This is a genomic window from Streptomyces sp. NPDC015532 (assembly GCF_043078065.1).
In the GTDB taxonomy this organism is placed as follows: Bacteria; Actinomycetota; Actinomycetes; order Streptomycetales; family Streptomycetaceae; genus Streptomyces.
The window spans coordinates 964261-1020728 of the sequence record NZ_JBIBSY010000001.1 but is presented as its reverse complement, the minus strand read 5'-3'; the positions used below and the strand labels follow the sequence as shown (position 1 = coordinate 1020728).

General features: G+C 72.4%; 49 protein-coding genes (1 of these 49 running past the window's edge). 29 read left to right on the top strand and 20 right to left on the bottom strand.

Annotated features, from left to right (window positions below; genetic code table 11):
- From ACF07B_RS04295 to ACF07B_RS04275, 5 genes are all read right to left on the bottom strand, one after another.
- On the bottom strand, positions 1-2333 hold the 5' portion of the coding sequence (locus tag ACF07B_RS04295; protein WP_384237178.1) for an efflux RND transporter permease subunit. 805 nt of this gene lie to the left of the window's left edge; 2333 of the gene's 3138 nt are visible here — the first part of the coding sequence; its start codon is at positions 2331-2333; its stop codon lies beyond the left edge, outside the window.
- Between the two features lie 156 nt (positions 2334-2489).
- A complete protein-coding gene (locus ACF07B_RS04290; RefSeq protein WP_392177683.1) occupies positions 2490-3167 on the bottom strand; it encodes a response regulator in 678 nt (225 codons plus the stop codon).
- Positions 3164-4438 carry a sensor histidine kinase gene (locus ACF07B_RS04285; RefSeq protein WP_392177682.1) on the bottom strand — a complete coding sequence of 425 codons (1275 nt, stop codon included), beginning with the start codon at positions 4436-4438 and terminating at the stop codon, positions 3164-3166. The genes ACF07B_RS04290 and ACF07B_RS04285 overlap by 4 nt, the downstream gene beginning before the upstream one ends.
- Before the next feature lie 157 nt (positions 4439-4595).
- Positions 4596-4874, bottom strand: a complete 279-nt coding sequence (locus tag ACF07B_RS04280) for a hypothetical protein (protein WP_369484467.1) — start codon at positions 4872-4874, stop codon at positions 4596-4598.
- 29 nt (positions 4875-4903) lie between these two features.
- Positions 4904-5701, bottom strand: coding sequence for a PspA/IM30 family protein (locus tag ACF07B_RS04275; RefSeq protein ID WP_362404455.1), 798 nt, complete (start codon positions 5699-5701; stop codon positions 4904-4906).
- Positions 5702-5947: 246 nt separating this feature from the next.
- On the opposite strand from ACF07B_RS04275, the gene ACF07B_RS04270 reads away from it, so the two are divergent.
- Together ACF07B_RS04270 and ACF07B_RS04265 are read left to right on the top strand one after the other, a co-directional pair.
- Positions 5948-6574 (top strand): DUF3043 domain-containing protein, encoded by a 627-nt coding sequence (locus ACF07B_RS04270; RefSeq protein WP_392177681.1) that lies wholly within the window; start codon positions 5948-5950, stop codon positions 6572-6574.
- Positions 6575-6657: 83 nt separating this feature from the next.
- Positions 6658-7359, top strand: coding sequence for a class I SAM-dependent methyltransferase (locus tag ACF07B_RS04265; RefSeq protein WP_392177680.1), 702 nt, complete (start codon positions 6658-6660; stop codon positions 7357-7359).
- Between the two features lie 106 nt (positions 7360-7465).
- Here the strand turns inward: ACF07B_RS04265 and ACF07B_RS04260 are convergent, their stop codons facing one another.
- Positions 7466-7678 (bottom strand): hypothetical protein, encoded by a 213-nt coding sequence (locus tag ACF07B_RS04260; protein ID WP_326788229.1) that lies wholly within the window; start codon positions 7676-7678, stop codon positions 7466-7468.
- Positions 7679-7791: 113 nt separating this feature from the next.
- Between ACF07B_RS04260 and ACF07B_RS04255 the strand changes: the two genes are divergently transcribed.
- Positions 7792-8991: a bifunctional adenosylcobinamide kinase/adenosylcobinamide-phosphate guanylyltransferase gene (locus tag ACF07B_RS04255; RefSeq protein WP_369484470.1), complete on the top strand. Its 1200-nt coding sequence runs from the start codon at positions 7792-7794 to the stop codon at positions 8989-8991.
- 17 nt (positions 8992-9008) lie between these two features.
- Here the strand turns inward: ACF07B_RS04255 and ACF07B_RS04250 are convergent, their stop codons facing one another.
- Positions 9009-10076, bottom strand: coding sequence for a class I SAM-dependent methyltransferase (locus ACF07B_RS04250; protein WP_392177679.1), 1068 nt, complete (start codon positions 10074-10076; stop codon positions 9009-9011).
- Positions 10077-10198: 122 nt separating this feature from the next.
- On the opposite strand from ACF07B_RS04250, the gene cobT reads away from it, so the two are divergent.
- From cobT to ACF07B_RS04235, 3 genes are all read left to right on the top strand, one after another.
- The gene (cobT, locus tag ACF07B_RS04245) at positions 10199-11485 is read left to right on the top strand and encodes a nicotinate-nucleotide--dimethylbenzimidazole phosphoribosyltransferase (RefSeq protein ID WP_392177678.1); all 1287 of its coding nucleotides are present in this window, start codon (positions 10199-10201) and stop codon (positions 11483-11485) included.
- A 346-nt stretch (positions 11486-11831) separates the two neighbouring features.
- A complete protein-coding gene (locus ACF07B_RS04240) occupies positions 11832-13646 on the top strand; it encodes a phosphatidylglycerol lysyltransferase domain-containing protein (RefSeq protein WP_392177677.1) in 1815 nt (604 codons plus the stop codon).
- Positions 13647-13689: 43 nt separating this feature from the next.
- Positions 13690-14391 (top strand): hypothetical protein, encoded by a 702-nt coding sequence (locus ACF07B_RS04235; protein ID WP_384237168.1) that lies wholly within the window; start codon positions 13690-13692, stop codon positions 14389-14391.
- Here the strand turns inward: ACF07B_RS04235 and ACF07B_RS04230 are convergent.
- Complete coding sequence (locus ACF07B_RS04230) at positions 14328-15095, bottom strand: hypothetical protein (protein ID WP_369484475.1); 768 nt, start codon at positions 15093-15095, stop codon at positions 14328-14330. The two genes, ACF07B_RS04235 and ACF07B_RS04230, sit on opposite strands and share 64 nt — an antisense overlap.
- A gap of 60 nt (positions 15096-15155) precedes the next feature.
- On the opposite strand from ACF07B_RS04230, the gene ACF07B_RS04225 reads away from it, so the two are divergent.
- Positions 15156-15950: an adenosylcobinamide-GDP ribazoletransferase gene (locus ACF07B_RS04225; protein ID WP_392177676.1), complete on the top strand. Its 795-nt coding sequence runs from the start codon at positions 15156-15158 to the stop codon at positions 15948-15950.
- A gap of 23 nt (positions 15951-15973) precedes the next feature.
- Here ACF07B_RS04225 and ACF07B_RS04220 read toward each other — a convergent pair whose 3' ends face one another.
- The 4 genes from ACF07B_RS04220 to ACF07B_RS04205 all read right to left on the bottom strand — a co-directional run bounded on the left by ACF07B_RS04220 (position 15974) and on the right by ACF07B_RS04205 (position 21922).
- Entirely contained in the window at positions 15974-16621 is a 648-nt protein-coding gene (locus ACF07B_RS04220; protein ID WP_392177675.1) for a spherulation-specific family 4 protein, read from the bottom strand.
- A complete protein-coding gene (locus ACF07B_RS04215; protein WP_392177674.1) occupies positions 16618-18246 on the bottom strand; it encodes a hypothetical protein in 1629 nt (542 codons plus the stop codon). Before ACF07B_RS04215 ends, ACF07B_RS04220 begins: the two co-directional genes overlap by 4 nt.
- A complete protein-coding gene (gene pelF, locus ACF07B_RS04210; RefSeq protein WP_384237159.1) occupies positions 18243-19766 on the bottom strand; it encodes a GT4 family glycosyltransferase PelF in 1524 nt (507 codons plus the stop codon). Before pelF ends, ACF07B_RS04215 begins: the two co-directional genes overlap by 4 nt.
- A 125-nt stretch (positions 19767-19891) precedes the next feature.
- Positions 19892-21922 (bottom strand): hypothetical protein, encoded by a 2031-nt coding sequence (locus ACF07B_RS04205; RefSeq protein ID WP_392177673.1) that lies wholly within the window; start codon positions 21920-21922, stop codon positions 19892-19894.
- Positions 21923-22268: 346 nt separating this feature from the next.
- Between ACF07B_RS04205 and ACF07B_RS04200 the strand changes: the two genes are divergently transcribed.
- From ACF07B_RS04200 to ACF07B_RS04170, 7 genes are all read left to right on the top strand, one after another.
- Positions 22269-23795, top strand: coding sequence for a leucyl aminopeptidase (locus ACF07B_RS04200; RefSeq protein WP_362404428.1), 1527 nt, complete (start codon positions 22269-22271; stop codon positions 23793-23795).
- 373 nt (positions 23796-24168) lie between these two features.
- Entirely contained in the window at positions 24169-25557 is a 1389-nt protein-coding gene (gene lpdA / locus ACF07B_RS04195) for a dihydrolipoyl dehydrogenase (protein ID WP_384243247.1), read from the top strand.
- 149 nt (positions 25558-25706) lie between these two features.
- A complete protein-coding gene (gene sucB, locus ACF07B_RS04190) occupies positions 25707-27509 on the top strand; it encodes a 2-oxoglutarate dehydrogenase, E2 component, dihydrolipoamide succinyltransferase (protein WP_392177672.1) in 1803 nt (600 codons plus the stop codon).
- A 374-nt stretch (positions 27510-27883) separates the two neighbouring features.
- Positions 27884-28507: a GntR family transcriptional regulator gene (locus tag ACF07B_RS04185; RefSeq protein WP_355983654.1), complete on the top strand. Its 624-nt coding sequence runs from the start codon at positions 27884-27886 to the stop codon at positions 28505-28507.
- Positions 28508-28803: 296 nt separating this feature from the next.
- Entirely contained in the window at positions 28804-31503 is a 2700-nt protein-coding gene (gene aceE / locus ACF07B_RS04180; RefSeq protein WP_392177671.1) for a pyruvate dehydrogenase (acetyl-transferring), homodimeric type, read from the top strand.
- Between the two features lie 164 nt (positions 31504-31667).
- Positions 31668-32639, top strand: a complete 972-nt coding sequence (locus ACF07B_RS04175; RefSeq protein WP_392177670.1) for a helix-turn-helix transcriptional regulator — start codon at positions 31668-31670, stop codon at positions 32637-32639.
- A 124-nt stretch (positions 32640-32763) separates the two neighbouring features.
- Positions 32764-33285, top strand: coding sequence for a DUF4240 domain-containing protein (locus tag ACF07B_RS04170; RefSeq protein ID WP_362404458.1), 522 nt, complete (start codon positions 32764-32766; stop codon positions 33283-33285).
- Between the two features lie 21 nt (positions 33286-33306).
- Here the strand turns inward: ACF07B_RS04170 and ACF07B_RS04165 are convergent, their stop codons facing one another.
- Both ACF07B_RS04165 and ACF07B_RS04160 read right to left on the bottom strand, forming a co-directional pair.
- Positions 33307-33534 (bottom strand): hypothetical protein, encoded by a 228-nt coding sequence (locus tag ACF07B_RS04165; protein WP_392177959.1) that lies wholly within the window; start codon positions 33532-33534, stop codon positions 33307-33309.
- A gap of 242 nt (positions 33535-33776) precedes the next feature.
- Entirely contained in the window at positions 33777-34541 is a 765-nt protein-coding gene (locus ACF07B_RS04160; protein WP_392177669.1) for a peptidoglycan recognition protein, read from the bottom strand.
- 356 nt (positions 34542-34897) lie between these two features.
- Between ACF07B_RS04160 and ACF07B_RS04155 the strand changes: the two genes are divergently transcribed.
- A complete protein-coding gene (locus tag ACF07B_RS04155; protein WP_369486183.1) occupies positions 34898-36082 on the top strand; it encodes a MarP family serine protease in 1185 nt (394 codons plus the stop codon).
- A 41-nt stretch (positions 36083-36123) separates the two neighbouring features.
- On the opposite strand, the gene ACF07B_RS04150 is transcribed toward ACF07B_RS04155, so the two are convergent.
- Complete coding sequence (locus ACF07B_RS04150) at positions 36124-36615, bottom strand: GNAT family N-acetyltransferase (protein WP_392177668.1); 492 nt, start codon at positions 36613-36615, stop codon at positions 36124-36126.
- A 71-nt stretch (positions 36616-36686) separates the two neighbouring features.
- On the opposite strand from ACF07B_RS04150, the gene ACF07B_RS04145 reads away from it, so the two are divergent.
- Together ACF07B_RS04145 and ACF07B_RS04140 are read left to right on the top strand one after the other, a co-directional pair.
- On the top strand, positions 36687-37604 hold the full coding sequence (locus ACF07B_RS04145) for a TIGR01777 family oxidoreductase (RefSeq protein WP_392177667.1): 918 nt from the start codon (positions 36687-36689) through the stop codon (positions 37602-37604).
- 362 nt (positions 37605-37966) lie between these two features.
- A complete protein-coding gene (locus ACF07B_RS04140; RefSeq protein ID WP_392177666.1) occupies positions 37967-39361 on the top strand; it encodes an NAD(P)/FAD-dependent oxidoreductase in 1395 nt (464 codons plus the stop codon).
- 264 nt (positions 39362-39625) lie between these two features.
- Here ACF07B_RS04140 and ACF07B_RS04135 read toward each other — a convergent pair whose 3' ends face one another.
- Positions 39626-41098: a regulator gene (locus tag ACF07B_RS04135; protein WP_392177665.1), complete on the bottom strand. Its 1473-nt coding sequence runs from the start codon at positions 41096-41098 to the stop codon at positions 39626-39628.
- Between the two features lie 330 nt (positions 41099-41428).
- Here ACF07B_RS04135 and lipB point away from each other — a divergent pair, with 330 nt between their 5' ends.
- The 4 genes from lipB (at position 41429) to ACF07B_RS04115 (ending at position 44668) form a co-directional block, all read left to right on the top strand.
- Complete coding sequence (gene lipB / locus ACF07B_RS04130; protein ID WP_369486233.1) at positions 41429-42235, top strand: lipoyl(octanoyl) transferase LipB; 807 nt, start codon at positions 41429-41431, stop codon at positions 42233-42235.
- Positions 42236-42399: 164 nt separating this feature from the next.
- Positions 42400-43365: a lipoyl synthase gene (gene lipA / locus ACF07B_RS04125; protein WP_369486234.1), complete on the top strand. Its 966-nt coding sequence runs from the start codon at positions 42400-42402 to the stop codon at positions 43363-43365.
- Between the two features lie 293 nt (positions 43366-43658).
- Complete coding sequence (locus tag ACF07B_RS04120) at positions 43659-43853, top strand: hypothetical protein (protein ID WP_326788203.1); 195 nt, start codon at positions 43659-43661, stop codon at positions 43851-43853.
- 116 nt (positions 43854-43969) lie between these two features.
- Positions 43970-44668, top strand: a complete 699-nt coding sequence (locus ACF07B_RS04115) for a DUF4191 domain-containing protein (RefSeq protein ID WP_392177664.1) — start codon at positions 43970-43972, stop codon at positions 44666-44668.
- A gap of 408 nt (positions 44669-45076) precedes the next feature.
- Here ACF07B_RS04115 and ACF07B_RS04110 read toward each other — a convergent pair whose 3' ends face one another.
- Positions 45077-45544, bottom strand: coding sequence for an RDD family protein (locus ACF07B_RS04110; protein WP_362398852.1), 468 nt, complete (start codon positions 45542-45544; stop codon positions 45077-45079).
- A 199-nt stretch (positions 45545-45743) separates the two neighbouring features.
- Between ACF07B_RS04110 and glnA the strand changes: the two genes are divergently transcribed.
- From glnA to ACF07B_RS04090, 4 genes are all read left to right on the top strand, one after another.
- The gene (gene glnA / locus ACF07B_RS04105; RefSeq protein WP_362398855.1) at positions 45744-47153 is read left to right on the top strand and encodes a type I glutamate--ammonia ligase; all 1410 of its coding nucleotides are present in this window, start codon (positions 45744-45746) and stop codon (positions 47151-47153) included.
- Positions 47154-47361: 208 nt separating this feature from the next.
- Positions 47362-48306: a zinc metalloprotease HtpX gene (gene htpX / locus ACF07B_RS04100; RefSeq protein WP_369486237.1), complete on the top strand. Its 945-nt coding sequence runs from the start codon at positions 47362-47364 to the stop codon at positions 48304-48306.
- 4 nt (positions 48307-48310) lie between these two features.
- Positions 48311-48895, top strand: a complete 585-nt coding sequence (locus ACF07B_RS04095; protein WP_392177663.1) for a hypothetical protein — start codon at positions 48311-48313, stop codon at positions 48893-48895.
- Between the two features lie 121 nt (positions 48896-49016).
- The gene (locus ACF07B_RS04090; protein ID WP_392177662.1) at positions 49017-49646 is read left to right on the top strand and encodes a DUF1269 domain-containing protein; all 630 of its coding nucleotides are present in this window, start codon (positions 49017-49019) and stop codon (positions 49644-49646) included.
- Positions 49647-49767: 121 nt separating this feature from the next.
- Here ACF07B_RS04090 and ACF07B_RS04085 read toward each other — a convergent pair whose 3' ends face one another.
- Positions 49768-51126, bottom strand: coding sequence for a DUF2252 domain-containing protein (locus tag ACF07B_RS04085; RefSeq protein WP_392177661.1), 1359 nt, complete (start codon positions 51124-51126; stop codon positions 49768-49770).
- Between the two features lie 4 nt (positions 51127-51130).
- Positions 51131-51640, bottom strand: coding sequence for a hypothetical protein (locus ACF07B_RS04080; protein WP_392177660.1), 510 nt, complete (start codon positions 51638-51640; stop codon positions 51131-51133).
- Between the two features lie 189 nt (positions 51641-51829).
- Between ACF07B_RS04080 and ACF07B_RS04075 the strand changes: the two genes are divergently transcribed.
- Positions 51830-53026: a winged helix DNA-binding domain-containing protein gene (locus ACF07B_RS04075; protein ID WP_392177659.1), complete on the top strand. Its 1197-nt coding sequence runs from the start codon at positions 51830-51832 to the stop codon at positions 53024-53026.
- A 155-nt stretch (positions 53027-53181) separates the two neighbouring features.
- On the opposite strand, the gene ACF07B_RS04070 is transcribed toward ACF07B_RS04075, so the two are convergent.
- Positions 53182-53490, bottom strand: coding sequence for a hypothetical protein (locus tag ACF07B_RS04070; protein WP_362398875.1), 309 nt, complete (start codon positions 53488-53490; stop codon positions 53182-53184).
- A 164-nt stretch (positions 53491-53654) separates the two neighbouring features.
- On the opposite strand from ACF07B_RS04070, the gene ACF07B_RS04065 reads away from it, so the two are divergent.
- The 3 genes from ACF07B_RS04065 (at position 53655) to glnII (ending at position 56306) form a co-directional block, all read left to right on the top strand.
- The gene (locus ACF07B_RS04065; RefSeq protein WP_392177658.1) at positions 53655-54014 is read left to right on the top strand and encodes an arsenate reductase family protein; all 360 of its coding nucleotides are present in this window, start codon (positions 53655-53657) and stop codon (positions 54012-54014) included.
- Positions 54015-54145: 131 nt separating this feature from the next.
- Positions 54146-54838 carry a hypothetical protein gene (locus tag ACF07B_RS04060; protein ID WP_392177657.1) on the top strand — a complete coding sequence of 231 codons (693 nt, stop codon included), beginning with the start codon at positions 54146-54148 and terminating at the stop codon, positions 54836-54838.
- A gap of 439 nt (positions 54839-55277) precedes the next feature.
- On the top strand, positions 55278-56306 hold the full coding sequence (gene glnII, locus ACF07B_RS04055) for a glutamine synthetase (protein WP_369486686.1): 1029 nt from the start codon (positions 55278-55280) through the stop codon (positions 56304-56306).
- The last annotated feature ends 162 nt before the right edge of the window (positions 56307-56468 follow it).

Genomic DNA, 56468 nt, shown 5'->3' with positions numbered 1-56468 from the left:
TCGCCGAGCTTGACCGCGCCGAGCCGCAGCCCGCGCAGCTCCTGGATCGTGGTGACCGGCTCGGCGGACCTGATGACGACGTCCCGCTCGGTGTCGTCCAGGGTCGCCTTGCCGCTGGTGGTCCCGCGTACGGCCTGGGTGACCGCCGCGCCGAGCGTGGCGTCGTTGAAACCGGCCGCCGCCGCCTTGGAGTTGGCCTTGACCGAGATCCGCGGCACGCTCTGCGACAGGTCGCTCGTGACGTCGGTGACGTCGTCGAGCTTCGCGACCTCCGCGCGGACCTGACCGGCCGCCTTGCGCAGCACGTCCCCGTCCGCGGCCTTCACCACGACCTTGAGGTCCTGGCTGCCGAACCCGTCGCCGGCCGCGACCGTGATGGTGCCGGCGCCGGAGAGCTTGCCGAGCTCGCTCTCCACGCGGTCCTGGACGTCCTTCGAGGACGCGGAGTCCTCCAGCATGATCTGGTACGACGCCTGGTTGGTGTCCGTACCGCCGCCGAAGGCCGCCATGAAGCCGGAGGAGCCGATGGTGACCTGGTAGTCCTTGACGCCCTTGACGCCGTCGAGGACCTTCTCGACCTTCTTCGCCTGCGCGTCGGTCGTCGCCAGGCTGGTGCCCGGCTTCAACTGCTGCTTGACGCTGAGGACTTCCTGCTCGCCCTGGTCGAAGAAGTTCGTCTTCAGCAGGGGCGCCATGCCGAAGGTGCCGACGAGGATCGCGGCCGCGATCAGCACACTGGTCAGCCTGCGGCGGGTGGCGAAGCGCAGGACCGGGACGTAGAAGCGCTGGAGACGGCTGCGCTCCTCCTTCTCCTCGGCCTTGCGGCGGGCCTCGGCGGCGTCCGCCGGGGTGCCCTTGGGCGCGCGCAGGAACCAGTACGAGAGCACGGGGACGACCGTCAGCGAGACGAGCAGGGACGCGAGGAGCGCCGCCGTGACCGTGAGGCTGAAGGAGCCGAACAGTTCGCCGACCATGCCGCCGGTCAGCCCGATCGGCAGGAAGACGGCGACCGTGGTGAGCGTCGAGGAGGTGACCGCTCCGGCCACCTCGCGGACCGCGGTGAGGATCGCCTCCTCGCGCTCCTCGCCGTACCCGAGGTGCCGCTTGATGTTCTCCAGGACGACGATCGAGTCGTCGACGACCCGGCCGATCGCGATGGTGAGCGCGCCGAGCGTCAGCATGTTGAGCGACAGGTCACGGGTCCACAGCACGACCAGGGCCAGCACCACGGACAGCGGGATGGACACCGCGGTGACCAGCGTCGAGCGGACCGACGCCAGGAAGAGCAGGATGACCAGGACCGCGAACAGCAGGCCGAGGGCGCCCTCGGTGGTCAGCCCGTGGATGGACTTGGAGACCGCCGGGCCCTGGTCGCTGACGACGGTGATCGCCGATCCGGCGCCCAGGTCGGCGCGCAGGCCGGGGAGCTTGTCCTTGACCGCGTCGGAGATGGCGACGGCACTGCCGTCGTGGTCCATGGTGACCATCACGGCGAGGCTCGGGCTGCCGTCGGTGCGCGTGATGGAGTCGGCCTTGGCCGGCTCCTGCTTCACGGTGGCGACGCTGCCGAGGCGCACCGGCTTCTTGCCGGGCTGGCCCGCGACCATCAGGTCCTGGATCTGCCCCAGCGAGGTGAAGCCGCCGCCGACCCGCACGGTCTGGTTGCTGCCGTCCTCGTCGAACGAGCCGGCCGGAACGGTCGCCCCGCCGGCCTGGAGGGCCTGACCGAGGGCGGCCGTGGTGAGGCCGGCCTTCGCCAGCTTCTTCTCGTCGGGCGTGACGGTGACCTGGAGGTCACGCACACCGGTGACCGCGACCCGGCCGACGCCGTCGATCCCGTCGAGGGCGGGGACGACCGTGCGGTCGAGCTGGTCGGCCAGGGCCTGCTGGTCCTTGCCGGAGGTGACGGCGAGGACGACGGTCGGCATGTCGTCCGTCGAACCGGCGATGACCTGCGGGTCGACGTCGTCAGGGAGCTGGGCGCGAGCCCGGTTGACGGCCTGCTGGACGTCGGCGACGAGCTGCTTGGTGTCGTTGCCGTAGTCGAAGGACGCCATGATCACGGCGTTGCCCTCGCTCGCGGTGGAGGTGACACCGGTGATGCCGTCGACGGCTTCGAGGGTGTCCTCGATGGGCTCGACGACCTGCTTCTCGACCACATCCGGAGACGCACCCTGGTACGGCGCGAGCACGGACACCATGGGCAGTTCGATGGTGGGCAGCAGCTGCTGCTTGAGCTGGGGGATCGCTATCGCCCCGAAAGCGAGCGCGATGATCGACATCAGCCCGATGAGGGCCCGCTGCGCGAGGCTGAATCTGGACAGCCAGGACATGGGTGGTGGGTCTCTCTTCTGTGGTTCGAGCGGAAGGCGGGGGACTGGGGAACACCCCACGTCACACCTTGGGCCATGAACGGGCGACGATCCGTAGCCCCTGGGTCCATTTCCTTACCCGGAACCTACTCCAGGCGCAGTACGCGCAGGTAACGCTCAGTCCACCCTCGGGCGTACCAGCCCCGACTCGTACGCGATGACCACCAGCTGGGCCCGGTCGCGGGCGCCCAGTTTGGCCATGGCCCGGTTGACGTGCGTCTTCACCGTGAGCGGACTCACTTCGAGGCGCTCGGCGATCTCGTCGTTGGAGTGGCCCGCGGCGACCTGGACGAGCACCTCGCGCTCGCGCCCGGTGAGCGCGCCGAGCCGCTCGGAGCGGGCGGCCCCGGTCCCCTCGTCGTCGCCCTGCGCGAGGAACCGGGCGATGAGGCCCTTGGTCGCCGCCGGGGACAGCAGCGCCTCGCCGCCCGCGGCGATGCGGATGGCGTTGAGGAGTTCCTCCGGCTCGGCGCCCTTGCCGAGGAACCCCGAGGCGCCGGCGCGCAGCGACTGCACCACGTACTCGTCGACCTCGAAGGTCGTCAGCATCACGACCCGTACGTGCGCGAGGCCCGGGTCGGCGGTGATCATCCGGGTGGCGGCGAGTCCGTCGGTGCCGGGCATCCTGATGTCCATCAGCACCACGTCGGCGCGCTCGTCCCGGGTCACCGCCACGGCCTCGGCACCGTCGGACGCCTCCCCCACGACCTCCATGTCGGGCTCCGAGTCGACCAGGACGCGAAAGGCGCTGCGCAGCAGCGCCTGGTCGTCGGCGAGCACGACACGGATCGTCATACGGGGTCCCCCACGGCAGAAGTGCGGCTCTTGACCGGAAGGATCGCATGGACGCGGAAACCGCCTCCGTAGCGGGGACCGGCCGTGCAGCTCCCGCCGATCGCGGTGACGCGTTCACGCATGCCGAGCAGCCCGTGGCCGCCGCCCTCCTGCGGTCCGGTGTCCGGTCCCGAGCCGTTCTCGTGCCCCCGGCCGTACCCCTGATCCGGTCCGGGGTCCTGGCCCGGGCCGTTGTCGAGGACGGTCACCTCCACCACCGGCCCGACGCGGACCACGCTGACCTCGGCCTTCGCTCCCGGGCCCGCGTGCTTGCGCACATTGGTCAGGGCCTCCTGGATCACCCGGTACGCGGCGAGGTCGGCGGCCGCGGGCAGCACGGTGCCGGAGTCGGAACGGGCGACCTCGACGGGGAGCCCGGCGTTGCGGAAGGTGTCCGCGAGCTCGCCGAGCCGGGCCAGGCCGGGGGCGGGCTCGGTCGGGGCCTCGGGGTCGCCCGACTGACGCAGCAGGCCCACGGTGGCGCGCAGTTCGTTCAGCGCCGAGCGGCTGGCCTCCCGTACGTGGGCGAGGGCCTCCTTGGCCTGGTCGGGGCGCTTGTCCATGACGTGGGCGGCGACTCCGGCCTGCACGTTGACGAGGGCGATGTGGTGGGCGACGACGTCGTGCAGGTCGCGGGCGATCCGCAGCCGCTCCTCGGCGACACGGCGGCGCGCCTCCTCCTCCCGGGTGCGCTCGGCCCGCAGCGCCCGTTCCTTGATCGCGTGCACGAAGGCCCGCCGGCTGCGGACGGCGTCACCGGCCGCCGCGGCCATGCCGGTCCACGCGAAGACGCCGAGGTTCTCCTGGGCGTACCAGGGCAGCGGTCCGGCGAGCATGGCGACCGCCGTGAGGACGGTCATGGTGAGCAGGCCGACGCGCCAGGTCGTGGGGCGGTCGGTGGCCGAGGCCACGGTGAACAGGGCGACGACGGCGGACATGGTGACCGGGGCGCGGGGGTCGGCGGTCACCAGCTCCACCAGAGAGACACCGACGGTCGCCGCGAGGACCTTCATCGGGGCACGGCGGCGGAAGACCAGGGCCGCGGCGGCGAGGACCATCAGGGCGAGGCTGAGGGCGTCCGGGGTGCGGGCGCTCCACGTCGTTCCGTCGGCGCCGTGCGCGTCGACGAAGGAGCCGGCCACCATGCAGACGAGGACGCCGGCGGCGAGGGCGGCGTCCAGGGCGAGGCGGTGGTCCCGCAGCCAGTCCCTCATACGCTCCAGGGTGCTCATCCGGTCCACGGTACGGGGCCCTGCCGGGCTTGAGACCGGCCGGTACGGCACGGCTGCACACCCGGCCCGCTCCCCGGCCGGCGCCCGGGAGGGCACACGCGTCCCGGTACCGCCCCCGGGTGGCCGCGACGGGCCCGGGAGGCGGAGCGGGGAGGGGTCAGCCGGGGATCAGGCCGTCGTCGCTCAGCATCTCGCGGACCTCATCGAGCGTGGCGTCCGGAGACGGGAGGATGAGCTCCGACGGCTCCAGCGAGTCGTCGGGAAGCGGGCTCCCCGCGGCGCGCACCGCGTCCAGGAGGGCCGCCAGAGTACGGCGGAAGCCGGACTCGTCACCCCTCTCCATCTCGGTGAGCAGTTCGTTGTCCAGCTTGTTCAGGGCGGTGAGCCGGCCGTCGTCCAGCCTCACCTGCCCCTCCCCCATGATCCGTACGATCATGTCGCCTCCTCAGGCCTGGGCCCGCCAGGTCACTGCTTGTCGAAGCGCGGAGTGTCCTGCGGCTGCGACGACGGCTGGGACTGTCCGTTGCCGCCCTCGATCGCCTGCTTCTGCGACGAGGAACCGCCGGCCAGCTCGGCCTTCATGCGCTGGAGCTCCAGTTCCACGTCCGAACCACCCGAGATCCGGTCCAGCTCGCTCTGGATGTCGTCCTTCGCCAGCCCGGACTGGTCGTCGAGGGCGCCGGAGGCGAGCAGCTCGTCGATCGCGCCGGCGCGCGCCTGGAGCTGCGCGGTCTTGTCCTCGGCACGCTGGATGGCGAGCCCCACGTCGCCCATCTCCTCGGAAATGCCGGAGAAGGCCTCACCGATCCGGGTCTGTGCCTGGGCCGCCGTGTACGTCGCCTTGATCGTCTCCTTCTTCGTACGGAAGGCGTCGACCTTGGCCTGCAGACGCTGCGCGGCGAGGGTGAGCTTCTCCTCCTCGCCCTGGAGGGTCTGGTGCTGCGTCTCCAGGTCGGTGACCTGCTGCTGGAGCGCCGCGCGGCGCGACAGCGCCTCACGGGCGAGGTCCTCGCGGCCGAGCGCGAGAGCCTTGCGGCCCTGGTCCTCCAGCTTGGAGGACTGGTTCTGGAGCTGGTTCAGCTGCAGTTCGAGACGCTTGCGGCTGGTCGCCACGTCGGCGACACCGCGCCGGACCTTCTGGAGCAGCTCCAGCTGCTTCTGATAGGAGTAATCGAGGGTCTCGCGCGGGTCCTCGGCCCGGTCAAGGGCCTTGTTCGCCTTCGCGCGGAAGATCATCCCCATACGCTTCATGACACCGCTCATGGGCTTCGCGCGCCCCCTTCTGACGGACTCCAGCTCCAGGTACTGCAACAGGACCCACAGTACGGGCCCTGCATCCATTACCGCACTGTTCGGGGACGGATGCGCTCATCCCCAAGGACGACTGCGCCCGCCACCGCTCCGGCGTAAGGAGTAGGTGGCACCCGGGGGTGCACCCCGGAGCGACGTCCCCTCTGTCCACCACAGACGCACGGTGTTGCCGGATCGTTCCCCACTCGATCGACGTCCATGCTCGCGGACCCCGTACCCTTGGGTTTTGTGTTCCGTAGCCGTGCGAAGGAAGAGAAGGCCCCCGCCGACAAGGCGCCGGTGACCGACTCCAAAGTGACCCGTGACCCTCAGGCCCCCAAGGGCCGCCCCACGCCCAAGCGCAGTGAGGCCCAGACCCAGCGCCGCAGCGTCGCCCAGACGCCGACGACGCGCAAGGAGGCCGCCAAACGCCAGCGCGACGACCGCCGTACGGCGATGGAGCGGCAGCGCCAGGCCCTGGCCAGTGGCGACGAGCGCTACCTGCCCGTGCGCGACAAGGGCAAGGTGCGCCGTTTCGCGCGCGACTACGTGGACTCGCGGCTCTGCGTCGCCGAGCTCTTCCTGCCGCTGGCCGTGATCATCCTCATGCTGAGCGTGGTGCCGGTCCCCGTTCTCAAGAACGTGGCGCTGCTGCTCTGGCTGGTCGTCATCGTGATGATCGTGGTCGACTCGGTCGGCATCGCGATCCGCCTGAGGAAGCAGCTCAACACGCGCTTCCCGGACGAGAACACCAAGGGCGCGGTCCGTTACGCGCTGATGCGCACGCTCCAGATGCGTCGACTCCGGCTGCCGAAGCCGCAGGTCAAGCGCGGAGAGCGGCCCTGAGCACTACGTCATTCTCCGGGGGCGCGGCGGATGCCTGGCTGAGCAGGCTGGGCGGGCTGCGGGATGTCGTACGGCAGGAACTGGTGGCCCGGCAGCTCGACGAGCAGATAACCGGGCGTTATCCGGTGGGGCGGCGCCTGCGGGTGCTCGACGTCGGCGCGGGCCAGGGCACACAGTCCCTGCGGCTCGCGCGGGCCGGCCACCAGGTGACCGGGCTCGAACGGGACGCCACGATGATGTCCGTGGCCCGTGAGGCGCTGGCCGCCGAGCCCGAGGGCATCCGGAGCCGGGTGCGCCTCATCGAGGGCGACGGGCACGAGACGGGTGTGCACTTCCTGCCGGGCAGTTTCGACGTGGTGCTGTGTCACGGCGTCCTGATGTACGTCGAGGAGCCGGACGCCCTGCTGGCCGGGCTGGCGAGGATGCTGGCCCCGGGCGGGCTGCTCTCGCTGCTGGTGCGCAACGCGGACGCGCTGGCCATGCGGCCCGGCATCGGCGGGGACTGGGCCACGGCGCTGGCCTCGTTCGACACGACCGCGTACACGAACCGTCTCGGCCTCGACGTCCGGGCCGACCGGCTCGCCACGCTGACCGGGACGCTCGCCGGGATCGGGGCTCCGCTGCACGCCTGGTACGGGGTGCGCGTCTTCACGGACACGGCCGCCGACGGCGCGTCGATGCCGCCGGACGCGGAGACGATGCTGGCCGCGGAGGAGCGGGCCGGCCGGACGGACCCCTACCGCCAGGTGGCGGCCCTTCTCCATCTGTGCGGCGTACGGGGCTGACCGGCCCCTCGTCGCCGACCGGCCCGGGCCGCCGATGCCGCTCGCACGGGTGCCGTGGCGGGCGGCCGCGGGTTGCCGGGGTGTGTCCCCGGCAACCCCTACCGGCCTACTCCGTTTCGGCGTGCAGGCTCATCGGGCCGTAGATCTGCGTGCTGTCCTCGAAGAGGAACACCTGGTCCGCGCCACCGGCGACGAGGTCCTTCCACACCTCACCGATCCAGGACTCGGCGTCGCCCTGGGTGGTGAACTCCTCGGGCTGCACCGCGGGTTGGACCTCTGTCCCGTCGGACTTCTCGAACCGCCACGTCCATGCCGCCATGTACGCCTCCAAGATGTGAGCACACTGCACAGCGGAAGCCGGACAAGATCCGTCTCCCGTCCGAAGCCTAGCCGGACGCGCAAGACGTCCGGGGACACGGAAAGATCGGCGGCGTGGAACTGACTCTGCTCGGCACCGGTGCCCCCGCGGGCCTGCCCCGCCCCGACTGTCCCTGCGCTGCCTGCGCGAGCGCGCTCGGCGAGGAGGCGCGGGCGGCCACCGCGCTGCTCGTGGACGGCACGCTGCTGCTCGACCTCACCCCCGGCGCCGCGTTCGCGGCGGCCCGCGCCGGACATTCGCTGGGCGGCCTACGGCAGGTGCTGCTCTCCCACCCGCACGACGGGCCCGCCATGGAGGTGCCGGCCGGACTGCCGCAGCCCGGCCGGGTGCCCGACGGACGGGAGTTGGCACTGCTGACGGGGCACCGGGTGCGGGCGGTGCCGATGGACGCGCCCGGCACGGGGTACGCGGTGACCGGCCCGTCCGGGCAGCGGCTGCTGTATCTGCCGCCGGGCGCGGCACCGGCCGGTCTGGACGAGAACGGCGAGGCGTACCACATGGTGCTCCTGGACGTGGTGGGACGTCCTGACGCCCTGGCGAAGCTGCGCGCGGCCGGCGCGGTCGACCCGACGACGGACGTGATCGCGGTGCACCTCGACCACGACGTGCCCCCGGGATCCGAGCTGCGCAGGAGGCTCGCCGCGGCGGGCGCGCGGGCCGTGCCCGACGGGACCACGCTCGACGTGGGCGTGTACGAGGACGTGCCCGACGTTCCGCGCAGGACGCTGGTGCTCGGCGGAGCGCGTTCGGGCAAGTCGGTGGAGGCGGAACGGCGGATGGAGACGTTCGCCGACGTCCTGTACGTCGCCACGGGGGGCACGCGCGGCGGGGACTCCGAGTGGGCGCAGCGGGTCGGCGCCCACCGTGAGCGGCGGCCCGGCGCCTGGCAGACCGTCGAGACGTGCGACCTGGTCCCCCTCCTGGACGAGGACGGTCCGCCCCTGCTCGTCGACTGTCTGTCGCTGTGGCTGACGGACGCGATGGACTCGGTCGACGCGTGGGACGACGCCGAGTGGTCCGGGGGTGGTGAACGCGCCCTGCGCGCCCGCGTGGAGGAACTCGTCGCCGCGGTCCGCCGCACCCGCCGCACGCTCGTGGCCGTCTCCAACGAGGTCGGCTCGGGCATCGTGCCCGCCACGGCCTCCGGGCGCCGCTACCGCGACGAACTCGGGCGGCTGAACGCGGCCTTCGCCGGGGAGTGCGAGCACGTGCTGCTGGTGGTGGCGGGGCAGGCCCTGACGCTGCGGGGCTGAGCGCGGGCGGCGGCGGTTCAGGCCTCCTTGCGGGCGACGACGCGGTACGCGTTCGAGAAGCGGGTGCGGCGCAGCAGGGGGGCCGACAGCCGGTCCAGCGCGGCGGCGGAGGCGAGGAGCGGAACGGACGCCCGGCTCAGGGCCCGGCGCGCCGTGCGCTGCAAGGGGGTCGGCGGTGCCGGGCGCCAGGGGGCGTCGGAGCGGGGGAGGGCGCGCCCGAGCGCCAGCGCGAGAGCCGCCGAGAGGTCGTGGGGGATGTGCGGTTCGCGCCGGTCCGTGGCGACGACGACACAGCCCAGGGATTCGAGTTCGCCGAGCAGGTTGGGCAGCGGCATGAGGTGGAGATGGCGCGGCTGGCCGTACGCCACCCACCACTTGCCGAGCAGCGCGCCGAACGCGCAGTCGGGGTCGGGCACTTCGACCAGGAGGTGTCCGCCGGGTCTCAGCACCGCGAGCGCGGCGCGCAGTTCCTGGCGCGGTTCGGGCGTGTGCTCCAGGTGGTGGAACATGCTCACGACGTCGTAGCGGGCGCGCAGCCGCTCCGCGATCCGCGGGTCGGTGAGCCGTCCGACGTGCGCCTCCTCCACCCGTCCCGCGGCCCGCGCCTTCTCGACGCGCCGCGTCGGGTCGAGGCCGTCGAAGGACGTGTACGGGTGGATCTCCTTGGCCACGGCCGGGAAGTGTCCGAGTCCGGTGCCGACGTCGAGCCAGCTCTCCGGCTCCGCGAAGGACAGCAGGGCGCGGGCCGCCGCGCGATGGTGAGCGGTGCCGCCGCGGGCGCCGAGCAGCCGTTCGGCGAGGCCGTCGTGGGCGTCCTCGCGCGGGTCCCGCCGGTAGAAGGCCAGCCCCTCGGGGGTGAGCCGGGGGTTCTGGAAGGCGTGGGCGCAGTCCCCGCACACGTCGACGGCGAACGTTCCGGGCTTGCGCTGCCGCAGGTCCGGTGTGCGCAGCCGGGTGCGCAGGCGCTCCGAGCCGCACCACGGGCAGTCGGCGCGGCGCGGTTCGTGGAACCGGGCGGTGCCCTGGGCGAGTTCGGCCGCGTAGGCGGCACGGCGTTCGGCGATCGGCTGGGGGGTGGGGGGCATGGACGCTCCTGTCGGGGACGAGCCGTACGACAATCCGATACAAACGGTACGTAGGTGATGGGGATCCGGAGTGCAACGACGTGGCGCGGACGCGTTCGATCGGTGCCGGTACTGTTCGGCGAATGAGCTCGCTTAATCTCGACGACTTCACCGATCTGATCGAGCGTCCCGACGGAGGCGTCCGCCGTGACGCCGAGGCGCACCGGGAGAGCCGGATCGTGCCGCCCGGGGCGCTGGGCCGTCTCGACGACCTGGGTGAATGGCTGGCGGCGGCGCAGTCCGCGGTGCCGGTACGGCCGATCGAGCACCCGCGCGCCCTGCTGTTCGCGGGCGACCACGGGATCGCCGCCCTCGACGTGTCGGCGCGCCCCGCGGGCGGGGCGGGCGCGCTGGTGCGAGCGGTCCTGGAGGGCGCCAGCCCCGCGTCGGTGCTGGCCCGCGGGCTCGGTGTGCCGGTGCGGGTGATCGACATGTCGCTGGACACCGATCCCGAGGGGCTGCCCGACGAGGTCGTGCGGCACCGGATCCGGCGCGGTTCGGGGCGGATCGACGTCGAGGACGCGATGACTCCGCAGGAGGCGGAGGCCGCGTTCCTGGCGGGGGTGGCCATCGCGGACGAGGAGGCCGACTCCGGTACGGATCTGGTGGTGCTCGGCGACATCAGCGTGGGCGGGACCACGGCGGCGGCCGTCCTGGTCGCGGCGCTGTGCGGGACCGACGCGTCCGTCGTGACCGGGCGGGGCGGACAGGCCATCGACGACCTCGCGTGGATGCGCAAGTGCGCCGCGGTGCGTGACGCGCTGCGGCGGGCGCGGCCCGTGCTCGGGGACCAGCTCCAGCTCCTGGCGACGGTGGGCGGGCCCGACCTGGCCGCGATGACCGGGTTCCTGCTCCAGAGCGCGGCGCGGAAGATGCCGGTGATCCTCGACGGGGTGGTGTCGGCCGCGTGCGCGCTGGTCGGCCAGCGGGTCGCCTTCCGCGCGCCGGACTGGTGGCTCGCCGGGCAGCGGAGCGGGGAGCCGGCCCAGGCGAAGGCGCTGGACCGGATGGCCCTCGAACCGTTGCTCGACCATGGGGTGACGGTGGGTGAGGGGGCCGGTGCGTTGCTTGCCCTGCCGTTGGTGCTGGCTGCGGCGCGGCTTGCGGCGGAGTTGCCGGAAGCCTCTGCTCCGGAACCGGAGGAAACCCCGGAGGAGCCCTCCAAGCCCGAGCCCGATTCCGGTCCCGAACCCGACTCCGGCCGCGCGATCGAGCCCGCGGCCGAGCCCGACTCCGGCCCCGCGTCCGACTCCGGCCGCGCGATCGAGCCCGCGTCAGATTCCGAGCCCGACTCCGCGTCCGAGCCCGGCCCCGCGTCAGGCTCCGCGTCCGGCTCCGCGCTCGATTCGGGCTCCGCCTCCGGCGCTTAGCGCCGGTCCAGGTCCCGGCCGGAGTTCCCGCGCGGGTCGGGTTCCGGGGCCGGCCGGGATCGTCACAGCCTTCTTTCGCCCCCTCCGCCCCTGCCCTTCCCGTACCCGGGGCTCCGCCCCGGACCCCGCTCCTCAAACGCCGGAGGGGCTGAAACTGTCCCCGGCCGGGGCTGGGCCTTCCCCGGGACGGGACCGGGCCTTCCCGGGGCGGGACCGGGCCTTCCCTGCCGGCGCTGGGCCTTCCCGGGTGGGGCTGGACCTTCCCGGTCGGCGCTGGAGTTCACGTGGCCGGGGTCGGACCGGGCCTCCCTCGTGGGGGGCGTTTTGCGCCATATCATCCGGGATTATGGGAGATGCCCGAAGTGCCGTTGCCGTTGCCGCTTCTGTTGACCCGGAGCGGGGCTCGGTTCGCCGGAGTGACGGGGACCGGCGGTCCACGGCTGCCTCCCGGCGGTGCGCCGCCTTCGCCGTCTGGTACCTGCGCGCGGTCACGTTCATCAACTTTCTGAGCGCCGCCTGGGTGTCGCTCGGACAGGACGTACGACGGCACAACACCGAGAACTACTTCACGCCGTATCTGCTGACCGCGGGCTTCGCCTCCGGTGTGTTCACGATGTTCCTGGCCATCACAACGCGACGGCGCAAGCGGGCCGCGTGGATCCTCAACTCGGCGCTCAGCGGGCTGTTCCTGCTGCTGTTCGGCGTCGCGATGGCGTTCCCGGAGATCCGCCAGTACCCGCAGAACTGGGTCTCGCTCGCGCTGACCGCGGCGTTCGTGGGCTCCCTGGCCGTCGGCCGCCGGGAGTTCTACGCCAAGGGCGACCGGTCGAACCCGAAACTGGCCGCGGCCGTCGCGGTCGGGGGGCTCCTGGTCACCTCGCTGCTCGCCGCGCTGCTGGTCACCGTCACCAACGACGCGCACGACGCGCACCGTTCGACCTTCCTGGACCGCTGGCGTTACGGCACCCTGCGGCTCGTCTCGGTCGCCGCCGACGACTCCCACTACCCCGGGATCTCGACACCGAACTGGGTCAACGTCACCGTCAACGTGCTCAGCACCCTGCTGGTGCTCGCCGTGCTCTACGCGGCCTTCCGCTCCCGGCGCGCCGTCGACCCGCTCACCGAGGACGACGAGAAGCGGCTGCGGGAACTGCTCGACCGCAACGGGGACCGGGACTCGCTGGGCTATTTCGCGCTGCGCCGGGAGAAGAGCGTGGTCTGGTCGCCCACCGGCAAGGCGGCGGTGGCCTACCGGGTGGTGGGCGGGGTCTCCCTGGCGAGCGGCGACCCCATCGGCGATCCCGAGGCGTGGCCCGGCGCCATCGAGCCCTGGCTCGCCGAGGCCCGGGAGCACGGCTGGATCCCGGCGGTGATGGGCGCGAGCGAGGAGGCGGGCACCGTCTACTCCCGCCATGGACTCGATGCCCTGGAGTTGGGCGACGAAGCCCTCGTCGAGACGGCCGAGTTCACCCTCGAAGGACGGGCCATGCGGACCGTCCGGCAGGCCTACAACCGGGTCAAGCGGGCCGGGTACCGGGTGCGCATCCGGCGGCACGAGGACATCCCGGCCGCCGAGATGGCGTATCTGCTCCAGCGCGCGGACGACTGGCGCGACGGCGCGACCGAGCGCGGTTTCAGCATGGCGCTGGGCCGGCTCGGCGACCCCGAGGACGGGCGCTGCGTGATGCTCGAATGCACGGACGCCGAGGGCGACTTGCGGGCGGTGCTGTCCTTCGTGCCCTGGGGGCCCGGCGGGCTCTCCCTCGATCTGATGCGGCGCGACCGCGACGCGGAGAACGGGCTCATGGAGTTCATGGTGATCGAACTCCTGCGGCGCGCCCGGGAGATCGGGATCACCCAGGTGTCGCTCAACTTCGCCATGTTCCGTTCGGTCTTCGAGCGGGGGGCGCGTCTGGGCGCCGGCCCGGTGCTGCGGCTGTGGCGCTCGCTGCTCAGCTTCTTCTCCCGCTGGTGGCAGATCGAGTCGCTGTACCGGGCCAACGCCAAGTACCGGCCGATCTGGGAGCCGCGGTTCCTGCTCTTCGAGAAGAGCGCCGACCTGCTGCGCATCGGGGTCGCGTCCGCGCGCGCGGAGGGGTTCCTGGAGGCGCCGGGCCTGCCGAAGTGGCTGCACCGCAAGCACCTGGAGTCGCACAGATGAGACCGGCGAGGGCCCGCGGGGGGAGAGCCGTGGGGACGACCGGATGAGCGCACCCGCCCGCTGGGCCCGCGCCGAGTGGGGTCTGCTGTACGCGACCGTCCGCCGGGCGCTGCGGGCGAGGGGGTGGCGGGCGGTCCCGATGACCCTGGGCGCGGTGATCCTGACGGCCGTCCTCCAGGTCGTCCAGAACCAGTCCTGGGGCTACCGTCTGGTGCAGGACACGGGTGCCGTCCGGGCCGAGGACCCGCTGTGGCTCGCCCTGGCCCGCACCCCGCTCTCGCTGTTCGTGCCGGCCCTGGATCTGCCCGTGTGGGGCGCGCTCGCACAGATCCTGATCGTCTTCGGGATCGCCGAGATCTGTCTGGGCTGGTGGCGCACCCTTGTCGTCGCGTACGTCGCCACGCTGGCCGGGACGCTGTACGCCCGTGCCGGCATCGCGCTCGGCCCGCACCGTCCGCTGGGTCTGCCCGGGGCGGACGCGCTGGTCGTCGACACCGGTCCGTCGGCGGCGGTGGTGGGTCTCGCGGTGTTCCTGTGCTGGCGCTACCGGGCGTATGTGACGGCCGGGATCGTGATCGGGGCCATGGTGGCCGAGGTGATCGTCAAGGACAACCTGGCGGGCAAGGAACACCTGGCGGCGATCGCCGCGGTGCTGGTGGTGTGCTGCCTCTCCGCCACGCGTCACCGCCGTTCGGACAGGGAGCGGGCGGGCGCCGGGTCGGGTTTGCCGCCGATCCACTCCTGAAGCCTGCGGGTGGGACCCGCCCAGCGGCGGTCGTGCCGGTAGGAACGCAGCCGTGCCCGGGCCCGGGTCCGCGGCCTGTTCCGGTAGAAGCGCTTGGCCCACGGCGACGCGGGCTTGGCCAGCCTGACGGCGCCGATGAGGGCGATGAAGGGAACGATCACCCCGAAGATCGCCGTGCGGGCCTTGCCCTTGCTCAGGGTGAGCAGCGCGAAGAAGAAGTTCAGCGCGATGGTCACGATCGCGCTGACGCGGTTCTGCGCCTCCTGGTCGCTGAGGTCGTTGACGCCCAGCGGCGAGAAGCCGCTGAGCATCAGGCCGAGGAGGGCGGCGGTGAGCACCACGACCTCGACGCTCTTGCGCCCGTCGTCGGTCCAGTAGACGTCGTCGAGGTGCAGGATCAGCGCGAACTCGTCGAGCACGAGGCCCGTTCCGATGCCGAACACCACGGCGCTCACGCACGGCCAGAATCCGTACCGGCTGCCGGCGACGGCGCCGAAGCCGCCGATCACCGTGAGCACGACACCGGGAACCACGTGGTGGATGTGCAGATCACCGGCTTTGACGTTGCCGAAGGGCCCCTTGCCGGCGCGGATCATCCGCACGATGACACGGGTGACCACGAAGGTCACGACGAACGAGGCCAGCGCCAGGAACAGGGGGAGCTTCCCGGGCTCGACGATGTTCCGATACAACCAATGACCCATATGCGAACTTTATCCAGAGCCGCCGTATCCGCCCTCCGGGCGTCCGGGTAGCCTGCGCCGATGTCCAAGACCGCCTCCGGCGCCTCGCTGCCCGACAGCCTCCGCTTCGCGTTCGGCACCCTCACCGCGCTCCCGGTGAAGGTGACCCGCTGGGACCGTGACGCGGCGCGCGGCGGGATGCTGTGCGCTCCCCTGGCCGGTCTGGTGGTCGGGGCGGGCGCGGCGCTCTCGGGCGTGACGCTGCTGGCCATGGGATCGGGCGCGCTGCTCGCGGCCGTGGCCACCGCGGCCGTACCGGCCGCGCTGACCCGGGGCCTGCACCTCGACGGTCTCGCCGACACCGCCGACGGACTGGGCAGCGCGAAGCCCGCCGAGGACGCGCTGCGGATCATGAAGCAGTCGGACATCGGGCCGTTCGGCGTGATCACCCTCCTGTTCGTCCTGCTCGCCCAGGTGGCCGCACTGACCCAGGCGTACGAGGTCTCGTGGGGCCGGGGTGTCCTCGCGGCCGTCGTCTCGGCGGCCGCGGCCCGCCTCGCGCTCACGCTCGCCGCCCGCACCGGGGTGCCGGCGGCCCGCCCCGGGGGTCTGGGCGCGGCGGTCGCCGGCACCGTGCCGGTGCGCGGCGCGCTGCTGGTGGCGGTGGCCGTGACCGGCGTGGCGGCGGGTGCCGGCGCGCTCGTGGGGACGTACGACCTCGTGCGCGCCGCGGTGGCGGTGGGCCTGTCGTGTCTGGCCGCCGAACTGCTGCTGCGGCACTGCACCCGGCGCTTCGGCGGGATCACCGGGGATGTGTTCGGCGGCCTGGCGGAGACGGCGGCGACGACCGCGCTCGTGGTTCTCTCGCTGGGCTGACCCCCGCGGTCACGGGGCGGTGATCACGGGGCGGGGGCCAGGCCGTGCGGCAGGGTGCCCCAGGGATGGTCTCCCGTGCCGGGGACCGCGCAGTACAGTCCGGCCCCGCGTTCCCCGGCCAGCGCCGCCGTGTCGGCGTCGGCCGGTGCCGCGTGCACGAGATGGCACAGGCGCGCGCCGGTGCCCGTCCACGGCGGCGGGGGCTTCCTGCGGTAGGTGGCCCAGGTGCCCTCGAAGGTGACGAGGACGTCGGCGATACGGGCGTACGAGGGATGCGGTGCCGTGCCGTGGTTGAGGACGAGGGCGCCGCCTCCCGGTCCCCGCACCGTCGTCGCCAGCCGCCGGTAGTAGTCGAACTCGCCCTCCGTGGCGGCCACCTGGTCCAGGAACACACCGTCGGTGCCGAACCAGTCGCGGTGCCGGGCGAGTTCGCGCCGGACGTCCGCGAGCGGCCTGCGTCCGTACGCCGTGTCGACGTACCCGAGGACCCGGACGTCCGCGGCGCGCAGCCGTCCGGCGACCGCCGCGAACTCCGGGTCCGGGCGGTCGCCGGGGCCGCTGGCGGGGTTGAGCACCACGCCGTACAGCCGGGGCGCTGCGGCGACGAGCGCGTCCCACTCGGCCGGGCGGACGGCGGGGTGTTCGTAGTACGGGACGAGGAGTGCCTTCACCGGTGGGCCGTCACCTTTCCCAGCCGGGCGCCGACGAGCAGGGTCTGGGCTCCCGCCGCCGCGCCGCACACGATCAGGCCCACCCAGTGCGCGTCGCCCGTGTGCGTGGCCAGTGCCGCGGTCTGGGCGAGCGCGGCGGTACAGACGACGGCGGCGGTGCCGGTGACGGCGCCGAAGGACTGGAGCAGCAGCCCGGTCCACATGACCACCCCCAGCAGGAGCAGTCCGCCGAGCCTGACCCCGTCCGCGGCCGCCGGCGCGTGCGGCCACAGCGCGGAGACACCGAGGCCGAGCACGAGCAGGGAGGCGAGATAGCCGGTCAGGCATCTCAGGAGCGCGCCGGCGGAGGCCCGGCGGAAGTTCCTCGCCGAGGTGCTGGAGCGCAGTCCGGCGAGGCTCCCGCTGCGGAACCGGAAGAGCAGCCATTCGGCGGGGCCCATGCTGAGGGTCAGCGCGACCGCGGCCGGAGCGGCGACCGCCGTACGGGCTCCCGTCAGGACGTCTCCGAGCGCCGCGTACAGCACGAGGACACCGCTGCCGAGCCCGAAGAGGGCGTACCCGAGGGTTCCGGCGTGCCGGCGCGCGGCGGACCGGCGGGCGCTCAGCCGCGCGGTGACCGCGGCGAGACGGCCCGGTGCGGTTCCGGTCTTCCCCGCGTCCGGCCGGCCGGTGGAGGCCGCGCGCGGCTCACCGGCCCGCCCGGACGGCTCGGCGCCGCCCCGCAGAGGGCCGTACGGCAGCAGCGCGATCAGTCCCGCGCCCCAGCTCCCCTCGCCCAGTTCGCGTACCGCGGGGGCCACTTCGAGGAGTCCGAGCAGGGCGACCGCCGCCAGGGAGCCCAGCAGCAGGGCCATGCGGGCCAGGTCGGGGACCGGGTGGAACACGGTGACGGCGGCGCCCGCCGTCATGGGGGCCAGGGCGGCGAGCAGCGTGCGCTCCTTGCCCATGACCAGCAGAACGGTGGCCGCGCCCAGGTAGCCGGACTGCCCGGCGGCGAAGGCGACGGCGCCCCGGCCGGCCGATCCCGCCGCCGCGAAGGCCACCAGGGAGCCGAGCAGGACACCGGCCGGGGTGCCGACGAGCAGCGCGCGGCGGGCGGCCGCGCGGTCGCCGAGCCCCATCCAGGTGTACGCGCGGTGGGCGAGCCCCTGGTTCCAGGTCCAGCCGCACAGCGCCCCGGCGAGCATCGGAACGGTGCCGGCCGGGAGTCCGAACGCGCCCTTCGGTCCCGCGAGGAAGGGGGCGGCCAGGACGTAGCCGAGGCCGGGGAGGGCGAAGACGATGCCGCGCAGGAGGCAGCCGATCAGACCGGTCCGCCAGGGGTCGGGGGCCGGTTCCCCCGGCTCGGGATAGCTCCGGTCGACGCGCTCGAACAACTCCTCGGCGAGGGCGAAGGAGTTGGTGACGCCGTACCGTTCGCGGATCTGGTCGTCGGAGAGGCCGTCGGATTCGAGGAGCGCGGCCACCTCGTCGGGATGGACGGCGGCGGTCACGAACTCCGCCAGGTCCGCGGCGAGTTCGTCGATCGGGTCGGGCCGTCCCCAGCTCGTCGAGCGGCGCTGGCTCGGCACCAGGGGTCGGATGGTCTCGGGCGCCCCGGGCCGGGTGCGCAGGGAGCCGCTCACCAGCCGGTCCCGTCCGTGGCGACGGCCTGGTACCAGGGGTCGCGCAGTTCGAGGGTCCAGTCGTCGACGGTCTCCACGGCGGGCTCGTACACCGCGGGCCGGCCCGCCAGTTCCTGGTAGACGGTCCTGAACGCGTCGACGGAACGGCGCAGGGTGAACCGGTCGATGACGCGCTGGCGGGCCAGCTCGCCGAGGTCCAGGCGCCGTTCCTCGTCCCGCAGCAGGGTGAGGGCGGCGGCGGCCATCTTCTCCGGTTCGCGGGGCGGGACGACGATCCCGGTGTCGCCGACCGCCTCCCGCACCCCGCCCACGTCCGTGGAGACCGTCGTACGGCCGCAGGACATGGCTTCGATGATCGAGAACGGGAAGCCCTCCGAGATGGAGGACAGCATGACGACGTGGCCGGCCGCGTAGGCGCGCCACACCTCGGTGATGCGGCCTTCGAAGGTCAGCCCGTCGGTGACGCCCAGTTCGGCGGCGAGCTTCTCCAGACGGGTGCGGTACGCCTCCCCGCCGGGGGGCACGGGACCGAACAACCGCAGCCGGGTCTCGGGGAGTTCGGCGCGCACCATGGCGTACGCGCGAAGGAGGGTCTCCAGGTCCTTGATGGGGTCGACCCGGCCGCACCAGGTGAGGGTGGGCACAGCCGGTTCGGGTCCGGCGTGCGGGAAGGCGTGCGGGTCGACGCCGTTGTAGACCGTGCGGATCCGGTCCCCGTCGGCGCCGCCGCGCTCCTCCCAGCGGCGGTTGTACCGGTTGCAGGGGGTGATGAGGTCGGCGGCGCGGTAGCCGAGGGAGTTCAGCTCGCGGTAGAAGCCGAGCATGAACGCCTTGACGGGCCAGCGCTGTCCGGCGCCGCGGTAGCCGAGGTAGCGCTCGCGCAGATAGATGCCGTGCTCGGTGAGCAGGAACGGGACCCCGTCCAGGTGGTGTGCGACGAGGGCGGGCAGCGTGGCGAGGCCGCTGCTGACCGCGTGGGCGACGGAGTCCTCAGGGATCCGGACGCCGAGCGGGCGCAGCGCGTGTTCCAGCAGGTCCGTCGCCGTGAGCGCGTCGTGCACGGTGGGCCGGGCCGCCGCCGTCGGCAGATGCGGCATGGTCCAGATCCACATCAGCGAGCGCAGCGCCGACTCGCCGCGCAGGGCGGCCGAGAGGCGTCCGTCGCGGGCGAGCGCGGCCAGTTCGTACAGGGCGTCGCCGAAGTCCTCGGGCGAGTCGGGGTCGAGGAAGGAGAGCAGGAAGCGCTCGTAGATCTCGGCGAAGCGCCGCTGGGCGCGGCCCAGTGGCGGGCGTGCGCGGCCGGGGCGCGGTCCCCAGGTCGGTACCCGGGTGTGCCGGTAGACGTTGGGCGGCAGCTCCCAGGTCACGGGTTCGCGGCCGCTGCCGGTGAGCGAGACGATGTGGAAGTCGACCTCCGGCATGCCCTTGATCAGCTGGTCGCACCAGGTGCTGACCCCGCCGTGGACATGTGGGTAGGTGCCTTCGGTGAGCATGGTGACATGACGGCCTGTGCGCATCATGCGTGGTTCCCCCCTGGGACTGTTTCTTCTTCCGGAGAGCCCCCCGGCTCCCCGTCGCACGGCTCACGAGCGCACCCCGGCCGGTCGGGCCGGGGTGCGCGTCGCGAGCCGAGGTGCCGCCGTGCCTACGCGGGCAGGTTCAGCTTGACCGCGGACTGAAGGAGCTCCGGCTTGGTCCAGTCATTGCGCGCTCCCGCGTACGACGTTCCGAACACGGCCGTGCCGACCAGGAGCTGCTTCTTGGTCCCCTCGGGCACGGTCACCGGGATCTGGGTCCCGGACGGGGCGGTGACGGTGACGGTGCTGCCGACGCGGTAGGCCGTGACCTTGTCGCTCGCCAGGGCCGTCTGCCAGTCCGTACGGCGCTGGAGTTCCGTGCCGATCGCGCTCTGGCGGGGGTTCTGCAGCGGGGTGTTGTCGGCGTAGATCGCCTTGTAGTCGGCGAGCACCTTGTCCAGGACCGGGTAGAGGATGCGGCCCTCGGCCAGGTTGGACTGGTGGACGTAGTGCGGACGCGGGTCGTTGCCGATGGCGTGCCCGAGCGCGTTGCGCGCCTCGGCCGGGACGATGTAGTCGGCGTAGCCGGTGGCCGCGTTCAGCGGGGCCGACAGACAGGTCGACGTCGCGTTGCCCTCGCACAGGCCGCTGCCGCCCGCGGCCTTCGAGGTGTAGATGTAGTTGTACTCGTCGGCCATCTCCTCGGGCGTGCCGGCGTTGTAGTAGATGTTCATCGGGTAGCGGGGGACGGTCATCACGCCGTTGCCGACCGAACGCTGCTCGGGCTCACGGGAGTTGTCGGACCCGGTCCACTTGACGCCGTTGTCGGCCATGGCGCGCGCGAGGTTCGGGTTGTCGACGGGCTGCTGGGGCAGCGTCTTGAGGCCCGAGTGCTCGCCGGTCACCAGCTCGGTGCGGTCGGTGGACAGGCCGTGGGAGGCCGCCCAGCTGTTGTTGCTCGCGATCTCCGCCGAGATGTCCGACCGGCTCATGTACTTCGTGGTGCCGTTGGTGTTCTTCGCGCAGGTCCAGGGGACGGTCGTGGTGTCCTGGACGCAGCCGAGGAACAGGTGCGTGTAGGTGTGGTTCATCCAGCGGAACTTGGCCTTGTCGGCGAGCAGCCGGTCCGTGAGGGCGTCGGTGCCGCCGTTCTCGGACTTCCACTGTTCGCCCGCGCCGGCGTTGAAGACCATGTCGAGCGTGAACCCGCGGTCGGCCTCCCACTGGGCGGCGTAGGCGGCGTCGGCCGCGGTCATGCGGATCGGCGTGGTGGTGTCCTCGCCGTTGCCGCCCGCGCAGTCGATGTCGCCCGGGGTGCAGTTGCGCTCGGAGTCCCAGCGGGCGTCGGGCGCGAAGACGTCGTCGACGTGGACGGCGAAGTAGTTCCTGGCCTGCCCGAGGTGCACTCCCTGGGTGAGCCATTCGACGATTCCGCGCGCCAGGACCTTGAACTGCTTCTGGTACTGGTTGTACGCGAAGGTCACCACGAGCTCGCGGCGCCCGTCGTGCTCGTACTGCCCGAGCATCGAACCGCCGCTGGGCGCGTTCAGGTAGCTGGTGAACCCCGTCCTCGGGTGGGCCGCGTAGCCGTAGGTCTCCTGCACGGCCGGGTCGTTGTCCTCGAAGGTCAGCGGTCCGTCGAGGTAGCGGAACGGGCCGGTCGTGCCCGCCGTGGTGATCTGGGAGGTCGTGCCGTCCAGCACGCCGGACCAGCCGCCGTTCTGGTCGGTGTAGTCGAGACCGACCTCGGGGTGGGCCCAGGTGTAGGCGTCGACCTGCGGGATGCCGAACGTCTTCTCGTAGGCCTCCAGCGCGGTCTGTTCGGCCGAACCCGCCCCGAACGGAGCCTCGTTCGGCAGGACGACGCCCTGGTACTTGGCGCGCGGGACGCCGCTCACGGTGTCGCTCAGGAACGTCGCGTTGATGGTCGGGCGGTTCGTGTCGCCCAGGTTGACCGTGGTGTACGGGACACCGGAGTTCTTGAGCTCCGCGGTGATGGCTCCGACCTGGCCCGCGCCGTTGTCCACGACCAGGACCTTGAGATCGATCCGCGGCGTGACCGCCGCGGACGCACCGGGCGCCCCCATGCCCAGTGCCAGGAGTCCGGCGGCCCCCAGGACGGCAGCCGTCCCTCTCCACCGTTGCAGACTCTGTGCCATATGTAGCTTTCTCCCCCTAGAGCATCCCCCACGGGTGGAAACCATGGGGAATCTGTGGAAATCGTGCAAAGCAGTGGACGGCGTGCCCACTGAACACGATGAGTGTGTCTCAGGTCACCGGGAGTGAGGGGCGGGAATACGGCAGGGCGCCACCTGTGGGTGAACGTCCGCAGGAATGAGCGAAACCCGACCCCGAGCGTAGGCTCGTCCCGGGTACTCGCCCGCCCTGTCAGGGGCCCCGGCAAGGACCGCCCCCGAGGACGGATCTAGGGTCAGCCGTCGGGCCCGGTCGACCCACCCCTTCTCGGCCAAACGAACTTTCAATGGAAGCGGAGATCTCACCACCGTGACTGCTCTCACTCTCAGCACCGCCGCAGCGTCGGGTCTGCGGGCCGACGCGATCGTCGTCGGTGTCGCGAAGGGCCCCAAGGGCCCGGTCGTCGCACCGGGCGCCGAGGCCGTGGACAACGCCTATGACGGCGGGCTCGCCGGAATCCTGGAGACCCTCGGGGCCTCGGGTTCCGAGGGCGAGGTGACCAAGCTGCCCGCGCCGTCCGGATTCAAGGCCCCCGTCGTGGTGGCCGTCGGCCTGGGAGCCGTCCCCGAGGACGAGGCCGGCTACGACGCCGAGGCGCTGCGCCGCGCGGCCGGTGTCGCCGCCCGCGCGCTCGCCGGCGCCAAGAAGGCCGCGTTCGCGCTGCCGGTCTCGGACGCCGCCGACGCCGGCGCCGTCGCCGAGGGCGCCCGCCTGGGCGCGTACGGCTTCGACGCGTACAAGGAGACGGGCCGCAACGAGGCCGCCAAGGGCCGCAAGGGTCCGCTCGGCGAGGTGACCGTCCTCGGCGGCAAGCCCCGCGACGCGGCGTACAAGGCGGCCCTCGCGCGCGCCACCGCCGTGACCGAGGAGCTCAACCGCGCCCGCGACCTCGTCAACACCCCGCCGAACGACCTCAACCCGGAGTCCTTCGCCGCCGTCGCCACCGCGGCCGGCAAGGAGCACGGCATCAAGGTGCAGGTGCTCGACGAGAAGGCCCTGGCCAAGGGCGGCTTCGGCGGCATCCTCGGCGTCGGCGCCGGAGCGGTCGCCGGTCCCCGCCTGGTGAAGCTGTCGTACACCTCCTCGAAGGCCAAGAAGCACCTCGCCTTCGTCGGCAAGGGCATCACCTACGACTCGGGCGGCATCTCGCTCAAGCCCGCCGGGCACAACGAGACGATGAAGTGCGACATGGCCGGCGCCGCCGCGGTCTTCGCCGCCGTGGTCACCGCCGCGCGCCTCGGCCTGGAGGTCAACGTCACCGGCTGGCTCGCGCTCGCCGAGAACATGCCGTCCGGTTCCGCCACCCGTCCGGGTGACGTGCTGCGCATGTACAGCGGCAAGACCGTCGAGGTCCTGAACACCGACGCCGAGGGCCGGCTGGTCCTGGCGGACGCGCTGTGGAAGGCGTCCGAGGAGAAGCCGGACGCGATCGTCGACGTGGCGACGCTGACCGGCGCGATGGTGCTGGCGCTCGGCAACCGCACCTTCGGCGTGATGGCCAACGACGACGCGTTCCGCGCCGCGATCGTCGAGGCCGCCGACGAGGTCGGCGAGGAGTCCTGGCCGATGCCGCTGCCCGAGCACCTGCGCAAGGGCATGGACTCCCCCACCGCCGACATCGCCAACATGGGCGAGCGCATGGGCGGCGGCCTGGTCGCCGGCCTGTTCCTGCGCGAGTTCGTCGGCGAGGGCATCACCTGGGCGCACCTGGACATCGCGGGCCCCGCGTTCAACGAGGCCGGCCCGTTCGGCTACACCCCCAAGGGCGGCACCGGTTCCGCGGTCCGCACCCTGGTCCGTCTCGCCGAACTGACGGCGGCCGGCGACCTGGGCTGAGCCCTGAGGCCTGTCCGGCCGAGCGCGTCGCCGCGCGGCGACGCGCTCGGCCGGACAGGCCCTCGTACAGCACACGGCCCCGGGCGTCCGCGCGCCCGGGGCCGCCCGTATGGCCCAACGGAGGTTTCGCCCTCGACGAAATCCGCAGGTTCACCCGACTCCGCACCCCGTCGACGTGATGGATCAGACGTCCCACACACCGGCCCGGCGTCTCGCTCGCCCTCGACAAGTGCGAAGATGGGTTCTCGGCAGGACAGGGCCCCCACCACAGGGCCGTAGAAAGAGCGGCCGGACACCAGCCGACCGACCGGTCAACCGCCCGCAAGGGACAAAGGTGCCCGGCGTAACGGCGCACATGCATGGAGGACGTGACGTGGCGAACGACGCCAGCACCGTTTTCGACCTAGTGATCCTCGGCGGCGGTAGCGGCGGTTACGCCGCGGCGCTGCGCGGAGCGCAGTTGGGCCTGGACGTCGCCCTGATCGAGAAGGACAAGGTCGGCGGTACCTGCCTGCACCGCGGGTGCATCCCCACGAAGGCCCTGCTGCACGCGGGCGAGATCGCCGACCAGGCCCGCGAGAGCGCGCAGTTCGGCGTCAAGGCCACCTTCGAGGGCATCGACGTACCCGCCGTCCACAAGTACAAGGACGGGGTCGTCTCCGGCTTGTACAAGGGGCTGCAGGGTCTCATCGCGTCCCGCAAGGTGACGTACATCGAGGGTGAGGGCCGTCTGTCCTCCCCGACCTCCGTCGACGTGAACGGGCAGCGCGTCCAGGGCCGCCACGTGCTCCTCGCGACCGGCTCCGTGCCGAAGTCGCTGCCGGGCCTGGAGATCGACGGCAACCGCATCATCTCCTCGGACCACGCCCTCGTCCTGGACCGCGTGCCGCAGTCCGCGATCATCCTGGGCGGCGGGGTCATCGGCGTGGAGTTCGCCTCCGCGTGGAAGTCCTTCGGCTCCGAGGTCACGATCATCGAAGGCCTCAAGCACCTCGCGCCCCTCGAGGACGAGAACTCCTCCAAGCTTCTTGAGCGCGCTTTCCGCAAGCGCGGCATCAAGTTCAACCTGGGCACGTTCTTCTCGAAGGCCGAGTACACCCAGAACGGTGTCAAGGTCACCCTCGCCGACGGCAAGGAGTTCGAGGCCGAGGTCCTGCTCGTCGCCGTCGGCCGCGGCCCGGTCTCGGCCGGTCTCGGCTACGAGGAGCAGGGCGTCGCGATGGACCGCGGCTACGTCCTGGTCGACGAGTACATGCGCACGAACGTCCCGACGATCTCCGCCGTCGGCGACCTCGTCCCGACGCTCCAGCTCGCGCACGTCGGCTTCGCCGAGGGCATGCTGGTCGCGGAGCGGCTGGCCGGTCTGAAGACCGTCCCGATCGACTACGACGGCGTCCCGCGCGTGACGTACTGCCACCCCGAGGTCGCCTCCGTCGGCATCACCGAGGCCAAGGCCAAGGAGATCTACGGCGCGGACAAGGTCGTCGCCCTGAAGTACAGCCTCGCGGGCAACGGCAAGAGCAAGATCCTCAACACCTCGGGTGAGATCAAGCTCGTCCAGGTGAAGGACGGTGCCGTGGTCGGCGTCCACATGGTCGGCGACCGCATGGGCGAGCAGGTCGGCGAAGCCCAGCTGATCTACAACTGGGAAGCGCTGCCCGCCGAGGTCGCCCAGCTCATCCACGCCCACCCGACGCAGAACGAGGCGCTCGGCGAGGCCCACCTGGCGCTCGCGGGCAAGCCGCTGCACGCGCACGACTGATCGGCCCGGCCGGGGGGACTCCCCCGGCCACCGGCTGTCCCCAGTCACCGCGTCGAGCAGGGCGCGACGACGACCACAGACTTCCGCACTTCCCCGAGCTCTCGATCCCGGTCGGGCAGGGGAGACCCCAATAAGGAGCAACAGAAACCATGCCGGTTTCCGTAACCCTTCCGGCACTCGGTGAGAGCGTCACCGAGGGCACTGTCACCCGCTGGCTGAAGGCCGAGGGCGAGCGCGTCGAGGCCGACGAGCCGCTGCTGGAGGTGTCGACGGACAAGGTCGACACCGAGATCCCCTCCCCCGCCGCCGGCATCCTGGCGTCCATCAAGGTCGCCGAGGACGAGACCGTCGAGGTCGGCGCCGAGCTGGCCGTCATCGACGACGGCACGGGCGCGCCCGCCGCCGCCCCGGCTCCCGCCGCCGAGCCGGCCCCGGCCGCCGCTCCGGAGCCGGCCCCGCAGGCGACCCCGTCCGCCGAGGCCGCCGCCCCCGCGCCGGCCCCGACCGCCGAGGCCGCCGCCGGCGGTGGCTCCGCCGAGGGCACGGACGTCGTCCTGCCCGCGCTGGGCGAGTCGGTCACCGAGGGCACCGTCACCCGCTGGCTGAAGGAGGTCGGCGAGGAGGTCGCGGAGGACGAGCCCCTGCTCGAGGTCTCCACGGACAAGGTCGACACCGAGATCCCCGCGCCGGTCGCCGGCGTGCTGCTGGAGATCGTCGTCGGCGAGGACGAGACCGCGGAGGTCGGCGCGAAGCTGGCCGTCATCGGCGCTCCGGGCGCGGCTCCGGCCCCCGCCGCTCCGGCCGCCCCCGCCGCCCCGGCCCCGGCTGCTCCGGCCCCCGCCGCCCCGGCCCCGGCTGCTCCGGCTCCGGCCCCGGCTGCTCCGGCCGCCCCGGCCGCCGCCGCCCCGGCTCCGGTCCAGCCGGCCGCTCCGGTCGCGCCCGCCGCCCCGGCCCCCGCGCCGGTGGCCGCGCCCGCCCCCGTCACCCCCGCTCCGGCGCCCGCCGCGACCGCCGGTGACGACGGCGCGTACGTGACCCCGCTGGTGCGCAAGCTCGCCGCCGAGAACGGCGTCGACCTGGCCGCCGTCAAGGGCACCGGCGTCGGCGGCCGTATCCGCAAGCAGGACGTCGTCGCCGCCGCCGAGGCCGCGAAGGCCGCCGCCAAGGCTCAGGCTCCGGCCGCCGCCCCGGCCGCCGCCGCCAAGAAGGCCCCGGTCCTGGAGGTCTCCCCGCTGCGCGGCCAGACCGTCAAGATGACCCGCATCCGCAAGGTCATCGGCGACAACATGGTGAAGGCCCTGCACGAGCAGGCGCAGCTGTCCTCGGTCGTCGAGGTCGACATCACCAAGCTGATGCGGCTCCGCGCGCAGGCGAAGGACTCCTTCGCGGCCCGCGAGGGCGTCAAGCTCTCCCCGATGCCGTTCTTCGTGAAGGCGGCGGCCCAGGCGCTGAAGGCCCACCCGGCCGTCAACGCCCGGATCAACGTGGACGAGGGCACGATCACCTACTTCGACACCGAGAACGTCGGTATCGCGGTGGACTCGGAGAAGGGCCTGATGACCCCGGTCATCAAGCGCGCGGGCGACCTGAACATCGCCGGTATCGCCAAGGCCACCGCCGACCTGGCGGGCAAGGTCCGGGCGAACAAGATCACTCCGGACGAGCTGTCCGGCGCGACCTTCACCATCTCCAACACCGGCTCGCGCGGCGCGCTCTTCGACACGATCATCGTGCCGCCGAACCAGGTCGCGATCCTGGGCATCGGTGCCACGGTCAAGCGTCCGGCCGTCATCGAGACGGAGGAGGGCACCGTGATCGGTGTCCGCGACATGACCTACCTGACGCTCTCCTACGACCACCGTCTGGTGGACGGCGCCGACGCCGCCCGCTACCTGACCGCGGTCAAGACGATCCTGGAAGCGGGCGAGTTCGAGGTCGAGCTCGGCCTGTAACCCGCACCGCACGCAGCACGCTGACACGGCACCCCCGTCCGGACCTCCGGGCGGGGGTGCCGTGTTTTCCCGCTCCGGACCTCCAGGCCTCTGGATCTCCGGACATCCGGGCGGACGTGCGGTGTTTCCCCGGGGCCGGGTTCCCGCGGCCGCCGTTCTTGCGCCGGGGCCCGCGTCCGGCGATCACATCGGCGGTACGAATCCGGACTCGACCCGGTACGAGCCCCTACGGCCGGGAACACTCCGACAGCGTGTAAGCCTCGTCTCACCTGCGGGAAAGCGCCGCCATGCGCCCCTCACCGACCGAGCCACGGCCTTATTGTCTAAAGGTCAAACGCCCTCGGGGTCCCGCCACCCCTGTCAAAGGAGCCTTCATGACCGCGCCCGTCGTCCACTCGCTGCGCGAACAGATCCGCGAGCACATCGTGGAGGGGATCGTCAGCGGGCGCTGGAAGCCGGGCGAGCGGATCGTGGAGCGGCGGATCGCCACCGAGCTGGAGGTCAGCCAGACCCCGGTGCGCGAGGCGCTGCGCGAGCTGGAGTCGCTGCGGCTGATCGAGTCGGCGCCGAACAAGGGCGTCCGGGTGCGGAACCTGACGGCCGCCGACCTGGAGGAGAGCTACCCCGTACGAGCCGGTCTGGAGGCCATCGCGGCGGAGCTGGCGGCCGGCCGGCTGGCGGAGGACTGCTCAGCCCTCGAACCCCATGTGGCGGCGCTGTACGAGGCCGACCGGCTGGCCGACGGGACCGGTCAGGTGCGGCACACCGTGGGCTTCCACCGCGAGCTGGTCCGGGCGGCCGGGAACTCCGTGCTCCTGCACACCTGGGAGGGCCTGGGCATCGAGGTCTTCACGGCCCTGTCCATCCGCTGGCTCGGGACCGTGCAGCAGTCGTACGCGGAGGAGCACGAGGCCCTCGTGGACGCCTTCCGGCGGCGCGACCCGCTGATCGCCGACCTCGTGAAGGCCCACGTCCTCGGTTGCGCCCCGCGCCCGTGAGGGACGCGCCGACGACATCGGCGCAGGGGAGCACACCCGCGCTCAACCGTGCTCCCACCTGCGAAAACCGTCACTTTTCACGGCACCCGGTGCCTGTCCCCAAGGCACCCCGTGCCGACTTTCCGATCTGAAGAGGATTTCCCCCGGATTCCTTTGATCGATCATCGATCAGGGGGTTACAGTCCTCGACGGGCTCCTACAAGAGCCCGCCGCCCTGTCCTGCCATAGACCAAGGGCACCCCCCGAAAACCCCTTGCCGACGAGGGAACCCCCCTCCGCATCCGGAAGGCGGCGCAATGACCGACCCCACCGCAATCCAGCCGAGCGAGCTCGACCAGCTCCCGGACCGCGACCCCGAGGAGACCGCCGAGTGGCAGGCCTCCCTGGACGCCGTGACCCAGGCGGCCGGGCCGCACCGTGCCGCGTACCTGATGCGCCGCACGCTGGAGCGCGCCGAGGGCAACGGTCTCGCGCTGCCCAAGCTGCTGGAGACCGACTACGTCAACACCATCCCCACCGCCGCCGAACCCGTCGTGGACGGCGACGAGGCGATGGAGACCCGGATCACCGCGTGGAACCGCTGGAACGCGGCCGCGATGGTGACCCGGGGCGCGAAGCACGGCGTCGGCGGCCACATCGCCACCTTCGCCTCCGCGGCCTGGCTCTACGAGACCGGCTTCAACCACTTCTTCAAGGGCAAGGAGGGGGACGGCTCCGGTGACCAGCTCTACATCCAGGGCCACGCCTCCCCCGGCATCTACGCCCGCGCCTTCCTCGACGGACGCCTGAACGAGCAGCACCTGGACAACTTCCGCCAGGAAGCGGGCGGCAACGGTCTCCCGTCGTACCCGCACCCGCGCCGGCTGCCCTGGCTGTGGGAGTTCCCGACCGTCTCCATGGGCCTCGGCCCGCTGTCGGCGATCTACCAGGCCCGCTTCAACCGCTACCTCACCAACCGCGCCATCAAGGACGTCTCCGCGTCGCACGTGTGGGCGTTCCTCGGTGACGGCGAGATGGACGAGCCGGAGTCGACGGCGGCACTCGCGCTCGCCGCCCGCGAGGGTCTGGACAACCTGACCTTCGTCATCAACTGCAACCTCCAGCGCCTCGACGGCCCGGTCCGCGCGAACTTCAAGATCGTGCAGGAGCTGGAGGCGCAGTTCCGCGGCGCCGGCTGGAACGTCGTGAAGTCGCTGTGGGGCTCGGCCTGGGACGAGCTGTTCCAGCTCGACACCACGGGCGCGCTCGTCCGCCGCCTGCGCCAGGTGCCCGACGCGCAGGTGCAGACGTACCAGACCCGCGACGCCGCCTACATCCGCCAGGACTTCTTCGGCGCCGACCCGGCGCTCGCCGAGATGGCGAAGCTGCTGAGCGACGACAAGATCCTGGAGTGCTTCCACCTCTCCCGCGGTGGCCACGAGTCCCGCAAGGTGTACGCGGCCTACCGTGCCGCCCTCGCCCACAAGGGCGCGCCGACGGTGATCCTGGCCCAGACGGTCAAGGGTCACACCCTCGGCCCGGGCTTCGCGTCGAAGAACGCCAACCACCAGATGAAGAAGCTGTCGACGGACGAGTTCAAGCAGATGCGTGATCTGCTCGAACTGCCCATCTCCGACAGCCAGTTCGTCGACGGTGTGGTGCCCTACGGCCACCCGGGCGCCGACTCCCCCGAGGTCCGTTACCTCCAGGAGCGCCGCGCGGCCCTCGGCGGTCCGGCCCCGGCCCGCCGCACGCACGCCCTGGCCCCGCTGCCGGCCCCCGCCGACAAGACGTTCGCGTCCTTCGACAAGGGCTCCGGCACGCAGAACCTGGCGACGACGATGGCGTTCGTCCGCCTCGTCAAGGACCTGGTCCGCGACAAGCAGACCGGCCGCCGCTGGGTACCGATCGTCCCGGACGAGGCCCGTACCTTCGGTATGGAGTCGCTCTTCCCGTCGCTGGGCATCTACTCGCCCAAGGGCCAGACGTACGAGCCGGTCGACCGCGACCAGCTGATGTACTACAAGGAGGCCAAGGACGGCCAGATCCTCAACGAGGGGATCACCGAGGCCGGTTCCATGGCGGACTTCATCGCCGCGTCCAGCGCGTACTCCACGCACGGCGAGGCGATGATCCCCTTCTACATCTTCTACTCGATGTTCGGCTGGCAGCGCACGGCCGACCAGATGTGGCAGCTCGGCGACCAGCTCGGCCGAGGCTTCCTCGTCGGCGCCACCGCCGGCCGTACGACCCTGACCGGTGAGGGCCTTCAGCACGCCGACGGCCACTCCCCCGTCATCGCGGCGACGAACCCGGCGGCGCTCTCCTACGACCCGGCGTTCGCGTACGAGATCGCGGCGATCGTCAAGGACGGTCTGCGCCGGATGTACGGCGAGGCCGCCCCGGGCGAGGACCAGGACGTCTTCTACTACCTGACCGTCTACAACGAGCCGATGCCGCAGCCCGCCAAGCCGGCCGGTGTCGACGAGGGCATCCTCAAGGGCCTGTACCGCTTCAACACGGCGGAGTCGGCGGGCCTGAACGTGGCCGCGGCGAACGCCCCGCGCATCCAGCTGATCGGGTCCGGCACGGCGATCCACTGGACCCTTCAGGCCCAGAAGCTGCTCGCCGAGGAGTGGGGCGTGGCCGCCGACGTGTGGTCCGCGACCTCCTGGACCGAGCTGCGCCGTGACGCGCTGGAGGCCGACGCGGCCCTGCTGCGCGGCGAGGAGCGGGTGCCGTTCGTCCGCCAGGCGCTTCAGGGCGCCGAGGGCCCGGTGCTCGCGGTCTCCGACTACATGCGCCAGGTCCCGGACCAGATCGCGCAGTGGGTCGAGCAGGACTGGTCCTCGCTCGGTGCCGACGGCTTCGGTCTCTCGGACACGCGTGTGGCGGCCCGCCGTCACTTCGGCGTGGACGCCCAGTCGATCGTCGTCGCCGCGCTGGCGCAGCTCGCCCGCCGCGGCGAGGTCAAGGCGTCGGCCGTGAAGGAGGCCCGGGAGCGCTACGGCCTGTAGTGCCCGGGGGTTGAGCACGGAGAAGGGGTACGGCGGTCGCCGTACCCCTTCTCGCTGTCCCGGATCCTTGCGCGGCCGCCCGGCGCGGCGAGCCGCGGACGCCCGGACCTCGCGGGATGGGCGCCCGCCCGGTCGTTGTCAGTGGTGCCCGGCATCATGAACCCATGCGTGCCGCTCGTCTGATCAAGATGGTGCTGCTGCTCCAGACCCGGGCGTCGATGACCGCCGCCGAGCTGGCGCGGGAGCTGGAGGTGTCCGAGCGCACGGTCGCCCGGGACGCGCAGGCGCTGTCGGAGGCGGGAATTCCGGTCTACGCGGACCGGGGCCGGGCCGGCGGCTACCGCCTGGTCGGCGGGTACCGCACGCGGCTGACGGGACTGGCGCGGAGCGAGGCGGAGGCACTGTTCCTGAGCGGGGTGCCGGGGGCGCTGCGCGACATGGGCCTTCAGGACTCGGCGTCGGCGGCCCGGCTGAAGGTGTCGGCGGCACTGATGCCCTCCGCGCAAGGTGCCTCGCGATCGGTGGCGCAGCGCTTCCATCTGGACGCGCCCGCCTGGTTCAGCGAGCCGCTGACGCCCGAGCTGCTGCCCGCGCTCGCGGACGCGGTGTGGGACGACCGCCCGGTCCTCGCGCGCTACCGGCGCGGCGGGTCGGAGGCGGAGCGGACCCTCGAACCGTACGGGCTCGTCCTGAAGGCGGGGCTCTGGTACCTGTGCGCGCGGGTGCCGGACGCGGAGGCCTTCCGGGTGTACAGGATCGACCGGTTCACCGCCGTCGACCCCGGCGCGGAGCGGTTCCGGCGGGACGACGGCTTCGATCTGCCGGCGTTCTGGGAGGAGCGGGCCGAGGAGTTCGCCCGGTCCGTCCTGCGGTCCGAGGCCGTCGTACGGCTGTCCCCGGAGGGCGTACGACTGCTGCCGTACGCCCTCGATCCCGCCTCGGCGAAGGAGGGGCTCGGTACGTCCGGCGCCCCGGACGGGCGGGGCTGGGTGACCCTCACCCTGCCGGTCGAGTCCGAGGAGGTCGCCCGTGTACAACTGCGGGGGCTCGGCCCCGAGGTGGAGGTGCTCGCTCCGGAGGCGCTGCGGAGACGCTGCGCCGAGGACGCGGCCGCGGCGGCGGCGCTCTACGGGTGACGCGGGCCTCCGCCCGCCGGAAATGCGCAGGAACCCGGCGGTTTTACCTTCGGCATGTGCATGCATAACAATCTGCGCCGCTCCACGTGCGTCCCTCCCGCCCAGGCCCGATGCTGGACCCGTGATGGACGAGACGGAGTTCTGGCAGCTGGTGGACACGACCCGCGAGACTGCCGAGGGCGACCCCGAGGAACAGGCGGATCTGCTCGTCGAGCGGCTCGTCCAGCTGGACCCGGACTCCGTCCTGGACTTCTCCCGGCACTTCGAGTCCCGCTACAACCGCGCGTACCGCTGGGATCTGTGGGGTGCGGCCTGGGTGCTGCTCGACGGGGCCAGCGACGACGCCTTCGACTTCTTCCGGTGCTGGCTGATCGGCCAGGGCCGGGAGGTCTTCGAGGGGGCGATGCACGACCCCGACACGCTCGCCGAGCTCCTGGACGACTTCGACGAGGAGATCGACGGAGACGGCGAGGAGCTGGGGTACGCGGCCGACGAGGCCTACGAGCAGCTGACCGGTGCCGTCGCCCCCTCCCTCGGTATCCCGGCCGCCGCCGCCGAGCCCGAGGGCACCCCGCTGGAGTTCGAGAACGAGTCCGTCATCGCGGGGCGCTACCCCAAACTGTGGGAGCGTTTCAGGGAGGACTGACGGGCCGGCCGCCCCGGTGTGTCAGGGCGTGCCCGCGCGGCTCCGGGGTACGGCCGGCAGGCGCGTCCGGTCGGCGGGGACGTACGCCCGCGGACCGTCGGCTCGCGCCGTGTGATGCCGCGGGGCCGCGTTGGCCTGGTCCAGTGCGGACGCCGTGACCGCCGCCGGGCCCAGGACGACCGTGGCCACGGCGCACAGCACCGCCCACGGACCACGCGCCGCGCTCACCCGTCCTCCCGCCGGCTCCACGGCCCGCGTGTCCTGCCCGCCCGTGGTGCGCCCCGCGTGCGCCCCGCCGACCGCCCCGCGCGCGGGCTCCCCCCGACTGATCCTCATGATCCCCGCCTCCGGTCCGTGCCTGCGACGCCCTGTGGCGACGTACGCGGAACGGTAGGGTGCGCGGCTCGGGAGAGTCTGTGAGCGGCCCGGGACGCGCCTGTGACCGCCGGAGGTGGGCCCGCTCGGCCGTCGGCGCCGGGCGCCTCGGGCGCTCAGCGGCCCTGGATGCGTGCCGCCAGGTCGCGGATCTCGGGGAGGCGTTCGCTGAGGGCGGCGCCCGGGCACCGGGTCATGAAGGCCGCGTCGTGCCCGGAGACGGTGGAGAGCACGGCGGCGGTGCCCGCGGCGTAGCGGCTGAGGCTGTTGCTGGAGACGAGGCGGACCGTGCCGCGGGGGTCCGCACCGCTGAGCCCGAGCTTCCAGGCCACGAGCCGGGCGATCGCGTCGGTCATCGCCTTCGGCACCGGTGATCCCGCCGTGAAGGTGCCGATCGCGGCGATCCCGGCGGAGCGGTGGTTGAAGCCCTGGGTGTGCGCCCCGGTGACGGGCCGGTCGACCCCGCCCGCGCGGCCCTCGTAGATCGTGCCGCAGCGGTCGACGAGGAAGTTGTAGCCGATGTCGTCCCACTGCTTGGCGCCGGTCTGGCCCGCGTACACGTCACGGATGACGCGGGGCACGTCGGCGCAGTCGTAGCCGTTCGGCGAGTCGGTGTGATGGATGAAGACCGCCACGACGCGGTCGTCGTAGCGGGGTGCCGGCTGCTCGCGGGTTCTCGCGGCGTCCAGCCACGCCGTCCGCGGCACGATGGGCGGCCGGGCGACGGAACGGGGGACGGTGATCCGGGCCGCGACCGGGGGCGGGGGGGTGCCCCGGGCCGCCGAGCGGTCCACCCCGGCCGCGCACATCACCAGCGCCAGCACGGCGAGCAGGCCCGGCACGCACCCGAGCGCGACGAGGGCCGGCTTCGGCAGCCCCACCGGCGCACGCCGGCGCACACCGGGGGGCACAGGCGCCCGGAGGGCTCGCGCCGCTCCGCGGGTGAGCCTCTCGGACGCCCCGGGCCCCGGGCGACCGTGGCGCCCGTGCCGGGACGCTCGCTCCCCGCTCCGTATTCGTGGTCCTCGCGGCTTCCGGAAGACACGCATGGAGCCACCCTGACCCGGATCCTCGCGGGCCGCGATGTGTGGTGTGCCACCTGGTGGAACCATCGAGCGTGTGCGGGACGTTTCTACAGGTCCACGGGTGTGTGGCCGTTTCCGCGGCACCGAACGCGCGTGGCTGATCACTGGGCCCGCCCGACGCGTACTAAGGGGCCCTAGAGAAAGGCGGCTCCGTGGACGTTCTCGACCTCCTGCTGATGCTGGTCATCCTGGTCTACGCGGCGTCCGGGTACCGTCGCGGCCTGGTGGCCGGCTGTGTCTCCCTGGCCGGCTTCGTGGGCGGCGCCGTCATCGGCGTATGGGTGCTGCCGTGGATGATGGAGCTGGTCACGGCGGGGACACCGGCGGCGACGGTCACGGCGGTCCTCACGGTCCTGGTGCCCGCCGTGGTGGGCCACGAGCTGGCCGGGCGGCTGGCGCTGAAGCTGCGCCGCGAGCTGGACCAGGGGCCGCTGCGGGTGGCCGACGGGATCGGCGGAGCCGCGGCGAACACCCTGGCCGTGCTGCTGGTGGCCTGGGTGGCGGCGAGCGTCCTGGGCGCGTCCTCCTCGACGCTGGTGACGCAGTCGATCCGCAACTCGGCGCTGCTGGGCGCCGTGCAGAACACGATGCCGGAGACCACGCCGGCCTGGTTCTCGCGGGCGACCTCGGCCCTCACGGAGGCGGGGTTCCCGCAGGTCTTCAACCCGTTCGAGAACGAACCGGCGGCCGGTGTCGCCAAGCCCTCCGGGGACAGTGTCACGCCGTCCGCGACGGACGCCGCCAAGCTGAGCACCGTGAAGGTCGAGGGCGTCTCGGGCAACCAGGGCCGCGAGGGCAGCGGCTTCGTCTACGCCCCGCACCGGGTGATGACCAACGCGCACGTGGTGGCGGGTATCGACCGGCCGACCGTGCGGGTGGGCGGGGTCGGCCGCCCGTACCAGGCGCGGGTGGTGCTCTTCGATCCGCAGCGGGACGTCGCCGTCCTGTACGTTCCGGCGCTGCGCGCGCCCGTCCTCCCCTTCGACGGGGTCGCCTCGCGTGGCGACTCCGCGGTGGTCGCGGGCTACCCGCAGGACGGCGGCCTCGACCTCCAGGCGGCCACCGTCGCGAGCCGCATCAACGCGACGGGCCAGAACATCTACAACTCGGGCACGGTCACCCGCGAGATCTACGCGATCCGCTCGACCGTCCGGCCCGGCAACTCCGGCGGTCCGCTCCTGACCACCGACGGCGAGGTGTACGGCGTGGTCTTCGCCCGTTCGACCTCGGACGACGAGACCGGTTACGTCCTGACGGCGCACGAGGTCGCGAGCGACGCCAAGAAGGCGGCACACGCCACCGCACGGGTGGACACCGGCGACCTCGTCACCTCCTGACCGAGCGCCTCACGGAACGCGGCCCGGACGGGGGGATCCGCTCAGAGCGGCCGCCCCATCAGGACGTCGTCCACATAGGCGCCGTCCAGCAGGAACTCCCCGGGCAGGATCCCCTCGACGACGAACCCCTCGGACGCGTAGAGCGCGCGCGCCGGGGTGTTGTGGCCGAGCACGCGCAGGGTGATGCGCCGGGCGCCCTGGCGGCGGGCCTCCTCGCGCGCCGCCCGCAGCAGGGCGCGGCCCACCCCGGCGCCGCGGGCCTCGTCGGCGACGGCCAGTCCGAGGATCTGCCGGACGTGCGCGTTGCAGGCCAGCGGGGTCGGGAAGCCCAGCCGGACGTACCCCACGAGGCGGCCGTCGAGCTCGGCGACGACATGGTCCCGGGGCCCGAACCGCTCGCTGTAGAAGGGTTCGTACGGCGGCCTGGGGCGCGGCATGACCGCGTGCAGCGTGGACCAGGTGTCGCGGTCGATCCGGCCGAGCGCGTCCTCGTCGTCCAGGGTGGCGGGGCGTATCCGCGGAGCAGCTGACATACCGGTCACTGTACGGCCGCCGCGCTGCGGTCCTTCCGTGAAGTCCGCGGCGTCGCGGGCAGGATGGACCCATGAGCGACTCACCGCTTTCCCCGGGTTCCCGCATCGTGATCGCCGGCGCGTCCGGTCTGATCGGCTCCGCACTGGCACGCTCCCTGAGCGCCGAGGGGCACGAGGTCGTCCGGCTCGTGCGCCGTGAGCCGCGTTCGCCGGACGAGATCCGGTGGGATCCGCAGCGGCAGCGAATCGACGCGGTGGGGCTCATCGGCTGTGCCGCCGTGGTCAATCTGGCAGGGGCGCCGGTGGCGGGGCGGCCCTGGACGCGGGAGTACAAGCGGATGATCCGGGACAGCCGGGTGCTCGGGACGGCGACGCTCGCGGAGGCGGTGGCCTCGCTCGACGAACCGCCGCGGGTCTTCGTCAACGGGAGCGCGATCGGGTTCTACGGCGACACGGACGACCGCGCGGTGGACGAGTCCGCGCCGCCCGGGGACGGGTTCCTGCCGTCGGTGTGTGTGGAGTGGGAGGAGGCGACCGCTCCCGCGCAGGAGGCGGGGGTGCGCACGGTGCTTCCCAGGACCGGGCTCGTGGTCGCCCGCGAGGGCGGGGCCTGGGCGCGGCTGATTCCGCTGTTCAAGGCGGGAGCCGGGGGGCGGGTGGGGAACGGGCGCCAGTTCTGGAGCTACATCGCGCTGCACGACGAGGTGGCCGCGCTCCGGCATCTCATCGACACGGAGTCGCTGTCCGGGCCGGTGAACCTGACCGCCCCCGACCCGCTCACCAACGGCGAGATCACCGAGGCCATGGGCCGGGTCCTGCGCCGCCCGACCCTGCTGACCGCACCCGCCCCGCTGCTGCGCCTGGTCCTCGGCGACATGGCCGAGGACATCCTGGGCAGCCAGCGCGTCCTGCCCACCCGGCTCCTGGAATCGGGCTTCACCTTCGCGTTCCCCTCGATCGAGGGAACCCTGCGAGCGGCACTCGGCTGAGGAACGCTCCCTGGGAGGCGAAGACTCCGGGCATCCTCCGGCGGGGAGAGAAGACTGCCGGCATCCGGTCGGGCGGGCCTCGGCTCCGGGTGCTTCGACAGGTCCCGGCGGCTCCGGCCACCGCGCCCCGGGTCGACGTGACGGAGCGTCGTGCCGTGCCGCCCGGGGCTCGTGGGTCCGGCCGGGCGGGCCCGGCCGGACCCTCCGGGCGGGTACATGCACCCCCCATGCCCCCGTGCACGGCCGCCGCGCGGCTTCCGCCGCGCGGCCGAACCTCGCACCCTCGATCCGAACTCGGGCATTCCAGAAGCGTGTTGGGGGCATGACGTCCCCACCGGCCGCGCAACCTCGAGGAGGGGCACGTGCTAGAGCCCGCACGCCACGCCGCGCACACGGCACAGATCACGGAAGACGTCGACGTCGTCGTCGTGGGAGCCGGCGTCGCCGGCCTCGCGGCCGCACGGCATCTGACCGGGGCGGGGCTGAGGACCGCCGTCCTCGACGCCGCCCCCCACGTCGGCGGCCGCATGTCCACGGAGAAGGTCGACGGCTTCCGGCTGGACCGGATCGGCCGGCTCCTGTCCACCTCGTACCCGGAACTGCGCCGCACCCCGGGCCTGGACGGCCTCGTCCTGTGCCCGTTCTCGCCGGGCGTGCTGCTGCACAGCGACGGCCGGCGCCACCCCACGGGCACGCCCGGCACACCCCGGAGCGCGAGGGGCGCACTCACCACCGCGCGCGCCCTCGCGAGCGCCCCCCGGCTTCCGCTGCCCCGGCCCGCGCGCGGAACCACCCGCCCCGGACCGCTCGGCAGCCCCTTCGACCAGTCCCGTCTCAACACGGCCCTCGCGCGCCTCGCCGCCACTTCCCCGGAGCGCCTGCTCGCCCGACCCGACCTCACCGCGGCGCAGGCGCTGAGCGCCCGGGGGCTCCCGGCCCGTACGGTCGAGGCCTTTCTGCACCCCCTTCTCGCGGCCCTGCTGTGCGACCCGGAGTTGCGGACGTCGAGCCGCCTCGCCGACCTCGCGCTGCACTCCTTCGCGACGGGGCGGCTGTGTCTGCCCGAAGGCGGCGCGGACGCGCTCCCCGAGCTGCTCGCGGCCGCCCTTCCGCCCGGCACCGTGCACACCGGCGTCGAGGTCACCGCCGTCTCCACGACCCACGTCACGACGAAGGAGCACGGCGAACTCCGCTGCCGGGCCATCCTGCTGGCGACCGGGGCGCGTGCCGCCGCCCGGTTCCTGCCCGGGCTGCACGTCCCCGCCTTCCATCCGGTGACCGTCCTGCACCACACCACGGACGAACCGCCGCTCACCGAACCGGCGCTGCTCCTGGACGCCGACCGCGGCGGCCCGGTGGCGCACACGGCGGTCGTCAGCCAGGTCGACCCGACCCGGGCACCCGCGGGCCGCGCCCTGATCTCCTCGACCGTGCTCGGCACCCCGCCCGCCGCGCCCCACCTGGACGCGGCGGTCCGCGCCCAGCTCGCCCGCGTCTACGGCACGTCGACGACCCGCTGGGAACTGCTGGCGGTCCATCACGAGCCGGAAGCGGTCCCGGCGATGCCGCCGCCCCTCGATCCGCGCCGCCCCGTACGGCTGCTCGCGGGCCTGTACGTGTGCGGTGACCACCGGGACACCAGCACGGTGCAGGGCGCGCTGCACTCGGCCCGGCGGGCCGCCCACGCCCTGCTGACGGACCTGGACGTCCGCGCGGCCGCCCCGTCGGCCGAGCCTCTGGAGTCCGCCGCCGCCTGACCCCGCGGCTCCGGAACTCCGGTGCGGGGCTCCGGAGTTCCGGAGCCGCGGGCACACGGGCCCGGCGGCCTCCGGGCGCTCCCGGAGACCGCGGCCCGGCTCTCGGCGGACCCGGCGCGCGGCGGCGGGCAACCCCCGCCCGCGCCGGGGAGGGGTGAACCCCCCTCCCCTGGTGCGCGCATAGAGCTTCCCGGTCTCCGGTACCCCAGGCCGGAGACCGGGGACGCCCCGGCAGGGCCTGTCCGGCCCTTCCCGTCCGCGCCCTCAGCTCAGCGCGGCCACCTTGTCGCGATAGCCGCGGACGGGTGCGGCGTCCTTGTACGGTTCGAGCCGTTTCTCGAAGTCCCGCACGTACTCGACGGCCCGCGCCGACCGCATCTCCGCCGCCTGCCCCGCGGCCTCCGCGCCGAGCAGACAGGCCTGGTCGAGTTCTCCGAGCCCGAGCCGGGCCGAGGCGAGCACCACCCGGCAGAACAGCCGGCTGCGCGCGTAGCCGGGCGCCCGGAGCTGGAGCGAGCGTTCGGCGTGCTGCGCCGCCGCCCGGAACTGCTGGAGGTCCCGGTGGCAGTGCCCGAACTCGTCGGCGAGCTGCGCCTCGTCGAAGTACCGGGCCCAGTGCGGGACCTCGTCGCCGGTCCGGGACGCCTCCAGCGCGCGTTCGGCCCGGACCAGCGAGGCCGTGCAGGCCCGCACCTCGCCCAGCACCCCGTGGCCGCGCGCCTCGACGGCGTGCAGCAGCGCCTGGACGACGTGCGGCCCCCCGGAGCCGAGGCCCTGCTGCGCGACCCGCGCGAGCTGTACGGCCTCGCGCCCGTGCCCGAGGTAGACGGCCTGCCGGCTCATCGTGATGAGCACGTAGGAGCCGTACACCCGGTCTCCCGCCGCCTGCGCCAGGCGCAGCGCCTGGACGAAGTACCGCTGCGCGAGTCCGTGCGCGCCGATGTCGTACGACGTCCAGCCGGCGAGCCGGGTGAGGTCGGCGGCGGCGGCGAACAGGTGGCGGCCGGTCTGCTCGCCGTACACGCCGCGCAGCATGGGCTCGGCCTCGTGCTCCAGATAGCGGACCAGTGCCTGGCGGGCGTGACCGCCCCCGTACGCGTGGTCGAGGGCGCGGAAGAGTTCGCCGACCGAGCGGAGCGCGGCGATGTCCCCGCCGCTGACCCGCTGGCCGGGGCCCCGCTCGGTGCGGCCGCGCCGGAACGAGGGTCCCCCCGGCTCGGGCGGTGCCGTGACCCTGGGAGAGGCCGGGCGGCCCTGGGCGGGGATCCGGGAGGGCTGCTCGCCGCGGGCGACCCGGTCGTCGGCCCTGCCGATCAGCCAGTCCCGGCTGGGCACGACGAGCCCGGCCGGGGTGAAGGCGATCTTGCGCAGCTCGGCGTGGCTGCCGGAGTCCTTGCGCCACAGGCCGCTGACGATGTCCACGGCCTCCTCGGGGGTCGCGGCGAACTCCAGCCCCGCGTACACGGGCGCGCAGGCGTCGAGTCCGAGGTCCTGCGCGCTCAGACGCCGGCCGAGGCGGCGGGTGAACACCTCGGCGATGAGCGCGGGGGTGGTCCCGCGGGGCTGCTGGCCCCGCAGCCACCGGGTCACCGATGTCTTGTCGTATCTCAGGTCCAGTCCGTGTTCGAGTCCGAGCTGGTCCACGCGACGGGCGAGACCTGCGTTGGAGAACCCCGCTTCTGCGATGAGCGCGGCGAGCTGTCGATTGGGCGTGCGCTGCGCGGGTCGTTCCGTCATCTGCGGTGCGGTCTCCTGCCTTCGGGTCTCCAGGGGTCTCGGGGCGGCGTGGAACGTGCTTGCGCCTCCCCCGAGGCCTCCCTGTGCCCGGATTGCCTGTGAGCAGCCCTTATGGCCTAGTGAACGGCGCGAATGTAGCGGAGCGTGAGCACGTCATCGCACACATCGACATTCATTCATCCGATCGTGTGAGGATTAGCTGTCGGGCTGACGCGGATCGGGCGGACGTACAGTGGCGTGGGCGCGCGACGGACCTGACGAAAGGTTCCTCCGCGTGCCCCGCACGGGGACCACCACGTGCCCGAGGAAGCTTCAAGGGAGGCGCTTACCGTGAGTGAGTTGCGGTTCGTCCGCATGGGATTCGGTGCCGAGGCCGTCGAGTACCAGGAGGCGTGGGACGAGCAGCGCCGCGTGCACGCGGCCCGGTTCCTGGACGAGATCCCCGACACCTGTCTGCTCCTGGAGCACCCCCCGGTGTACACGGCGGGCCGGCGCACGGCGGACAACGAGCGGCCCCTGGACGGCACCCCCGTCATCGACGTGGACCGCGGCGGCAAGATCACCTGGCACGGTCCGGGCCAGCTGGTCGGCTACCCCATCCAGAAGCTCCCGCGTCCCGTGGACGTCGTGGCCCACGTACGCCGTCTGGAAGAGGCGCTCATCCGCACCTGCGCGGAGTTCGGCCTGGAGACGAGCCGGGTCGAGGGCCGCAGCGGCGTCTGGGTCCTCGGTGACGCCAAGGACCCCGCCCAGGGGGCCTCCGCGCTCGGGGGGCTCTCCCTCGACTTCGACCCCCGCCTCCAGGACGAGGAGTTCGACCCGCGGCTCAACGGCCCGGAGTACGCCCCGTCCAACGCGGGCCAGCGCCGCGAGGACCGCAAGATCGCCGCGATCGGCATCCGCGTCGCCAAGGGCGTCACCATGCACGGCTTCGCGCTGAACGTGAACCCGGACAACGTCTGGTTCGACCGGATCATCCCGTGCGGCATCCGCGACGCGGGCGTCGCCTCGCTCGCGGCCGAGCTGGGCCGTGACGTGACCATCGACGAGGTCCTGCCGGTGGCCGAGAAGCACCTCGGGGACATCCTGGCGAACGCGGACCTGAAGCCGCGCGTCGTGGAACGCGCCCCGGCCTAGAGCCCCCGTGTCGCGGAGGTCACACGGGCCCGGGGCCCGTTCCTCCACGGCGGAGACCCCTCGGGAATGCACCCCCGCTCCCGAAGGTTGCCCACCTCGGGGGCCGAGCACCGCACGGGCGTACCCTGATGTACGCCGAAGAATCGAAGTTACAGGGAGCCGATGTGTCCGCAGTCGCACCCGACGGACGCAAGATGCTGCGCCTGGAGGTCCGGAACAGCCAGACCCCCATCGAGCGCAAGCCCGAGTGGATCAAGACCCGGGCGAAGATGGGCCCCGAGTACACGAAGATGCAGGCACTCGTGAAGAGCGAGGGCCTGCACACGGTCTGCCAGGAGGCGGGCTGCCCCAACATCTACGAGTGCTGGGAAGACCGCGAGGCCACGTTCCTCATCGGCGGTGACCAGTGCACGCGGCGCTGCGACTTCTGCCAGATCGACACCGGCAAGCCGGAAGCGCTGGACCGCGACGAGCCGCGCCGTGTCGGTGAGTCCGTCGTCACGATGGACCTGAACTACGCCACCATCACCGGCGTCGCCCGCGACGACCTGGAGGACGGCGGCGCCTGGCTGTACGCGGAGACGGTCCGCCAGATCCACGCGCAGACGGCCGGCCGCGAGGCCGGACGCACGAAGGTCGAACTGCTCGCCCCGGACTTCAACGCCGAGCCCGAGCAGCTCGCCGAGGTCTTCTCCTCGCGCCCCGAGGTGTTCGCGCACAACGTCGAGACGGTCCCCCGGATCTTCAAGCGGATCCGTCCCGGCTTCCGCTACGAGCGCTCGCTCAAGGTCATCACCGAGGCCCGTGACTACGGTCTGGTCACGAAATCGAACCTGATCCTCGGCATGGGCGAGACCCGCGAAGAGGTCAGCGAGGCGCTCCGGCAGCTGCACGAGGCGGGCTGCGAGCTCATCACGATCACGCAGTACCTGCGCCCCTCCGTGCGCCACCACCCCGTGGAGCGCTGGGTCAAGCCGCAGGAGTTCGTGGAGCTCAAGGACGAGGCCGAGGAGATCGGCTTCTCCGGCGTCATGTCGGGCCCGCTGGTCCGCTCCTCGTACCGGGCCGGCCGCCTCTACCAGATGGCCATCGAGAAGCGTGGCGCGTACGTCGCCTCCCAGGCGGTCTGATCCCCCGAACGGGCACACGTTGCGAAAGGAAAGCGGTGGCACCGAGTGCCACCGCTTTCGTGTGAATCCGCGCACAAGCAACTCGCCCTTCACAACGGCCCGTTCACACCCCCTCACGGCATCCCCGCAGCTGAACGCGACGTCAGGAAGGGGGCCGGAAAGGGGCCCGCGGTATCAAGGTTTCATTGGTGTTTGACCGCTCGGTCACGTACTGGTAACACCAGTCAGTGACTCTGGTTCCACGTCACACCCGTCCCCGTCCGAGCCGTCGATCCCTAGGGGGGATCTCCATCATGCAGGCCGCGCCCGTACGCGCCACCGCGATTCCGTCGTTCACCGATGCACTGCGTGCCGTCGAATCGCTGCTCATGAGCAGCGGGCAGCGCACCGCCCGCCGCAACGCCTGGACCTCCGTCCTGGAGGACCGCCGCCGTGCCAAGGACCGGGTCGAGGCGCAGCGCGTGCTGGAATCCGTCACCCGTTCCTGACCGGCGCCGTCCGGCACCGGCCGATCCGGCCACGGCAGGCTCCTCCCCGCTGCCGCGGCCCCGCTCGCCCGGTACTGCCGTCGTCGGCACTTCACGGGCCACGTAGACTCGTGGACATGGCGAGGAAGGAACCCGCAGCGGACGCTGCGAACCCCGGGCGACTCAAGCAGATCGCTCTGACGTACAAAATGACCCGCAAGGCCGATTCCAAGATCGGTCTTGTACTCGCGGCTGTCGGAATTCTCACCCTCGGTGTCTTCCTCGCGATCGGCTTCTTGATCGGCCACCCGGTCTATCTCGGCATTCTCGGGCTTCTGCTCGCCCTCCTCGCGACGGCGATCGTCTTCGGACGCAGGGCCGAGCGGGCCGCCTTCGGGCAGATGGAGGGCCAGCCCGGCGCGGCCGCGGCGGTGCTCGACAACGTCGGCCGAGGCTGGACCACGACCCCGGCGGTCGCGATGAACCGCAGCCAGGACGTGGTGCACCGCGCGGTCGGCAAGGCCGGCATCGTGCTGGTCGCCGAGGGCAACTCGAACCGGGTCAAGACCCTGCTGGCCGCCGAGAAGAGGAAGATGGCGCGGATCGTGGCCGACGTCCCGGTGCACGACATCCTCGTGGGCACCGGCGAGGGCCAGGTCGAGCTGAAGAAGCTCCGCACGACGATGCTGAAGCTGCCGCGTGTGCTCGCCGGCCCCCAGGTCACCGCGACCAACGACCGGCTGCGCGCGATGGGCGACCTGATGAGCAACATGCCGCTGCCGAAGGGTCCGATGCCCAAGGGCATGCGGATGCCGCGGGGCGGTCCCAAGCGGTGACGCTCGCGCCGGCCTGACCAGTCCTACGACGATGGGGCGCCCGGAATTCTCCGGGCGCCCCATCGTCGTTGCAGCTGCCCTCCCCCGGCCCCCCGCCGGACGGGCGTCCCCACCTCGGGGCGGGGTTCTCCTGCACAGGGGCGAATGGCGCCCACGTGGCGCCGGGGCGCTTTGAGGCCGGCGGGCGGACCGTCCCCTGACCGGAGACGGGTCGGCTTCGCCGGGGCAGGTGCCCGCTCGCCGGGGCCAGGCGCCCTTCACCAGGACGGGGCGACGGGGCGTCCCCACGCCGGGGCGCGTTGCCGTCGGCGGGACCGGCCGTTCCCCAGCCGGAGACGGGTCGGCTTCGCCGGGGCAGGTGCCCGCTCGCCGGGGTGGGGACGACCGCCCCTGCGGGGAGTGCGGGTGTCAGGTGCGGACCTCCAGCGTTCGGGCCAGGCGGTCGTGGAGGCCTCGGCCGTCGCGGTCCCAGATCAGGGCCGGGACGGCCACGCACAGGAGCGCGGTGCGCAGCAGGACGCGCAGCGGGTTCGGCCGTCCGCCGCCCTCGGCCACGACACGCAGACCCAGCAGACGCTTGCCCGGAGTGAAGCCGACGGAACCGACCGTGAGCACGCCGAGCACGAAGAAGACAAGCAGGGCCCAGTTGCCCGTAGCCTGGTCATAGCCGTCGGTGAGCAGCCCGTAGGCGATCAGGAGGCACAGGCCCCAGTCGACGGCGAGGGCGGCCAGACGGCGGCCGGGGCGGGCGATCGAGCCCGGTCCGTGCTCCGGGAGACCGAGCTGTTCGCCCCGGTATCCGAAGTCGACACCGGCTTCCTCCGCCGCCGCGCGGGGGCCGGAGAGCCAGGATCCGATTGCTTGCCTGTTGTCCACCCGTCCAAGGTACTGTGCCCGTTTTGCCATACGGACAGGAGGGGCCCGGAGGACCTCGGTCGGTTAACTTGGGCGAAACAAATGGGTCACGCTGGAGAAATCCCCCGTCCCTATGGTCGGCCCCAGCGTGTGCCACCGCACTGGCCGCACGAACGAACTACCACCCCGGTCCACTGTGGGCGGGAGTAGGAGGAGCTGGATGTTCCAGAACGCCGACGAGGCCAAGAAGTTCATCGCGGACGAGGACGTCAAGTTCGTCGATGTCCGTTTCTGCGACCTGCCGGGTGTGATGCAGCACTTCACGATCCCGGCCGAGGCCTTCGACCCGGCTGAGGAGCTCGCCTTCGACGGCTCCTCCATCCGCGGCTTCCAGGCCATCCACGAGTCCGACATGGCGCTCCGCGCCGACCTGTCCACCGCGCGCGTCGACCCCTTCCGCCGCGACAAGACGGTCAACATCAACTTCTTCATCCACGACCCGATCACGGGTGAGCAGTACTCCCGTGACCCGCGCAACGTGGCCAAGAAGGCCGAGGCCTACCTCGCGTCGACCGGCATCGCCGACACCGCGTACTTCGGTCCCGAGGCCGAGTTCTACGTCTTCGACAGCGTCCGCTTCAGGACCGCCGAGAACGAGTCCTTCTACCACATCGACTCCGAGGCCGGCGCCTGGAACACCGGTGCCATCGAGGACAACCGCGGTTACAAGGTCCGCTACAAGGGCGGCTACTTCCCGACCCCGCCGGTCGACCACTTCGCCGACCTGCGGGCGGAGATCTCCCTGGAGCTGGCCGCGTCCGGCCTCCAGGTCGAGCGCCAGCACCACGAGGTGGGCACCGCCGGCCAGGCCGAGATCAACTACAAGTTCAACACGCTGCTCGCCGCGGCCGACGACCTCCAGCTCTTCAAGTACATCGTGAAGAACGTCGCCTGGCGCAACGGCAAGACCGCGACCTTCATGCCGAAGCCGATCTTCGGTGACAACGGCTCGGGCATGCACGTCCACCAGTCGCTGTGGAGCGGCGGCTCCCCGCTGTTCTACGACGAGGCCGGTTACGCGGGCCTGTCGGACATGGCCCGCTACTACATCGGCGGCATCCTCAAGCACGCCCCGTCGCTGCTGGCCTTCACCAACCCGACGGTGAACTCGTACCACCGCCTGGTCCCCGGCTTCGAGGCCCCGGTCAACCTGGTGTACTCGCAGCGCAACCGCTCCGCGGCCATGCGTATCCCGATCACCGGCTCGAACCCGAAGGCCAAGCGCGTCGAGTTCCGCGCGCCCGACTCCTCCGGCAACCCGTACCTGGCGTTCTCGGCCCTGCTGATGGCCGGCCTGGACGGCGTCAAGAACAAGATCGAGCCGGCCGAGCCGATCGACAAGGACCTGTACGAGCTGGCTCCCGAGGAGCACGCGGGCGTCGCCCAGGTCCCGACCTCGCTCCCGGCCGTCCTCGACTCGCTGGAGCGCGACCACGAGTTCCTGCTCGCGGGCGACGTCTTCACGTCCGACCTGATCGAGACGTGGATCGACTACAAGCGCACGAACGAGATCGCGCCGCTCCAGCTGCGTCCGCACCCGCACGAGTTCGAGCTGTACTTCGACGTGTAAACCCGTCGCTCCAGCCGCACGCGTCCTCGGCCGCGTCCTTCCTCCGGGAAGGACGCGGCCGCCGCGTTTCTCCCCCGGCGACGGAGTCGGGGCCGCGCGCCGCGGGGACGTTCTTTGCCCACCGCGGGGCCTTTCGGCACCTGTTCATGGGGAACCGCGGGCGCACAATGGAGAGCGGGACGAGTGCCCGACTGCGGGGTGGTGCGAGATGCGGAGCCGATTCCGGAACGACCGGCAGCTGACCGTGCGGATGACGGTCACGCTGTTCCTGCTCGGATTGCTGTACGTGGCCTTCGTCGCCGCGTTGATCGTGTTGCTGAAGTCGTGGGTGCTGGTCGTCGTGATCGCGGCCGGGCTCCTCGTCGCGCAGTACTGGTTCTCGGACCGGATCGCGCTGTACGCCATGCACGGACGGATCGTGGAGCGGGAGGAGTATCCCCAGCTGCACGGCGTGGTCGACCGGCTGTGCGCCGTGGCCGACATGCCCAAGCCGCTGGTCGCCGTGTCGGACCTCGACATGCCGAACGCGTTCGCCACGGGGCGCAACGCCGATCACGCCGTTCTCTGCGTGACCACCGGGCTGCTGCGCCGTCTGGAGCCCGACGAGCTCGAAGGCGTCCTCGCCCACGAGCTCTCGCACGTGGCGCACAAGGACGTCGCCGTGATCACCGTGGCGTCGTTCCTCGGGGTCCTCGCCGGGCTGATCGTACGGTTCGCGTTCTACTCGCAGCTCTTCGGCGGACGGGGCCAGAAGGACCAGAACACCGTGGCCGTGTTCGCCGTGGTGATGGCCGTGTCCGCGGCCGTGTACGCCATCAGCTTCATGCTGATCAGGGCCCTCTCCCGGTACCGCGAACTGGCCGCCGACCGCTCCGCGGCCCTGCTGACCGGCCGCCCCTCGGCGCTGGCGTCCGCGCTGACCAAGGTGACCGGTGACATCGCGCGGATCCCGACGAAGGACCTGCGGACCGCGCAGGCGTTCAACGCCTTCTACTTCACCCCCGCGCTCGGCGCCCAGCCGGGCATCGCCAACCTGTTCTCGACCCACCCGAGCCTGGAGCAGCGGCTCGGACAACTGGCCCGCATCTCCGCCGAGCTGGGCGAGCCCGCGGTGCCGGACACGGGCGCCCCGGCTCCCGGAGAGGCTCTCTGACCGCATGGGGTTCCTGGACATCCTGCTCGGCCGCAGCAAGCCCGCCGCACCCGACCTCGACCGGCTCTTCGCCCTGCCGTCGGCGGCCGTGACCCTCCAGGCGGCGACCGGGTTCACCCCGGCCGGCACGGGAGCGGTGTGCTTCACCTCCGCCGAGGGCGGGGCCTTCGCCCAGGCCCGCCAGGAGGCACAGGACCTGCTGGACGCGGACACCGGGCGGACGGGCCCCCGGGTGGAGACGGTCCGGGACGAGTACGGCTACTCGTGGCTGGTCTCCCGCCGCGCGCCCGACGACCTGCCGGCGCTGGTGAGCGATCTGCACGCGGTCAACAGCTCCCTGGAGGGCGCCGGCTTCGGTCCCCAGCTCCTCTGTTCCGTGGTGGGTTTCGAGGGCACCGGGCAGCGGCGGCTCGGCCTGGTCTACCTGTACAAACGCGGGACCTTCTTCCCCTTCGCGCCGCTCGCCGGCGGGGGCGAGCGGCGTGACAACGCGCTCGAACTCCAGGTCAAGGCGGCCCTGACCGACGACCTGCGCATCGAGCAGGACCTCGCCCGCTGGTTCCCTGTCTGGGGCGCCCCGGGGCTGTGATCGCGCCTGGGCCGTGACGACTTCTGGCGTTTCCGGCGGCGTGTCCGAAGCGGGTTTTCCCGACTGCACCCCATCCCATAGCGCTATAAAGTCGTACGAAATCGACACAAGGGGTGCCCTCATGAGCAATCTGTTCGTCGTCGCCTACAACGATGTCGCCACCGCCGGCCGGGTGCGCGACAAGCTGTTCGAGCTGTCGAAGCAGCATCTCGTCGAGCTGGAGGACGCGGTCGTCGTCGAGCGGAGCGAGGACGGCAGGATCAAGCTGCATCAGGCGGTCAGTCACACGGCCGTCGGCGCGGCCGGCGGCGCGCTGTGGGGCGGTGTCATCGGACTGCTCTTCCTCGCGCCGCTGCTCGGTGCGGCGGTGGGCGCGGCGGCCGGTGCCGCCGGGGGCGCGGTCACGGACACCGGCATCAACGACACGTTCATGAAGGATCTCAGCCAGAATCTGCGGCCGGGCGCGGGCGCGCTGTTCGTCCTGGTCAAGCAGGCGGCAGGCGACAAGGTGATCCCTCAGATCGCCGAGTTCGGCGGCCAGTTGGTGCAGACCTCGCTGAGCCAGGACCAGGAGGACCACCTGCGGGAGGCCGTCGCCGCGGCTCAGGCGAAGGCGGCCGCCTCCGGGACAGGCGGCGCCCCCTCCGGGACAGGTGCCCCCTCGGCGGCAGGTCCGGCAGGTGCCGCGGGCACGCCCGAACCGGCCGGCACGCCCGAACCGGACGTGAACGGCGCTCCCGCCTCTTCCTGAGCCGAGCGGGCGCCGCCGCCGACCGGCCTCCCCCGGAAAGAGGGTTGCCCGGTCACGGCGTCCGTCACGGCGTCCCGGTGCGGTCGGCGGTCGGCTCCCGGCGGCTGACCGGGCGGCGGCCTCACACCCCCGGGTCCGCCGGGACCACGCCCGCGATGACCGCCGCGCCCAGGGCGGCGTGGTCGGCGGCGTTGCGGTCGGTGTAGCGCAGCGCGAAGTTCGCGACGGCACGCTCGAAGGTGTCGGCGCCGCCGAGATAGGCGGCGATCGCGACCCGGTCGCCGGAGCGGGCGTGCGCGCGGGCCAGGGCGGTGCCGCACAGCCGGGCGTAGGCGCGCAGTTCACCCGGGCTCATGCCGCCGATGTCCGCGCAGGCTTTCGTGTCGTGGAGCTGGCGCCAGTAGAACGAGCGGCCCTCGGGGCCGGTCGTCCAGCCGAGGAAGACGTCTCCGGCGGCCTGCATCAGCCGCTGGCCCGCGACGACCCGGCGCCCGGGATGGGCGTACGGGCCGCTCGGCAGATGTTCTTCGAGTACGGACCGTCCCGCCTGCTTGATCTGGAGGAACAGCGGGTCGTCCGCGTCCCGCCCGGCGAGCAGCACGATGAAGCAGCGGGTGCCGACACTGCCCACGCCCACGACCTTGCGGGCCGCGTCGACGAACCGGTAGCGGTCGAGGAGCAGCCGGCGTTCCTCGGGGAGTGTGGAGCGGTAGTCGCTGAATATCTTGCGGAGCGAGGCCATGTCCATGGCTCCGGCCGGCTCCAGCAGGGGCGGGTCGTGGACGATGCGGCGGCGTCCGCCGACGGTCTCGGTGAGTTTGCCGAGGGCCTGGAGGCTGGTGCGGCGGCGGGCCCTGGTGAGGGTGGCCTCCGCGCGCCGGCGCCGGCGTCCCGAGCGGACCAGCGGCAGCAGCAGGTCGGCGTCGATGTGCTGGTACCAGACGGTCAGTTCGCCCTGCCGGGCCAGCCGTCGCACGGCCTCGCGGTACTGCCCGGCGGCGGCGCGTGCCGCGCCGAAGACGTGCTCCTCCTTGTGCCCGTTCTCCCGGGCCGCGATCGCGACGCTGGCCGCGAGCCGTTTGACGTCCCACTCGAAGGGGCCGGGGAAGGTCTCGTCGAAGTCGTTGAGGTCGAAGAGCAGGGAGCGTTCCGGGGCGGCGTACAGGCCGAAGTTCAGCAGGTGGGCGTCGCCGCACAGCTGGACGGTGAGCCCGGTGTGGGGCTGGGCGGCCAGGTCGGCCGCCATGACGGCGGCGCCCCCGCGCAGGAACGCGAGCGGTGACGCCGCCATCCGCGCGTACCGGATCGGCAGCAGTTCCGGGAGCCGGTCCCTGCCCTGCGCCTGGAGGAGGCCGACGGGGTCGGGGCGGTCGGCGGCGGGGATCCAGGTGCCGTGCGCGGAACGGGGCACCTGTTTGCGGGCCGCCCGGCCCCGGGCGGCCCGGTCCGCGGTGGTGGCCGTGACGCTGTCGCGGAGCACGCCGTCAGTGCCTCGCGGCGCGGGCGACGCCGGTCTTGACGTCGCCGGTGAGGGAGCGGTTGCTGCGGGCGGTGCCGCCCTTGGAGGCGCCTCCCGCGACGTCGTTCACCGTCACGACGGTGGTGTCGAGGAGGTTGCCGCCGGTGTCGCGGAAGTCGACCTGGACGACGTAGGACTTCGCCGAGGAGGTGGGATTGGTGGCGGTGACCCCGACCGTGGCGCGCCCGTCGGAGTCGGGGCTCGCGGTTCCGTCGAGTTTCACCTCGTCCTTGGCGTCCACGCCGCCCTTGAACTCGTCGAACTTCCGGCCGGCCTCGGCGGTCGCGGAGGCGACGGCGTCACCGGCCTCGGTGGCGGCGGACGCGGCCTTGGAGACGGCGGACGCGGCCTTGGACGCCGCGTCGGAGGGGCTGCTGTCGTCGGAACACGCGGTCAGTTGCGCGGCCAGGGCCGCCACCACGCACACGGACAGGATCAGGCGGACCGGTCCTCGTATGCCGTCCCTCTGCTGCATCGTCTCTCCCCACGTGGTCCTGGTGCGCCTCCGGATCCCGCTTCCTCGCGGTGGCCCCAGTCAAGGCCGCGCACGGGGCCGCCGCATGCCCGGCTGCGTCCAACGGGTGAACCTCGTCCCGTGACGGGCGGGCGTCCGACAGGATGAGGAACGGCGGGCAGGGAGCACCGGGCGAGGGACGGAGGCGACGTGACGGGGAAGCCGCGGCACATCGGGGTGGCGGAGCGGCGGGTACGGCTCGGGCTGCGGCAGCGGCTCGTGGGCGCCGCGCGGGCACGGACCCCTGAGGAGGTGGCGGACTCCCTGGTCGCACTGCACGGCACCGACCCGGCGACGGTGTACCTGGCGGTGGGCGCGCGGCTCACGGACGCCCGGACGACGGTGGCGCGGGTGGAGCGGGCCCTGTACGAGGACCGTTCCCTCGTACGGATGCACGGCATGCGCAACACCGTGTTCGTGTTCCCCACCGGCCTGGCGGCCGTCGTGCACGCCTCGACGGCGCTCGACATCGCCGCGAAGACCCGTGCCGGACTGGTCAAGGACATGGCCGCCGGGAGCGACGGGCGGCTGACCGGGCCGTGGCTCGACGAGGTCGAGACGTCCACGCTGGCCGCGCTGGCCCGGCGCGGCCAGGCCACGGTGAACGAACTCACCGGGGACGAGCCGCGGCTGAGGGAGCAGTTCGTCTACGCGCCGGGGAAGAGTTACGAGGCTGTGCAGACCGTGTCGTCCCGGCTGATGCGCCTGCTGGGGATCGAGGGCCGGGTGGTGCGGGGGCGTCCGCTCGGGTCCTGGACGTCGAGCCAGTTCCGCTGGGCGGTCGCGCCGCCGCATCCCCCGCTCCCGCCCGCCGAGGCCCGCGCCCGTCTGCTGGACCGCTGGCTCACGGCCTGCGGGCCCGCCACCGAGGCCGACCTGAAGTGGTGGACGGGGTGGAAGGTCACCGACGTACGGCGGGCGCTGGCCGCGGCCGGGGCGGTGACGGTCTCGCTCGACGACGGGGTCACGGCCTACGTGGCGGCGGGCGACGAGGGCCCGGTCGACGGCTCCGGTGCGCCCTGGGCCGCCCTGCTGCCCGCCCTCGATCCGGCGCCCATGAGCCGGGCGGAGCGGGACTGGTTCCTCGACCCGTCCCTGCGGCCCGCGCTCTTCGACCGCAGCGGCAACGTGGGGCCGACGGTGTGGTGGGACGGACGGGTGGTCGGGGGGTGGGCGCAGCGCCCCGACGGCGAGATCGTGTGGCGGCTGCTGGGTGCCGGGGACGTCGGCCGCGAGGCCCTGGACGCGATCTCGGCGGAGGCCGGGCGCCTTCGGGCCTGGGTGGGCGGCACCCGGATCACCCCGCGCTTCCGGACGCCCCTGGAGAGGGAGTTGTCGGCGCGGTGAGGTGGCCCGGCCCGGACGGCGTGCCGGCGTCGGGCGCACGGGCAAGGCGCCGGCACCTCGGTCGGTGCCGGCGCCGGGATCGGTGCCCTGACGGTGCCGGGTGCCCCGCTACGGGGCGAGGTCACCCGGCACCGGTGAACGGTGCGCTCGGTCGGTCAGCGCGCGTACCTCATCAGGGCACGCACCATGTGGCAGGTGGTGTCCGACGGCGGGTGCACGCCGATGAGTTGCGCGGTGGTGCGGATCTTCTCGTCACGGGCCTGGTTCGGCACGTACACACCGGAGTCGAGCAGGGCTATGGCGAGGCGCATCGCCTTGAGCCGGCGGTTGTGCGTGACGTACCAGTCGCGGGGACGCCCCGGCGGCAGCGGGCGCTTCTCCACGGGCTCGTACGGCAGATCCAGCAGGACCGCCGTCTTCGATGTGGACTGGGTGGGCAGCGGCTTGAGTGCGGCAGCGGGCACGGGCATCCTCCTGTCGCGGTCAGGGCGCCGTCCGGACCCCCCGGCGACACCCTCGAACACTGCTTCTATTCTACCGCCGGGCACTGACAAAAGGGCCTGGCCACAGGGCCTTTGGGGGTGCCGTGACAGCCGTGTCCGAAGGTGTCTGCCGTACCGTGTGGGGCATGGAGATCTGGATCAATCCGGCCTGTTCGAAGTGCCGCAGCGCGATCAGCCTGCTCGACGCCGAGGGTGCCGAGTACACCGTCCGCCGTTATCTGGAGGACGTGCCCGGCGAGGACGAGATCCGCGACGTCCTCGACCGTCTCGGCCTCGAACCGTGGGACATCACGCGGACCGGGGAGGCCGACGCGACGGAGCTGGGGCTCAAGGAGTGGGCGCGGGACGCCGGTTCACGGGACCGGTGGATCAAGGCCCTGTCCGAGCACCCGAAGCTCATCCAGCGGCCGATCATCACCGCGGAGGACGGGACCGCGGTGGTGGGCCGCACCGAGGAGGCGGTACGCGAGGCCATGTCCCGGTAGCCCACCGGCCCACGGTGAGCCCAACTCCCGTGTGATCCACGTTACTTAAGTGAATGCCGTAACCGTTGAGTAACCACGTTCGGCATCTCGTACATAGCGGCGTAACGCTCCCCCACTCTCTGGAGGCGCGCATGTCGCGTAGGAGAACTCTCAGCACCAAGAAGAAGATCGCTCTGCTGGTCAGCGCGGCGACTGTGGCCGGCGGCGGGGCGTTCGCCCTGGCCGCCACCTCGAACGCGGCGTCCGTGCAGACCGCTCAGAGCTCGGTCGCGTGCCAGGGCCTGGCCACCGCGCTCGGCAACAACCAGAGCTTCATCGCGGACCAGAAGGCCCACCCCGACTCCCAGTCGGAGGCCAGGATCGCGAACCGCGAAGCGGTCATCGCGCAGATCAAGGTTCAGCAGCAGGCGTCGGGCTGCGCTGTCGGGGAATCGGCTCAGGATTCTCAGACCGGCCAGCAGAACGCCCAGCAGCCCGCGCAGTCCGCACCGGCCCAGGCCGCCCCCGCGGCTCCGGCGCAGAGCGCCCCGGCACAAAGTGCCCCGGCGAACAACGCCGGCGGTGGCGCCGCCACCGGTCAGCAGGTCTGCAACGGTTCGACCGTCACGCTCTCCGGCGAGGGCGGCGCGCCCGCCGCGTCCAGCAACCAGTTCCCGGCCGGGACGAAGCTGAAGGTCACGAACCTGGACAACAACAAGTCCACGACCGTCGAGGTCACCTCGGTGTCCGGCAGTTGCGCCCTGCTGAACAACGCGGCCTTCGAGCAGGTCCGGGAGCCGGGCAAGTTCCTGATCCGCCGGGCCCTCATCGAGAAGGTGGGATAACGGGCGGTACGGACCACAAGCCCTGCCGCCTCCGGCCCTTCACGGGCCGGAGGCGGCAGGGCTTTCGCGCGAGCGGGACGGCTCCTCGCGGAGACGGGCGGCGGATCCCCCGGGACGGCCGAACCGGTCGATAAGCTGCCACACACCCCAATCCTTCCTCACCCGGATCGCATACGAGCAACCCCCGGCGGACCGCCTGGTCCAGGGCGGACGACCGGCCGGACGATCACGACCGCGAACGATCACACGCGGGCGCCCGCGCCCGTACAGGCCGTGTGAGACCGGGCACATACGGCCCAGGTAACACGGGGTTCACATTCGGGCAATGATCGGGAAATCCCTGGTTGACAGGCTTCCGGACATCCCCGGCGGCGCCCCAGTGCCGCAGCGCCGCAGCACCCGCAAGTGCGATCAAGACCCACCCCGAAGGATGTGGCCCGTGAGCTTCAAGGCTGAGTACATCTGGATCGACGGCACCGAGCCGACGGCCAAGCTCCGTTCCAAGACGAAGATCCTGGCCGACGACGCCAAGGGTGCGGAGCTGCCGATCTGGGGCTTCGACGGCTCCTCGACGAACCAGGCCGAGGGTCACGCCTCGGACCGCGTACTCAAGCCCGTGGCCAGCTTCCCGGACCCGATCCGCGGCGGCGACGACATCCTCGTCATGTGCGAGGTGCTGAACATCGACATGACGCCGCACGAGTCCAACACCCGTGCCGCGCTGGCCGAGGTCGCGGAGAAGTTCGCCGCGCAGGAGTCGATCTTCGGCATCGAGCAGGAGTACACCTTCTTCAAGGGCGCGCGCCCGCTCGGCTTCCCCGAGGGCGGCTTCCCGGCCGCGCAGGGCGGCTACTACTGCGGTGTCGGCGCGGACGAGATCTTCGGCCGTGACGTCGTCGAGGCGCACCTGGACAACTGCCTCAAGGCGGGCCTGGGCATCTCCGGGATCAACGCCGAGGTCATGCCCGGTCAGTGGGAGTTCCAGGTCGGCCCGCTCGCGCCGCTGGAGGTCTCGGACCAGCTGTGGGTCGCCCGCTGGCTGCTCTACCGCACCGCCGAGGACTTCGGTGTCTCCGCGACGCTGGACCCGAAGCCGGTGAAGGGCGACTGGAACGGCGCGGGCGCGCACACCAACTTCTCCACCAAGGCCATGCGCGAGGGCTACGACGCGATCATCACCGCGTGCGAGTCGCTCGGCGAGGGCTCCAAGCCGATGGACCACGTCAAGAACTACGGCGCCGGCATCGACGACCGTCTGACGGGCCTGCACGAGACCGCCCCGTGGAACGAGTACAGCTACGGCGTCTCCGACCGCGGTGCCTCGGTCCGCATCCCGTGGCAGGTCGAGAAGGACGGCAAGGGCTACATCGAGGACCGTCGTCCGAACGCGAACGTCGACCCGTACGTCGTGACGCGTCTCATCGTCGACACCTGCTGCGCCGCCCTGGAGAAGGCCGGCCAGGTCTGATCCCGCCCAGCTTGTCCCGAGGGGGGGGCCCCCCCCCCCGGGGGGGGCCCCCCCCCCGGGGGGGGGGGGGGGGGCGCGGGGGGGGCGGGGGGGGACAAAACCGACCCCCCCAACCCCACCACGGGCACCGGGCGCAGCCCCCCACACAAACCCCCCCCCCCC

What these genes read in the sequence shown, in the direction of transcription:
- aceE (WP_392177671.1), top strand. Translation starts at nt 28,804, where the DNA reads ATGACCGACCCCACCGCAATCCAGCCGAGCGAGCTCGACCAGCTCCCG.
- ACF07B_RS04120 (WP_326788203.1), top strand. Translation starts at nt 43,659, where the DNA reads ATGCAGGCCGCGCCCGTACGCGCCACCGCGATTCCGTCGTTCACCGAT.
- ACF07B_RS04065 (WP_392177658.1), top strand. Translation starts at nt 53,655, where the DNA reads ATGGAGATCTGGATCAATCCGGCCTGTTCGAAGTGCCGCAGCGCGATC.
- glnA (WP_362398855.1), top strand. Translation starts at nt 45,744, where the DNA reads ATGTTCCAGAACGCCGACGAGGCCAAGAAGTTCATCGCGGACGAGGAC.
- ACF07B_RS04135 (WP_392177665.1), bottom strand. Translation starts at nt 41,098, where the DNA reads ATGACGGAACGACCCGCGCAGCGCACGCCCAATCGACAGCTCGCCGCG.
- ACF07B_RS04235 (WP_384237168.1), top strand. Translation starts at nt 13,690, where the DNA reads ATGAGCGCACCCGCCCGCTGGGCCCGCGCCGAGTGGGGTCTGCTGTAC.
- ACF07B_RS04270 (WP_392177681.1), top strand. Translation starts at nt 5,948, where the DNA reads ATGCTCGCGGACCCCGTACCCTTGGGTTTTGTGTTCCGTAGCCGTGCG.
- ACF07B_RS04205 (WP_392177673.1), bottom strand. Translation starts at nt 21,922, where the DNA reads ATGGCACAGAGTCTGCAACGGTGGAGAGGGACGGCTGCCGTCCTGGGG.
- sucB (WP_392177672.1), top strand. Translation starts at nt 25,707, where the DNA reads ATGCCGGTTTCCGTAACCCTTCCGGCACTCGGTGAGAGCGTCACCGAG.
- ACF07B_RS04275 (WP_362404455.1), bottom strand. Translation starts at nt 5,701, where the DNA reads ATGAGCGGTGTCATGAAGCGTATGGGGATGATCTTCCGCGCGAAGGCG.
- ACF07B_RS04150 (WP_392177668.1), bottom strand. Translation starts at nt 36,615, where the DNA reads ATGTCAGCTGCTCCGCGGATACGCCCCGCCACCCTGGACGACGAGGAC.
- ACF07B_RS04250 (WP_392177679.1), bottom strand. Translation starts at nt 10,076, where the DNA reads ATGCCCCCCACCCCCCAGCCGATCGCCGAACGCCGTGCCGCCTACGCG.
- ACF07B_RS04080 (WP_392177660.1), bottom strand. Translation starts at nt 51,640, where the DNA reads ATGCAGCAGAGGGACGGCATACGAGGACCGGTCCGCCTGATCCTGTCC.
- ACF07B_RS04060 (WP_392177657.1), top strand. Translation starts at nt 54,146, where the DNA reads ATGTCGCGTAGGAGAACTCTCAGCACCAAGAAGAAGATCGCTCTGCTG.
- ACF07B_RS04095 (WP_392177663.1), top strand. Translation starts at nt 48,311, where the DNA reads ATGGGGTTCCTGGACATCCTGCTCGGCCGCAGCAAGCCCGCCGCACCC.
- ACF07B_RS04225 (WP_392177676.1), top strand. Translation starts at nt 15,156, where the DNA reads ATGTCCAAGACCGCCTCCGGCGCCTCGCTGCCCGACAGCCTCCGCTTC.
- ACF07B_RS04230 (WP_369484475.1), bottom strand. Translation starts at nt 15,095, where the DNA reads ATGGGTCATTGGTTGTATCGGAACATCGTCGAGCCCGGGAAGCTCCCC.
- ACF07B_RS04185 (WP_355983654.1), top strand. Translation starts at nt 27,884, where the DNA reads ATGACCGCGCCCGTCGTCCACTCGCTGCGCGAACAGATCCGCGAGCAC.
- cobT (WP_392177678.1), top strand. Translation starts at nt 10,199, where the DNA reads ATGAGCTCGCTTAATCTCGACGACTTCACCGATCTGATCGAGCGTCCC.
- pelF (WP_384237159.1), bottom strand. Translation starts at nt 19,766, where the DNA reads ATGATGCGCACAGGCCGTCATGTCACCATGCTCACCGAAGGCACCTAC.
- ACF07B_RS04170 (WP_362404458.1), top strand. Translation starts at nt 32,764, where the DNA reads ATGGACGAGACGGAGTTCTGGCAGCTGGTGGACACGACCCGCGAGACT.
- ACF07B_RS04260 (WP_326788229.1), bottom strand. Translation starts at nt 7,678, where the DNA reads ATGGCGGCATGGACGTGGCGGTTCGAGAAGTCCGACGGGACAGAGGTC.
- ACF07B_RS04280 (WP_369484467.1), bottom strand. Translation starts at nt 4,874, where the DNA reads ATGATCGTACGGATCATGGGGGAGGGGCAGGTGAGGCTGGACGACGGC.
- ACF07B_RS04175 (WP_392177670.1), top strand. Translation starts at nt 31,668, where the DNA reads ATGCGTGCCGCTCGTCTGATCAAGATGGTGCTGCTGCTCCAGACCCGG.
- ACF07B_RS04240 (WP_392177677.1), top strand. Translation starts at nt 11,832, where the DNA reads ATGGGAGATGCCCGAAGTGCCGTTGCCGTTGCCGCTTCTGTTGACCCG.
- ACF07B_RS04090 (WP_392177662.1), top strand. Translation starts at nt 49,017, where the DNA reads ATGAGCAATCTGTTCGTCGTCGCCTACAACGATGTCGCCACCGCCGGC.
- ACF07B_RS04285 (WP_392177682.1), bottom strand. Translation starts at nt 4,438, where the DNA reads ATGAGCACCCTGGAGCGTATGAGGGACTGGCTGCGGGACCACCGCCTC.
- ACF07B_RS04145 (WP_392177667.1), top strand. Translation starts at nt 36,687, where the DNA reads ATGAGCGACTCACCGCTTTCCCCGGGTTCCCGCATCGTGATCGCCGGC.
- ACF07B_RS04115 (WP_392177664.1), top strand. Translation starts at nt 43,970, where the DNA reads ATGGCGAGGAAGGAACCCGCAGCGGACGCTGCGAACCCCGGGCGACTC.
- ACF07B_RS04290 (WP_392177683.1), bottom strand. Translation starts at nt 3,167, where the DNA reads ATGACGATCCGTGTCGTGCTCGCCGACGACCAGGCGCTGCTGCGCAGC.
- htpX (WP_369486237.1), top strand. Translation starts at nt 47,362, where the DNA reads ATGCGGAGCCGATTCCGGAACGACCGGCAGCTGACCGTGCGGATGACG.